Origin of the sequence: Geothrix rubra, assembly GCF_030268065.1 — a bacterium.
In the GTDB taxonomy this organism is placed as follows: Bacteria; Acidobacteriota; Holophagae; order Holophagales; family Holophagaceae; genus Geothrix; species Geothrix rubra.
In genome coordinates this window covers 283,294-336,603 of record NZ_BSDD01000004.1, presented here as the reverse complement: position 1 = coordinate 336,603, position 53,310 = coordinate 283,294, and the positions used below count along the sequence as shown (strand labels likewise).

Sequence of the window (53,310 nt, the reverse complement as noted above, 5' to 3'; positions counted from 1 at the left end):
ATCGGAAAGAAGCTGGGGATGACCCAGATCTTCAATGAGCAGGGCCAGATCGTGCCCGTGACCGTCATCCAGGCCGGCCCCTGCGTGGTCGTGCAGCGCAAGACCTCCGCGAAGGATGGCTACGAGGCCGTGCAGATCGGCTTCGTGGACCCCAACGGCGGCAAGCGCGCCTCCAAGGCCGAGAAGGGCCATTGCGAGAAGCTGGGTGTCGCCCCGGTCCGCGTGCTGCGCGAGATCAAGGTGGACGCCGCCGACGCCTCCAAGCCCGGCGACAGCGTCCTGGCCAGCGCCTTCGAGGCGAAGACCAAGGTGAACGTCACCGGCATCAGCAAGGGCAAGGGCTTCGCGGGCGTCATCAAGCGGCACCACTTCGCCGGCGGCCGCGCGACCCACGGCTCCATGTTCCACCGCGCCCCCGGCTCCATCGGCGGGTCCAGCTATCCCAGCCGCGTGTTCCCCGGGATGCGCATGGCCGGCCACATGGGCGACGCCCAGGTGACCGTCCGCAACCTGGAGATCGCCAAGGTGGACGCCGAGAACAACCTGCTGCTCATCAAGGGCGCCGTCCCCGGCCCCAAGGGTGGGTACATCGTCATCAAGCAGGAGGCCTAGGATGGCAGCGTTCCAGCATCCCGTCGTCAATCTCGACAACAAGCAGGTGGGCACCGTCGACCTGCTGCCCGAGGTCTTCAAGCTCGAGGAGCTGAACCAGCACCTGATCTGGGAGGCCGTGCGCCACTTCCTGGCGAAGCGCCGCTCCGGCACCGCCAAGACCAAGGACAAGTGGGAAGTCAGTGGCTCCGGCAAGAAGCTCTGGAAGCAGAAGGGCACCGGCCGCGCCCGCATGGGCTCCATCCGCAGCCCGCTGTGGAAGGGCGGCGCCACGGTCCACGGACCCCACCCCCGCTCCTATGACTACGCCTTCCCCAAGAAGGCCCGCCGCGCGGCCCTCCGCAATGCGCTGTCCGCCAAGCTGGCCCAGGGCCAGATCATGGTGGTCGAGAACTGGGACGTGGCCACCCACAAGACCAAGGCCCTGGTCCAGACCCTCGGCAAGCTCGGCGTCACCGGCTCCGCCCTGCTGGTGGGCACCGAGGCCAGCGAGAAGCTCGCCCTGGCCGCCGGCAACAATCCCAAGCTGCAGACCGTCGAGAGCCTGGGCGTGAACGTCTACGAGCTCCTCAAGTACGACCAGGTGATCTTCTCCAAGGAAGCGGTCCTGGCCCTCCAGGAGGTGGTGAAGCCATGACCAAGATCTTCGAAGTGATCCGCAAGCCCCTCCTCACGGAGAAGGGCCAGATCCTGCGCGAGAAGAACATCCAGGTGTTCGAGGTGGCCACCTGGGCCACCAAGCACCAGATCCAGGAGGCCGTGGAGCTGCTGCTCCAGTCCAAGGTGAAGAGCGTCCGCACCGTGCGGATCCCCAGCCGGACCAAGCGCCTCGGCCGCTTCGTGGGCACCTCCGGTCCCAAGAAGAAGGCCTATGTCGAACTCGCCGAAGGCCCCAAGGCCGAGTAGGCGTCACCTGGCGGACGGAAAAGCTTTGCCCACTATCGCCCGCCCCTTTCAACCCTGAGGCAAGAGGACAACGATGAGCATCAAACAGCTCAAGCCCACGACCCCCGGTCAGCGCGGCATGTCCAAGTCCGGCTTCGAGGAAATCACCGCGGACAAGCCCGAGCGTTCGCTGATTGCCAAGAGGAACCGCACTGGAGGCCGCTCCAACACCGGCCGGATCACCACCCGCCACATCGGCGGTGGCCACAAGCGCCAGTACCGCGTCATCGACTTCAAGCGCAACAAGCTCGAGGTGCCCGCCAAGGTGGCCACCATCGAGTACGATCCCAACCGCACCGCCCGCATCGCCCTGCTGGTCTACGCGGACGGCGAGAAGCGCTACATCCTGGCCCCCGACGGCCTGGAAGTGGGCCGCACCGTGGTGGCCGGCAAGAACGCCGACATCCTGGTGGGGAACGCGCTGCCCCTGCGGAACATCCCCGTGGGCAACATCCTGCACAACATCGAGATGAAGCCCGGCAAGGGCGGTCAGATCGCCCGCGCCGCCGGCACCTTCGCCCAGCTGGTGGCCAAGGACGAGGACTACGCCCAGCTCCGCATGCCCTCCGGCGAGATCCGCAAGATCCACCTGGAGTGCTACGCCACCATCGGCACCGTGGGCAACCTGCAGCATGAGAACGTCCAGATCGGCAAGGCGGGACGCACCCGCTGGATGGGCATCCGTCCCACGGTCCGCGGCGTCGTCATGAACCCGGTCGACCACCCGCACGGCGGCGGCGAAGGCCGCACCTCCGGCGGCCGTCACCCCGTGACGCCCTGGGGCCAGCCCACGCGCGGCTACAAGACCCGTGGCAACCGGCGCACGGACAAGTTCATCGTCAAGCGGATCAACTAGGAGGCCCGACAATGGCACGTTCCCTGAAAAAAGGCCCGTTCATTGACGCCCACCTCCAGAAGAAGGTGGAAACGGCTCAGGCCGCCAACGACAAGCGGGTCATCAAGACCTGGTCGCGGCGCTCCACCGTGGTGCCCCAGATGATCGGACTGACCCTGGCCGTCCACAACGGCAACAAGTTCATTCCCGTGTATGTCACCGAGAACATGATCGGCCACAAGCTGGGCGAATTCGCCCTGACCCGCACCTTCAAGGGTCACGCTGGCAAGGCTGATACCAAGGCGAAGGGGAAATAGCGATGGCTGAGATCGTTTCCAGCGCCACCGTTCGCCACCTGCGCGGTTCCGCCCAGAAGGCCCGCCTTGTGGTGGACCTCATCCGGGGCAAGCAGGTCGGCGAGGCCCAGTGGGTCCTCGCCCAGGCCAAGAAGTACGCCGCCGACCCCATCCGCAAGCTCCTGGATTCCGCCGTGGCCAATGCCATCGACAAGAACCCGTCCGTCAACCCGGACGACCTGATGGTCAAGACTGCGTTCGTGGACGAGGGCTTCCGCATGAAGCGCGTCCGCCCCGCCCCCATGGGCCGGGCCTACCGCGTCCAGAAGCGCACCTGCCACGTCACCATCCAGCTGGCCCAGGCCGGCGGGGAGGAGTAGTCATGGGTCAGAAAGTCCATCCGTACGGATTCCGCCTCGTCCACCAGAAGAACTGGCACAGCAAGTGGTTCTCCAAGCGCGAGTACGCCACGCTGCTCCATGAGGACATCAAGCTGCGTCGCGAGCTGAAGAAGCAGCTGCACAGCCTGAACGCGATGATCTCCAAGATCGACATCGAGCGCGCCGCCGACAAGGTGACCGTCCGCATCTTCACGGCCCGTCCCGGCATCGTCATCGGCCGCAAGGGGGCCGAGATCGACAAGCTCCGCGAGGACCTCCAGAAGCGCCTGAACCGTCCCGTCTCCGTGGACATCCAGGAGATCAAGAAGCCCGAGGTCGATGCCCAGCTCGTGGCCGAGGGCGTCGCCCAGCAGCTCGAGCGCCGCATCGCCTTCCGCCGCGCCATGCGCAAGGCCGAAGAGGCCGCCATCCGCTTCGGCGCCAAGGGGTTCAAGATCAAGGTTTCCGGCCGCCTGAACGGCGCCGAGATCGCCCGGACCGAGGACTACCTCTCCGGCCAGATGCCCCTGCAGACCATCCGGGCGGGCGTGGACTACGGATTCGCCGAGGCCCGCACGACCTACGGGATCATCGGCATCAAGGTGTGGGTGAACCTGGGCGACCAGGTCGCCGAGACCGTGAAGCGTTGAGGTGAACCCATGCTGATGCCCAAGAAAGTCAAGAACCGCAAGACCCAGAAGGGCCGCACCCGCGGCGTCGCCACCCGCGGCAACGATCTCGCCTTCGGCGATTACGGCCTCAAGGCGATGGAGCACTGCTGGCTCACCAACCGCGAGATCGAAGCCGCCCGTATCGCCATGACCCGGCACATCAAGCGCGGCGGCAAGATCTGGATCCGCATCTTCCCCGACCGTCCGACCACCTCCAAGCCGGCCGAGACCCGCATGGGCTCCGGCAAGGGGGCTCCCGATGGCTGGGTGGCGGTGATCCGCCCCGGCCGCATCCTCTTCGAAATGGAGGGTGTGACCGAGGAAACCGCGCGCGAAGCCCTTCGCCTGGCCCAGATGAAGCTTTCCGTGGCGTCTGAGTTCGTCAGCCGCACGCCGCCGGAGGAGTGATCCGATGACCAAGAAGAATCCCTTTTCCGAGTTGACCGGCAAGAGCGTCGAGGAGCTGGCGCAGCTGGAGGCCGAACTGGCCGCCAAGCGCTTCACCCTCCGCTTCCAGCACGCCGTGGGCCAGGTCGAGAACACCGCCGAGATCCGCAAGACTCGTCGCGAGCTCGCCCGGGTCAAGACCGCGCTGCGCACGAAGCTGGCCTAGGAGACACCATGAGCCTCGAAAACAAGATGACTCGCAACGGCGTCGTGGTCTCCAACAAGGCCGACAAGACCGTGGTGGTGAAGGTGGAGCGCAAGTTCCAGCACCCGCTCTACCACCGCACGGTCAAGCAGACCGCCAAGTTCATGGCTCACGACGAGACCAACGCCTGCGCCATCGGCGACGTGGTCACGATCGTGGAGACCCGCCCCCTTTCCAAGCGCAAGCGCTGGATGGTCCTCGAGATCGTCCAGAAGGCCGGCGAGTAAGGAGCTCACATGATCCAGATGGGAACCATGCTCACCGTCGCCGACAACTCCGGCGCCAAGAAGATCTGCTGCATCCTGCCCCTGGGCGGTGGTGTGGGCAAGATCGCCCAGCTCGGTGACGTCATCACGGCCTCCGTCAAGGAAGCCATCCCCGGCGGCACCGTGAAGAAGAAGGCCGTCGTCCAGGCCGTCATCGTGCGCCAGCGCAAGGCCTACCGCCGCAAGGACGGCTCCTACATCCGCTTCGACGAGAACGCCGCCGTGATCATCAAGAAGGACGGCGAGCCGGTCGGCACCCGCGTGTTCGGCCCCGTGGCCCGCGAACTGCGCGAGCGGAAGTACATGAAGATCGTCTCCCTGGCTCCTGAGGTGCTGTGATGGAAACCGCGACCAAGATGAAGCTCAAGAAGGGCGACCAGGTCGTCGTCATCGCCGGCAAGGACAAGGGCAAGACCGGGACCATCACCAAGGTCAGCCCCAGCACCAACAAGGTGGTCGTGGCCGGCATCAACGTGATCAAGAAGGCCACCAAGCCCAACCCCCAGACCGGGGAGGGCGGCGGCCTGATCGAGAAGGAGGCCCCCATCCACGCCTCCAACGTCATGTTCCTCGACCCCGCCACGGGGAAGGGGACCCGGAAGCGCCCCCAGTAGGCAATTCGCTTTGAAATGCCTCCCATCCGTGGGAGGATAGATCCTTCCGTCCCGTGCGCGGGACGGTCCGCCGCGCGCAAGCGCATTCACAATCGAGGTTGAGGGGAAACGGGATGGACCGCCATCCCAAGCCCCCTCGCCCTCCCGAACCCCTGGGGCATAGCCGTCCCACGGAAATGGAGGAATCCATGTCTGCCAAGCAAGGCCTCGCGGAGCCCCGCGTCAAGGCTCGCTACGTCACCGAGGTGGTGCCGAAGCTCAAGGAGGAGTTCGCCTTCTCCTCCGCCATGCAGGTGCCCCGCCTGCAGAAGATCGTCATCAACATGGGCGTCGGCGACGCCATCCAGAACATCAAGGTCCTGGATACCGCCGTCGACGAGCTCACCGCCATCGCCGGCCAGAAGGCCGTCATCCGCAAGGCGAAGAAGAGCGTGGCGCAGTTCAAGCTGCGCGCCGGCATGCCCATCGCCTGCATGGTCACCCTGCGCGGACCCCGCATGTGGGAGTTCTTCGACCGCCTGGTGACCCTGTCCCTCCCCCGTGTCCGCGACTTCCGTGGCGTGCCCACCAAGTCCTTCGACGGCCGCGGCAACTACACCCTGGGCCTCAAGGACCAGGCGATCTTCCAGGAGATCGACTTCTCCAGGATCGACAAGCTGAAGGGCATGAACATCACGTTCGTGACTTCCGCCCAGAACGATGCCGAAGCGCGGGCCCTGCTGGCCCACCTCGGCATGCCCTTCCGCAAATAGCCAGGAGATCGCGATGGCCAAGATTTCCAAGATCGTCAAGGATTCGCGCAAGCCGAAGTTCTCGACCCAGCACCGCAATCGCTGCAAGTGCTGCGGTCGGCCCCGGGGCTACATGCGCAAGTTTGAACTCTGCCGCCTCTGCTTCCGGAAGTTCGCCCTCCAGGGTGAGCTGCCGGGTGTCCAGAAGTCGAGCTGGTAAGGGAGGGGGACCATGTATACCGATCCCATCGCCGACTACCTCACGCGCATCCGCAACGGCATCCAGGCCGGGCATGACGCCGTCGTCGTTCCCGCCTCGAAGATGAAGGCGCAGCTCTCCGGCATCCTGAAGCAGGAGGGCTACATCCACTCCTTCAAGGAAGTGGAGCACGAGGGCCGCCAGTACCTGATCGTCAACCTCAAGTACGTGAAGGACAAGGAGAACGTGATCCACGGCCTGCGCCGCGTTTCCCGTCCCGGCCTGCGCATCTACGCCGGCGTGAAGGAGATCCCCGAAGTACACGGGGGCCTCGGCATCGCCATCCTGTCCACCCCGAGGGGTCTCCTGACGGGCAAGGACGCCAAGAAGCAGAACGTGGGCGGAGAGATCCTCGCCCAGGTCTGGTAACCATCCTGAAAAAGGCCTCTGGCCTTCATCTAAGGAATCACCCATGTCTCGAATCGGAAAGAAGCCCGTGACGCTGCCCAAGGGCGTGAAGGTCACAGTCACCGGGTCTGAGGCCGTCGTCGAGGGCGCCAAGGGCAAGCTCAGCTGCCCGATCCCCGCGGGGATCACCCTGGACATCCAGGCCGAATCCGTGAATCTCCTCCGCGCCAACGAGGAGGCCCAGACCCGGGCCTACCACGGCCTGACCCGTGCCCTCCTCAACAACGCCGTCGTCGGCGTGACCGAGGGCTGGAAGAAGGAACTGGACATCGTAGGCGTCGGCTACAAGGCCGCGATGGACGGCGCCAAGCTCCACCTGGAGCTGGGATACAGCCACCCCATCGACTATGAAGCCCCCGCCGGCATCCAGATGGCGGTCGAGAAGGCCACCCACATCGTCGTGACCGGCACTGACCGGCAGCTGGTGGGGCAGGTCGCCGCCGACATCCGGAAGTTCCGCAAGCCCGAGCCGTACAAGGGCAAGGGCGTCATGTACACCGGCGAGGTCATCCGCCGCAAGGCCGGCAAGACCGGGAAGTAAGGGGAACCCATGGCGAACGATCTCATCCTCCGGCGTGAAAAGACCAAGGCCCGCATCCGCGGGCGTGTGGCCGGGACCCCCGAACGGCCCCGTCTCACCATCTTCAAGAGCCTCAAGCGCATCTACGTGCAGGCCGTGGACGACACCCGCGGCGTCACCGTCGCCGCCGCCAGCAGCCTGGAGAAGGACCTGCGCGGCAGCCTGAAGTCCGGCTCCAACATCGAGGCCGCCAAGGCCGTGGGCGCGAGCATCGCCGCCCGGCTGAAGGAGAAGGGCATCACTGCGGTTGTGTTCGACCGCAACGGCTACGTCTATCACGGCCGCGTCAAGGCGCTGGCTGACAGCGCCCGCGAAGCCGGGCTCCAGTTCTAGGGGAAGACCATGGCGACTGCAGAGCTCAAGGAAACCAAGGAAGTCAAGAACCCTGAGGCCGGGGAATTCAAGGACCAGGTCATCTACGTCGGCCGCGTGACCAAGGTGGTGAAGGGGGGCAAGAACTTCTCCTTCTCCGCGCTGGTGGTCGTGGGCGACGGGAACGGCAAGGTCGGATTCGGCCTCGGCAAGGCCCTCGAAGTGCCCTCCGCGATCAAGAAGGGCATCGAGAGCGCCAAGCGCAACATGATCCGGGTCCCCCTCACCTCGAACGGCAGCCTGCCGCACCCGGTGACGGGCGTCTTCGGCTCCGGCAGCGTGCTGCTGAAGCCCGCCCCCGAGGGCACCGGCATCATCGCCGGCGCCGCGGTGCGCGCCGTCATGGAGGCCGCCGGCATCCATAACGTGCTGACGAAGAGCCTGGGCTCCTCCAACCCCCACAACGTGGTTCGCGCCACGTTCGAGGGGCTGAAGGACCTCATGGATCCCTACACGGTCCTGACCAACCGGGGCCTGGACCAGGCGGAGGCCTAAGATGTCTGAAATCATCGGCAAGCAGGTGGTCCTGACCCTGAAGCGCTCCACCATCTGCACCACACCCAAGCACCGCGCCTTCGTGCAGACCCTCGGCCTGAAGAAGATCGGGGACTTCCGTGAGTGCGAGTACACGCCCAACGTCCACGGGATCGTCAAGCTCATCCCGCACCTCATCGACGTCCAGGTGAAGGGGTAATCCATGAAGCTCAATGAACTGAAGCCCGCTGAGGGCGCCACGAAGTCCCGCAAGCGCCTCGGGCGCGGCAAGGGTTCCGGCCTGGGCAAGACCTCCGGCCGGGGCGAGAAGGGCCAGAAGTCCCGCAGCGGCTACCGCAGCCGCCGCGGCTTCGAGGGCGGCCAGATGCCCCTGGTCCGCCGCCTGCCCAAGCGCGGGTTCACCAACATCTTCGCCCCCGTGACCCAGGAGATCGGCCTCGGCTTCATCTCCATCCACTTCCAGGACGGCGAGACGGTCTGCCTTGAGTCCCTCCAGGACAAGAAGCTCATCGGCCATCGCATCGAGAAGATCGTGGTACTGGCGAGCGGCGAGCTGACCGCCAAGGTCAACGTCGTGGCGGACCGCATCACCAAGGGCGCCCGCGAGGCCATCCTCGCCAAGGGCGGCACCATCCAGGAGCCCTGCGCGAAGCCTGCCGAGTAACCGGCCATGAATCGCCTCAAGAATCTCTTCGCCGTTCCGGAGCTGCGCAAGCGGGTCCTCTTCACCCTCATCCTGCTGGTGATCTACCGGCTGGGCGTGCATGTCAGCGTGCCGGGGGTGAACGCCGAGAATCTTCAGGCCGCGCTCCGTCGCGGCGGGGGCAGCCTCTTTGATGTCGTGGACCTGTTCTCTGGTGGCGCCTTCAAGAAGTTCTCGGTCTTCGCCCTGGGCATCGCGCCCTACATCACCGCCAGCATCGTTCTGCAGCTGATGGGCGCCGTGGTGCCCTACCTCGACAACCTCCAGAAGAAGGAGGGCGAGGCTGGCCGGGAGAAGATCAACCAATGGACTCGCTACCTCACCGTGGGCCTGGCCTTCATCCAGGGCTTCGGGATCGCCTCCCTGGCGCAGAGCCAGAACCAGCCTGGCCTCGAGGTGGTGGTCTCCAGCCTCTCGCCCACCGGGTTCCGGCTCCTCGCAGCCTTCACCTTGTCTGTCGGCGCCCTCTTCGTGATGTGGCTGGGGGAGCAGATCACGGAGCGGGGGGTCGGCAACGGCATCTCCCTGCTGATCTTCGCCGGCATCGTGGCAGGCCTGCCCCAGGGGCTCACCACCCTCTCGGTGATGATGTCCCAGTCGCTGCGTAACGCCCCGAACGTGCCTCCCCCGGGCATCTTCCTCCTGCTGATCACGGCCATGACCGCGGTGCTCTTCGCGGTGGTCCTGGTGGAGAGCGCCTACCGGCGCATCCCCATCCACTACGCCCGTCGCGCCGACTCGGCCGGCATGTCCAGCCAGCGCAGCAGCTACATGCCGCTGAAGGTGAACACTGCAGGCGTGATGCCCGTCATCTTCGCCAGCTCCGTGATCTTCTTCCCCGCGACCATCGCCCAGTTCACCCGATGGGAGTGGCTGGCCAAGGCCTCGGCCTACATCAGCCCACAGACCCACTTCTGGATCTACACGCCGGTCTTCGTGGCCGTGACAGTCTTCTTCTCCTTTTTCTACACCAGCATCGTCTTCAATCCCGACGAGACCGCCGACAACATGAAGAAGTCCGGCGGGTACGTCCCGGGCATCCGGCCCGGCAAGGAAACCAGCATCTTCCTGGACGGCATCCTGTCCAAGCTGACCTTCGTGGGCGCCCTCTACCTGGCGGTCGTATCCATCGTCCCCCTCGTGATCCTGAACAACATCCAGGGCCTGGGGTTCTACTACGGCGGCACCAGCCTGCTCATCGTGGTGGGCGTGGCCATGGACACGGCTGCCCAGCTGGAGAGCCTCCTGGTCATGCGCCGGTATGACGGATTCCTGGAGCGCGGACGCATCCGCGGCCGGTCCAGGTCCGGGAGGCCGGCATGAGCCTCAAGGCACACATCCTCCTCGGGGCCCCCGGCTCCGGGAAGGGCACCCAGGCCAAGCGCCTGGTGGAAACATTCTCTTTGACTCACCTGTCAACCGGTGACATTCTGAGAGATGCCGTCTCGAAAGGGACGGAGATCGGCCTGAGGGCGAAAGCCATCATGGCCGAGGGAAAACTGGTGGACGACGACACCGTCAATGGCCTTGTCTTCGCGCGGCTGCTGGACGAGACCTCTGACGTGTTGTTCGACGGCTACCCCCGAACCCTGCAGCAAGCTCAGGCCCTGGAAGACTTCCTCTCCTCCAAGGGCCTGGAACTGGGATCGGTGGTGCTGGTCGATGTCCCCCAGGAGGTGCTGGAGGCCCGCGTGGTGGGCCGCCGCCTGTGCAGCAACAACGCCTGCGGCGCCATCTATCACCTGGAATCCAAGCCACCGAAGCAAGCCGGTGTCTGCGATCTGTGCGGAAGTCCCCTGAAGCACCGGTCCGACGACACCGCCGAGGCCTTCCGGAGCCGGATGGGCGAGTTCAACTCGACCTTCCAGCCGCTCCTGGGCTTCTACAAGCATCGGCCGACCTTCCGGAGCGTGGATGGCAATCGCGCCCCGGAGCTGGTGTTTGAATCGCTGCGTCACGTCTTCGGAGAACGCGCTTGAGCAAAGAAGAAGCCATTGAGCTCGAAGCCACAGTGGTCGAGGCCTTGCCGAACGCGGTCTTCAAGGTCGAGCTGGAGAACAAGCACCAGGTGCTGGCGCACATCAGCGGGAAGATGCGCAAGAACTTCATCCGAATCCTTCCCGGTGACCGGGTGCTGGTCGAGGTGACCCCCTACGACCTCTCCCGCGGCCGCATCATCTACCGATTCAAGTAAACGACACGAGAGGACACCATGAAAGTTCGGCCCTCCATCAAGAAGCTGTGCGAGCACTGCAAAGTGGTCCGGCGCGAAGGCATCAACCGGATCATCTGCAAGAAGAACCCCAAGCACAAGCAGCGTCAGGGTTAAGGAGACACGATGGCACGCATTGCAGGCATTGATCTGCCCGTCGGCAAGCGCATCGAGATCGCGCTCACCTACATCTATGGCATCGGCCGCGCCAAGGCCCAGAGCATCCTGAGCCGCGCGAAGGTCGACTTCGGCACCAAGGTTCGGGACCTGACCGAGGACGAGGTCGGCCGCATCCGCCGCGTGATCACCGCCGAGGAGACGGTGGAGGGTGACCTCCGCAAGAACATCGGCCTGGACATCAAGCGGCTCATGGACATCGGCTGCTACCGCGGGCTCCGGCATCGCAAGGGCCTGCCTGTCCGCGGCCAGCGCACGCACACCAACGCCCGCACCCGCAAGGGCAAGCGGAAGACCGTGGCCGGCAAGAAGAAGTAAGGCGAGGACACCATGGCAAAGACCCAGACCCGGACCGCCGGCAAGAAGGTGGTCAAGAAGAAGGAAAAGAAGAACGTCCCCCACGGCGTGGCTCACGTCCAGGCGTCCTTCAACAACACCATCATCTCCATCTCCGACCCGATGGGGAACATGCTCTGCTGGGCCTCCAGCGGCAACCAGAACTTCCGCGGCACCCGCAAGGGCACGCCGTTCGCCGCCCAGGTGGCCGCCGGCGTCTGCGCCGAGGCCGCGAAGGAGCAGGGCGTCCGCTCGGTGGACGTCCGCGTGAAGGGCCCCGGCGCCGGCCGTGAGAGCGCCATCCGCGCCCTCAACGCCGCCGGGATCCAGGTGACCAGCATCCGCGACGTCACCCCCATTCCCCACAATGGTTGCCGGCCGCCCAAGCGGCGCCGCGTTTAAAGGAGGAGGAGAAACATGGCTCGCTATACGGACGCCGTCTGCCGCCTCTGCCGCCGCGAGGGGATGAAGCTCTACCTGAAGGGCGAACGCTGCTTCAAGGAAAAGTGCTCCTTCGAGACCCGCAAGGGCAAGATCCCCGGCCAGCATGGCGCGGGGAAGATCAAGAAACCGACCGGCTACGCCCTGCAGCTTCGCGAGAAACAGAAGGTGAAGCGCATCTATGGGGTGCTGGAGAAGCAGTTCCGGCACTACTTCGAGCGCGCCGACGCCAAGAAGGGCGTCACCGGCCACAACCTGCTGGCCTTCCTCGAGCAGCGCCTGGACAACGTGGTCTACCGCCTGGGCTTCGCGTCCAGCCGTTCCGCCGCGCGCCAGATGGTCATGCACGGCCACGTGCTGGTCAACGGCAAGCGGGTTGACATCCCGTCCTACCAGGTGAAGCCCGGTCACGCCATCGAACTGGGCCGCCGCGCCAAGGAGAACGACGGGGTCAAGTCCTCCGTCGAGACCTCCGCCGGCCGCGGGATTCCCAAGTGGCTCACCCTGGACGCCGCGGCCTTCAAGGGCCAGGTGCTCGCCGCTCCCACCCGCGAGGACGTCACCCTCGACATCAACGAGCAGCTGATCGTTGAGCTCTATTCCAAGTAAGGGGGAAGGATGCTGAACATCAACGATTTCCAGAGGCCGCGCTTCGCGGAAGTCACCCCCGGTTCCCTGACCGACTCCTACGGCGAGTTCGTGGCGTACCCCTTCGAACGGGGCTTCGCGACCACCGTGGGCCACAGCCTCCGCCGGGTGCTGCTCAGCAGCATCCAGGGCGCGGCCGTGACCAATGTCCGGATCAAGGGCGTGATGCACGAGTTCACGACGCTGCCGGGCGTGTGGGAGGACATCACCCACATCCTCCTGAACCTCAAGGAGGTCCCCTTCAAGCTGCACAGCCATGAGCCCCAGACCGTGACCATCTCCGCCAAGGGCGAGGGCGTGATCACTTCCGCGGCCATCCGGTGTAACCAGAACGTGGAGGTCGTGGATCCCAACATCCACATCGCCACCCTGGGCGAGGAGGGCGAGCTGGAGATGGAGCTGGTGGTCCGCATGGGCCGCGGCTTCGTCACCGCCGACCGCAACCACGACGAGTCCCTGGGCCTGGGCTTCATCCCCATGGATGCGAACCACAGCCCCATCACCCGCGTGAACTACATCGTCGAGCCGGCCCGTGTGGGCCAGAGCACCGACTACGAAAAGCTCACCCTGCAGGTGTGGACCAACGGCGCCGTCAACCCCAAGGAGGCGGTGTCCGACGCGGCCCTCATCCTGCGTGACCACTTCCTGGTCTTCGCCCGGCAGGACGAGGACTTCACGGAGGACGAGCCCGGGATCATCACCCCCGGCGAGGCCAACCACTGGCTGGTCAAGTCGGTCGAGGAACTCGAGCTCTCCGTGCGGGCCAACAACTGCCTGCGCAACGCAAACATCACCACCATCGGCGAGCTGGTTCAGCGGACCGAGGCCGAGCTGATGAAGACCAAGAACTTCGGCAAGAAATCCCTCCAGGAGATCAAGGACGAGCTCGCTCGTATCGGCCTCTCCCTGGGGATGCGCCTCGAGCAGGAAGTGTAAGGAGCCCCCATGCGTCACAACGTAGCCGGCAAGCGCCTGGGCCGCACCACCAACCAGCGCAAGGCCCTCATGAAGAACCTCGCCACCGCTCTCATCCAGAGCGAGCGGATCGAGACCACCCTCGTGAAGGCCAAGGAGCTCCGCATGTTCGTGGAGCCCTTCATCACCCTCGCGAAGAACGACACCGTGGCCAACCGCCGCCTGGCGATGGCCCGCCTCGGGAACAAGGATGCCGTGCAGAAGCTCTTCGGCGCCGACTTCCGGAAGCGCTTCGAGAGCCGCCCGGGTGGATACACCCGCATCCTGAAGATGTCCCATCGTCTCGGCGACGCCGCGGACATGGCCCTCATCGAGTTCGTGGACTACACCCTGCCCGAGCCCAAGGCCGAGGCCGAATAGGCTTCCAGCCACCGGTCCCACCAGGAAGGCACCCCTCGGGGTGCCTTCCTTTTTCTTGCCGGTGGTATGGTTGGCCCAGCCGGAGGCGGATCTGGGAACCGAGGTGGGGGATGCTGATCGACGATGCGGTCCGGTTCCTGTCCCAGGTCCCCCCCTTCCAGTTCCTCGAGCCTGACCTCCTCCGGGAGGTGGCCCAGAGCCTCTCCATGGAGTTCTACCCCAAGGGGACCGTGATCCTGCAGCAGGATGGCTCCGTGAGCGAGTCCCTGAGGATCGTCCAGAAGGGCGTGGTGAAGATCACCCTCCGGCCCAAGGGGGGCGGCGAGGACGTGGTGGTGGACTACCGGGAGCGGGGGGAGACCTTCGGCCTGGTCTCCCTCATGGGGGGCCAGCAGAAGACGACGATCGTCGCGATCCAGGACACCCTCTGCTACCTGCTGCCGAAGGAGCGGCTGAACGAGCTGCTGGGCAGCCACCCGGCCATCACCGAGTACCTCCTCCAGTTCCACCTCACGAAGTACGTGGACATGACCTCGCGCGAGATCCAGGGCAAGAGCCTGTTCCTGGGGACCAGCGACCACCTGCTCTTCACGGCCAAGGTGGGGGAGATCTGCCGCCGCGCCGCCGCGACGGTGGAGCCGGACGCCACCATCCGGGAGGCGGCCCAGCGCATGTCGGAGGCCCGGCAGAGCGCCATCCTGGTGCTGGGGCCCGGCGGGAGCCCGGATGGCATCGTCACGGATTCGGACCTGCGATCCAAGGTGGTGGCCCGGGGCCATTCCATCGAGGACCCCGTGACCCGGATCATGAGCCGGCCCGTGGTCACCGTGGAGGAGAAGGACCCCTGCTTCGAGGTGGTCCTGCGCATGCTGCAGCGGAACATCCACCACATCGCCGTCACCCGGGACGGCGTGCTCCACGGCGTGATCACCAACCACGACTTCATGGTGCTGCAGGGGCGCAGCCCCCTGGCCTTCTCCGAGGACATCGAACGCCAGACGACGCTCGAGGGGCTGGCGCCGGTCTCGCAGAAGGCCCTGACCGTCATCGGGGCCCTGCTGCGGGAGGGCACCCGGGCGGCCAACATCATCCGCATCATCTCGGAGCTCAACGACCGGATCGTGCGGAAGGTGCTGGAGCTGGCCGAGCTGGAGCTGGGGCCTCCGCCGGTGCCCTACTGCTGGCTGGCCCTGGGCAGCGAGGGACGGAAGGAGCAGACGTTCCGGACGGACCAGGACAACGCCCTGGTGTACGCCGATCCGCGGGAGACCCAGCGGGAGCGGGTGGTGGAGTACTTCCGGCGCTTCACCGTGCGGGTGCGCAACGGCCTCATCCGCTGCGGGTTCGAGCCCTGCCCCGCCAACTGCATGGCGAGTAATCCGGACTGGTGCCAGCCGCTCTCGGTCTGGAAGGGCTACTTCACGGGATGGATCTCGGAGCCGACCCCGAAGGCCGTGCTGAATTCCCAGATCTTCTTCGACTTCCGGCCCCTCCACGGGGACGAGTCCATGGCCTGGGCGCTGCGGGAGCACCTGGGCCGGCTCATCCCCGACTACCCGGTGTTCCTGGGCTTCCTGGCCAACATGCTCGTGAAGAACCGGCCCCCCCTCGGCTTCTTCGGCTCGGTGGCGGTGGAGCGGGGCGGCGAGCATAAGGACGGCCTGAACCTGAAGATCAAGGGCGTGACGCCCTTCGTGGACATCGCGCGCCTCTTCGCCCTGGAGAAGGGGGTCCGGGCGGCCTCGACCCTGGATCGCCTGGAGGCCCTGCGGGGGGGGGCCACCATGATCTCTGACCTGGTGGACGAACTCGGGGACGCCTTCGAGTTCCTCACCCTGCTCCGGATCCACCACCAGTACCGGCAGATGGAGGCGGGGCGGAACATCGACAACTTCATCCACCTGGACACCCTGAGCAGCCTGGAGCGGCAGTCCCTCAAGAACGCCTTCCGGCTGGCCATGAAGGTCCAGGACCTCGTCATGGACCGGTTCAAGGCCTTCATCATTTAGGGGGGGGCATGGGATTGGGCGCGTGGCTGGGCCGGGTCCTGGGGTTGGGGGGGGGCACCGCCGGCCCGATCGCCGACACCCCCTTCGTGGTGCTCGACACCGAGCTCACGGGACTCGACGAGCGGAAGGACGACATCGTCTCCATCGGGGCCGTCCGGATGCGGGGCGGGCGCCTCGAGCTCGGGGGCAGCTTCCACGAGCTGGTGAACCCGAAGGCGGCCCTGCAGGCCCGGAGCGTGGTCATCCACGGGATCACCCCCTCCCAGGTGGCGGCCCGGCCCCCCATCGAGGAGGTCCTCGCCGCCTTCCTGGCCTATGCGGGGGACGCGGTCCTGGTGGGCCACTGCCTCCCGGTGGACCTGGCCTTCCTGAACCGGGAGGCCCGCCGGGTGGCCGGGGGCCCCCTCCGGAACCGGACCGTGGACACGCTCTCCCTGAGCGCCTGGCTGCGCCAACGGCACGTGGAGCACCCGGCCTTCGCCGGTCCCCCCCAGGGGCTGGGCCTCTTCGAGCTCGCCCGGGCCTTCGACATCCCCGTGGTGGAGGGCCACACGGCCCTCGGGGACGCCTACCTCACGGCCCAGCTGCTCCAGCGCCTGCTGCCGCTGGCCGCGCAGGCCGGGGTCACGGATCTGGCCAGTCTCCTGCGGGTGGGGGACCCGACCCGGCAGGCCGAGCACCTGGCCCCGCCGGGAGGCCCCTCGCCCTTCTGAAAGGGGCGTACGCAGGGAGCCGGGAGGTCGCCCCCCCGGCTCCGGGAACCTGCGGGATCAGTGGCTGGAGGCGCCTTCGGCGCCGATGCCGACGTAGGTCCGCACCTTTTCCGCCTCGAACTTCGCCTCGGCGTCCTTCTCCCGCTTGAAGAGCGACAGGAGGATGCCCACCAGGAAGGCGCCGCCCATGGAGAAGACACCGGGGTTCTTCATGGGGAAGGGGGCCTTCGTGACCTCGCCGTCGGCCTTGGTCTTGGCGGCCTTGGCCGCGAGGAGGGCGTCGGCCAGGCGGTTGCCTTCGATCAGGGCGATGTCCGCCTGGAGGCCGGCCAGTTCCTTCACGTTGGCCTCGTGGATGCGCCCGGTGGCGCCAGGGGTATTGACCGCCACGGCAAGGGCCTCGGCCTTCGGCTTCAGGGTGGCGAGGGTCTTGGCCGGGTCCTTCGAATACTTGTCCAGCTTCGTCAGGGTGGCTGCCGCGGAAGTGCGGGCCTTGACCTGGGTGGCCTGGAAGACGTCCTCGTAGACCGTGGGGGAGAGCACGATCAGGATCACGGCGATGAGGAGTCCGGTGTAGATGCTGGCCACGGCCCCGGTGGTGGTGAAGCGCTTCCAGGTGATGGACATGAGGAGGGCGGGGAAATTCGCGCTGGAGGCCACCGCGAAGGCCAGGCCCACCATAAAGGCCACGTTCTGGCGCTGGAAGAGGAGGCCCAGGAGCACGGCCACGATGCCGAGCGTGACGGTAGCGGCCTTGGCGACCTTCATCTCCTCCTTCTCGTTGGCCTCCCCGTGCCGGAAGACGCCCACGTAGAGATCGTGGGAGAGCGCCGAGGCGCCCGCCAGCGTCAGGCCGGCGACCACCGCCAGGATGGTGGCGAAGGCCACGGCGGCGAGGAAGCCCAGGAACATGCCGCCGCCGATGTGCTCGGCCAGGGCCAGGGCCGCCATGTTGCCGCCGGCGTCGATCTTGGTGATGAAGTCGCGGCCGACGAGGACCGCGGCGCCGAAGCCGATGGTCACCGTGAGGATGTAGAAGTAGCCGATGAAGCCCGTGGCGTAGAAGACGGACTTGCGGGCTTCGCGGGCGTCGGGGACGGTGTAGAACCGCATCAGGATGTGGGGTAGCCCGGCCGTGCCGAACATCAGCGCCAGGCCCAGGGAAAAGGCGTCCAGGGGCTTGGTGATGAGGCCGCCCGGTTCAAGGAAGGCCCCGGTGTACTTCGTCGAGGCCTCGGAGAAGAGCCGGCCATAGCTGAAGCCGAACTGGCTCATGGCCAGGACCACCAGGAGGGTGGCGCCGCCCAGGAGGAGCACGGCCTTGATGATCTGCACCCAGGTGGTGGCCAGCATGCCGCCGAAGAGGACGTAGGCGATCATCAGCGCGCCCACGATGAAGAGGGCGGACTCGTAGGGCAGGTTGAACATCAGCTTGATGAGGGTGCCGGCGCCCACCATCTGGGCCGTCAGGTAGAACAGCACCGTGACCAGGGAACCGATGGCGGCGGCCGTCTTGATGGGCTTCTGCCGGAGGCGGAAGGCCACCACGTCGGAGAAGGTGTACTTCCCGAGGTTCCGGAGGGGTTCGGAGATCAGGAACATGACGATGGGCCAGCCCACCAGCCAGCCCACGGAGTAGATGAGGCCGTCATAGCCCTTGGTGGACACGAGGCCGGCGATGCCGAGGAACGAGGCGGCGCTCATGTAGTCGCCCGCCAGGGCCAGGCCGTTCTGGAGGCCCGTGATGCCGCCGCCGGCCGCATAGAACTGGGCGGCGTTCTTGGTTCGCCGGGCGGCCCAGTAGGTGATGCCGAGCGTCACCGCGATGAAGACGAGGAAGAAGAAGATGGCCACGGGACTCAGGGTCCCGATGATCGTCTGCTGAGGCTGCGTCTGCATGGTGCTTACCTCCCCATCCGGGCTTTGACGTTCTTGACCATGGCATCGTATTTATTGTTGGCCCAGAAGATGTAGATTCCGGTCAACACCCAGGAGAGGACGATGACCCCGACGGCGATGGGGATGCCGAGGGTGATGGCGGATCCCTCGCTCACCTTCTGGGCCAGGAAGGCCTTGTTGTAGGCGATCAGGGCGATGAAGCCGAAGTAGAGCACCAGCTCCACCACCGTCAGGGTCAGGGTGATGGCGTTCTTCTGTCGGGCGAGTTTCTGGAACTCCGGATCCTCGAGGAGTTCGTGCACCGATTTCGGAGGCATGGGCTTTCTCCTGGAAAGGGCAGGCCCGGACGGAGCGGGGCCTGGGGGGGGGTGCGACGGGGCCAGCGCCCGGAGCCAGGGGAAACCTCTCCTGGACGGGGCGGCATGGTTCAAAGGTTCGGGGTTGGTGGCGCAAGCATAGGCCACCTCGTTTTCCAAGGGAAGCCCATTCCTCGGGAAATGTTCGGACCGGCGGTTCCCCTCTCGGCCGGGGGGTGCTAGGGTCTCCTCACCTTCCTGCGACTTTCTGAAATGCCCATATGGCTGAAGCAGCATGATCTTGAGACATCGTCCGCCCTGGCTGGGCCCACCCAGCCCCCTGGTGCGAAGGTGGGCCGAAGCGGCTATGCTTCGTGCCTGACCTCCCCCATGGCCCGTCCAGATCCCGGATCCCCGGGACCCCCCGTTCCCGCCCTTCCCTGAGGCGCCCCCGGGGCCGACCTTCTTACGACAAGGAGCCCACCCATGACCCAGGATCTCTATCCCGTCAAACCCGAGTTCGCCGAGCGGGCGCACATCCGGAGCATGGAGGAGTACCAGCGCCTCTACCGCCTCTCCCTGGACAACCCCGAGTGGTTCTGGGGGGAGCAGGCCAAGGCCCTGACCTGGTTCCACCCCTGGCAGTCCGTCTTCGACGCGGACTACAAGGAGGTCGACTTCTCCTGGTTCCTGGGCGGGCGGATCAACGCCTCGTTCAACTGCATCGACCGCCACCTGGCCACCCACGGGGACCGGACGGCCCTCATCTGGGCCCAGGACGAGCCGGGCGTCTACACCCACATCACCTACCGGGAGCTGAAGCACCACGTCTGCCGCGTGGCCAACGTGCTGCTGCACCACGGCGTGAAGAAGGGCGACCGGGTCTGCCTCTACATGACCATGATCCCGGAACTGGTCTACACCATGCTGGCCTGCGCCCGGATCGGGGCGGTCCACTCCGTGGTGTTCGGGGGCTTCTCCGCGGAGGCCCTGCGGGACCGCATCGTCGACGCCAAGTGCAAGGTCGTCGTGACGGCCAACGAGGGCCTCCGCGGCGGGAAGCGCGTCCCCCTCAAGAAGACCGTGGACCGGGCCATCGAGGGCATGTCCATGGTGGAGACGGTCCTGGTGGCCCGCCGCACGGACGGGGAAGTGTCCATGGAGGCCGGACGCGACCTCTGGCTGGACGAGGAGATGACCCGCCAGCGGTCCACCTGCACGAACGAGTGGATGGGCTCGGAGGATCCGCTGTTCATCCTCTACACCTCCGGGAGCACGGGCAAGCCGAAGGGGCTGCTCCACACCACCGGCGGCTACCTCACCTACGCCGCCTTCACCCATAAGATGGTGTTCGACTACCACCCGGGCGACATCTACTTCTGCGCGGCCGACATCGGCTGGGTGACGGGCCACAGCTACATCGTGTACGGGCCCCTCGCCAACGGGGCCACCAGCGTCATCTTCGAATCCACCCCGCTCTATCCGGATGCGGGTCGGTACTGGCAGATCGTGGACGACCTCGGCGTGAACATCCTCTACACGGCCCCCACGGCCCTGCGGGCCCTGGCCCAGGCCGGCGACGAGTGGATCAAGAAATACAGCCGCAAGTCCCTGCGCATCCTGGGGACGGTGGGCGAGCCCATCAACCCCGAGGTCTGGCGCTGGTACCACGATGTGGTGGGCGAGGGCCGCTGCACGGTGGTGGACACCTGGTGGCAGACCGAGACCGGCGGGATCCTCATCACCCCGCTCCCCGGCGTGACCCCCACCAAGCCCGGCTCGGCCACGTTGCCCTTCTTCGGGGTGAAGCCGGTGATCGTGGATCCGGCGACGGGCGCAGTCCTCGAGGGCAACGACGTCTCGGGGGCCCTCTGCCTCGCGACGCCCTGGCCCGGCACCGCCCGCACGGTCCACGGGGACCACAAGCGGTTCAAGGACACCTACTTCACCCAGTACCCCGGCTACTACTTCACGGGGGACGGGGCCCGCCGGGACGAGGACGGCTACTACTGGATCACGGGCCGCATCGACGACGTCATCAACGTCTCCGGGCACCGGCTGGGCACGGCCGAGGTGGAGAGCGCCCTCGTGGCGCACGAGGCCGTGGCCGAGGCCGCGGTGGTCGGCTGCCCCCATCCGATCAAGGGCCAGGGCATCTACTGCTACGTGATCCTCAACCAGGGCTACGCCAATGGCGGGAAGGAGCAGCTCATCGGGGCCCTGAAGGAGCAGGTGCGGCAGTCCATCGGGGCCTTCGCCGCCCCCGATGTCATCCACATCGCCTCGGGCCTGCCCAAGACCCGCAGCGGGAAGATCATGCGCCGCATCCTGCGGAAGATCGCCTCGGCCGAGTACGAGGGCATGGGCGACATCTCCACCCTGGCCGAGCCCGACGTGGTGGATCGCCTGATCAAGGAGCACCAGGTGGTGTCGAAGTAGGGCCCTGCGGGCGCCGGGCTCCGGCCCGGCGCCCCGCTACAGTTCGAGCCCCCGGACGAAGGCGCGCACCAGGGCCTCGAAGCGGTCTGCCGCGGCGGCCCCGGCCTCCAGGACCTCCTGGTGGGTGAGGGGCTGGGGCAGGAGCCCGGCGGCCATGTTGCAGAGGCAGGAGATCCCGGCCACCCGCAGGCCCTCGTGCCGGGCGACGATGGCCTCGGGCACCGTGCTCATGCCCACGGCATCGGCGCCCATCCCCCGGAAGGCGCGGATCTCCGCCGGCGTCTCGTAGCTCGGCCCCGTGAGCCCCAGGTAGACGCCCTCCCGGAGGGTCTGGCCCAGGTCCCGGGCGCAGGCCTGGAGGCGGGCCCGGAAGGCCGGGTCGTAGAGCGCGGTCATGTCGGGGAACCGCGGGCCCGGGCCCACGTTGGGGCCGATGAGGGGGTTGGTTCCGAAGAGGTTGATGTGGTCCGTGAGGGCCATCAGTTCGCCCACGCCGAAGGCCGGATTCAGGGCCCCGGCGGCGTTGGTGAGGAGCACGGCCTGCACGCCCAGGCGCCCGTAGATCCGCATGGGCGCCGTGACCAGGGACATGGGATGCCCCTCGTAGAAGTGGAAGCGGCCGGCCTGGAGGACCACCTTCCGGTCCTCGAAGGTGCAGAACACCAGGCGGCCGCCGTGGCCCGCGACCGTGGGGGCGGGGAAGCCGGGCAGGTCCGTGAAGGGGATGGTGACCCCGGCCTTCGCCTCGGGGCTGTCGGCCAGGGCGCCAAGCCCCGAGCCCAGCACGATGGCGAGTTCCGGGACGAAGGGGAGGCGGGCCTGCAGGGTCTGGAGGGCGGCGGAGACGGGCATGGCGACGGCCTGGGTCAGGGAACGGGGACGAGGCTGATGGTCACGGTGGTGTCCGGCTGCAGGGTGGTCGGGCTGACCATGCGCACCCGCAGGGCCTGGAACATGGGCGTGGTGCTGTTCCCGGCGAGCACCACCCGCTGGCTGCCTCCGCTCCCCGTGAAGGTCAGGGGGGCGGACTGGTAGGAGGGGAGCATCAGCTCCAGCTCGGCCGTGCTGGCCAGGGCGGGACTGGCGGACACGGTCAGGGTGTAGGCCCGGTCCGCGCTCATGGTGAAGCCCGCGTAGGCGACCTCGCCCTCGGAGTTGTTCGGATAGACCCCGCGCACCTGGACCGCCTTGGCCATGCTCAGGGTCATGGGCGGAAGCGCGGCGGTGGTTGAGTTCGGATCGGCGCCCCAGGAGGTGGCGAAGGCGGCGTAGGCGCCGGTGGTGGGACGGGGCCAGGTGATGCCGAAGGGCGACAGCAGGGGGGTGAGGGTGGCATCGGTGAAGATGCTGGCGAGATCCACCGGCTCGGTGGAACCCGTGGGCCTGGCCTCCTGGAGGCGACCGAGCTGCTTGAAGATGTTCAGGGGTTCCGTCTCGTAGCTAGGGGTCGTGGTCGGGTAGGCGGGGCCGGCGGAGAAGAACCGGACCATGGCCAGCGGGTTGATGCTGGCCCAGGTGGTGCTCGTGCCCGGGGAGGCGAGGCTGTTCGCCTTGAGGATCAGCTCCCAGGCGAGGGCCTGGAGGGCCGGGGCGGAATCAGGGGTGAGCTGGGCCGTCGTATAGGCCGAGAGGTCCCGGATGTCGGTGACCGGTGCGGCCAGGGCCGTGCCCTGGGTATCCGCCAGATAGGGGGACTTGAGCAGGTTCGCGGCCATGGCGTTGGCGAGCCCCTCGATCAGGGCCTGGTCGGGGCTCAGGTCGGGAAGGGTCGCCGCCTGGGGGAAGAGGGGCCGGCCCGTCATGCCGAAGGTTCTGCCCTCCACGATGCCGTAGAGGACGTTCCGGGCGAGCATGGGGAAGATCACGCCCTCGTCCCACGCGTCGTCGTTCGCGCCGCCCTGGAGGGAGCCGAAGTAGCGGTTGGTGAAGGTGTAGGTATTGGGGTTCAGGACGGAGGAGAGGGGATAGACCGAGGGATCGTACTCGATGAAGGAGCCCCGGGGCTCGGAGACGCCCGGCGCGTAGTGGAGATCGACGCTCAGGCCCGGGGTCGCATTGCCGTAGGTGGCCACGAAGCTGGCCACGGAATCGCCGATGGCCAGGATCCGGCTGCCGGTGCCCGTGGTCCGGCCGGGCAGGGTGGTCTCGTCCACGGCGCTGGTGGTGAGGGGCGCCACCTTGGTGTTGGGGTCGTAGCTGGGGTTCACGAGCCACCACTTGTCCGTGAGCCCGACGGTGAAGTTCAGGAGCGTGTCTCCCGTGGGGAGGGACGCGGGCACGGGGTTGCCGGCGGGGGCGGTGCCGTCCAGGGCCTTGCGGATGCCGTAGCGGACGCGGTCCGCGGCGGGCACGGTGCTGTTGATGCCCGCGGGGTCGCCCACGACGTTGACCTGGTGGCCGTTGCCCCCGTCGAAGGAGCTCATGACCTCCACCATCAGCGGCTTGTCCTTCGGGAGGGTCATGGAGTAGATGCCGTTCAGGTCGGTGAAGGTGGCGCCGGCCACCGCCCAGACGGAGGAGGTGCTGCCGTCGGGGAGGGTCTGGTCGATGCGCTGGTAGGCCCGGACCATGACCTTCCGGGCCGGGAGGGTCTGGAGGTTGGTCGCGACGCTGCTGTCCACCAGGCCGGTGGGGACGCCGTTGGCGTCCTTGGCGAGGGGGATGCGGACGTATTTCACGGCCCCGGCCAGATTGAAGGAATTGTCCGCCGCGGATCCGCCCTTGCTGCCCTTGCAGGCGAGGCCCAGGCCCAGGCCGAGGATGGCCGTGACCCCCAGGGCCCGGAGGAAAGCTCGGTACAGCAGCATGGCCACCTCGATGCGGCGAAAAGGTCAAGTCTAGCACGCGGAAGCCCCTCCGCCCCTCGCGGGAACGGGGAGGCACGCGTTCATCCAATGCCGCGGGCGGCCCGGAGGTTCAGCGGCGCAGGGGCTCCGGAATCAGCGGCGGGCGTCGTCCAGGGCGGCGTTCTGCGCCGCCACTTCCGCCGGGATCTCCTCTTCGTCGTCCAGGGCGGGCAGGGGGTTCCGCTGCACACCGTCCACCCGCAGCTCGAAGTGGAGGTGGGGGCCGGTGGCGTTCCCGGTGCGGCCCACCTCGCCGATCTTCTGGCCCCGGCGGACGATGTCGCCCTCGTGGACCAGGGTCAGCTTGGCGTGGGCGTACAGGGTCATCACGCCGTTGCCGTGGTCGATGATCACGTAGTTCCCGTACTGGCGGTGCCGGGCGGCCATGATCACCTTGCCGTCCATGGCCGCATAGATGGCCGTGCCCATGGGGGCGGTCAGGTCCACGCCCTTGTGCCGGCCGCGGTAGCGGATCCGCTTCTTCCGCTGGTTCCGGACGCGGACCATCTTCGTCCGCATCCGGGGGCCCCAGGCGGAGCTGATGGTGCGCGTCTCCACGGGCCAGAGGAGGTCCAGGTGGTCCGGATCCGCCGGCGTGAAGGAGGGCAGGAGGGCGGCCAGCTCGGCCTCGCTCACGGGCGGCACCACGGGGCGCATCCGGGCCAGCAGGTCCTCGGCCGACTCGGGGGCCAGGTGCAGGGTCCGGTGGGCCGAGGCCGTGGACGGGAGGGGGATCCGCATCCGGTAGGGCTGGAGGCCCTCCAGGTGGGGCATGGGCGCCGGGGCGATGTCGGGGCCGGCGGGCAGGGCGGCCAGGGGCGTGACCGGCACCACGGGGGACGGGGCCGGTTCGGCCATTTCAACTCGGGCCTGCGTTGCGGCGGCGGGGCCGGCCCCCACCTTCAACCGGGTCCCCACGGACAGGTGCGCCAGGTTCACGTGGGGGTTCAGCGCCTTCAGCTCCGGGAGGCTCAGGCCGTTGTCCCGGGCCACCTTGGCGCCGGTCTCCCCCTTCCGCACCACGTGCCAGGATCCGTCCGCCGCAGGGTGGGAGGCCCGCCTGGTTCGGCGGCCCTTGGGCGCGGCGTGGAGGTTGAGGGTCAAGGACGCGAGAACAAGGGTCAGAACGGCAAGACGCATGGGTAAACTCCCGGCTGGAACGGAAAAGCCTGCTTCGCTAGGCCTCCTTGGAGGGGTGGTCACCCCGGGGTCGAATGGAAGGAACGGGTCCGCTCCCATCCTATCGGGCGGATGGCAGCTTGGAAATGCAAATGTTTTCCAACTAGGCGTCCCCGGGGATCAGGGTTCCCAGGGACACCCGGCCCAGGGCAGGACGACAGTGCCCCGTCGACCCCCCTCCTTACGCAGGAGCCGTGCCGGGCCCAGGGTCATCCCGTGGCTGACGGCCTTGAGCATGTCGTAGAGGACGAGGAGGCCCACGGTGACGCCCGCCAGCGCCTCCATCTCGATGCCCGTGCGGCCCTCGCAGCTCACGGCCACCCGGAGCCAGGCCCGCCGTGCCACGGCATCCCAGTGATGGGTCACGTCCACGGCCTCGATGGCCAGGGGGTGGGCCAGGGGGATCAGGTCCGAGGCGCGCTTGACGCCCCCCACGGCCCCGATCCGGGCCACGGACCAGGGGTCCCCCTTGGGGCCCCCGCCCCTGGCCAGGGCCTCCGCCGCCGGGGCGTCCAGCTCCAGGTAGCCCGCGGCGATGGCTCGGCGGCGGGTGACGGCCTTCTCGGAGACGTCCACCATCTTCGGGCGGCCTTCGGGATCGAGGTGCGTCAGCTCGGCCATGACGGCTCCGGGGTTGAGGATGGTCCCGGGGGGACCTCGCGAGTCCAGCGAACAGGCGGTCCCCCCCGGATCATAGGTAGGCCAGGAGGATGTCCCGCAGCGCCGCCGTGTCCGGGGCGTAGGCCCGGGGGCCGCAGGCGGCCAGGGCCGGCTCGGGGTAGAAGCCGTGGCCCACGGCCAGGCTGGGCACCCCGGCGGCCCGGGCCATGTCCAGGTCGAAGGGGGTGTCGCCCACCATGAGGATGTCCTCGGGGGCGAGGCCGGTCAGGGCCTGCATCCTCTCCAGGGTCTCCGGGTGGGGCTTGCCCTGGGTGACCTCGTCCGGGGTGATGATGGGGTCGAACCAGGCCTCCCAGCCGAAGCGGGCCATCTGGCGCAGGAGGGGCACCCGCCGCTTGGAGGTGGCCACGCCCATGCGCTGGCCCCGGGCCCGGAGCTCCGCCAGCAGCTCGGGGATGCCCGCGAAGGGCTGGAGCAGGTGCTCGTGCTCGATATGGCCGAAGCTCCGGTAGGCCTTCAGGACCGTGGCCCCGTCCAGGCCCAGGGGCCCGAAGGTGGCCCGGATGCCGTCCTCCACGGGGAGCCCCACGTACTTCAGCCATTCGGCCATGACGGAGCGCGGCTGGCCCAGGGCGTCCAGGGCGTGGGCCATGCCGGCCTCGATGAGGGGGCGGCTGTCCACCAGCGTGCCGTCGAAGTCCCAGGCGATGAGTTTCAAGGAGGCCTCCCCCTCCATCATGGCAGGGGGAACGTCCTCACCCGATGCCGGCCGCCGAGGGCAGGTGCAGGGCCTTGATGAAGCCCGCCTCGGTCTCCCGGCCGATCTCCGCCACCACCGCCGGCGGCACCGGGGAGTCCACGGAGAGGATGACCATGGCCTCGCCCCGCTTCTCCCGGCGCCCCAGGTTGAGGAAGGCGATGTTCACGTCGTGGGCCCCCAGCACGGTGCCGATGCGGCCGATGCGGCCCGGCTTGTCCTCGTAGTGGAGCAGCAGCATGTGCTCCTGGGGCGTGAAGTCCATGGCGTAGTCCCGCAGCCGCACGATGCGGGGGGTGCCCTCGAAGAGCGTGCCGGCCACGACCCGGGAGGAGCCCCCGCCCTCCAGGGTGAGGGTCACGAGGTTCGAGAAGGGGCCGCCCTCCGTGGACTTGTGCTCCTCCACCACCAGGCCCATCTGCTCGGCGATGAGGCCCGCGTTCACCATGTTCACAGGCTGCTCCACCATGCGGTCCAGGAGGGCGGCCAGGCCGCTCACGGTGAGGGGCGTGCAGTCGTGGTGGGAGAGGCCTCCCGCGTAGCCGAAGGTGGCGCGGTCCAGGTTGCCCTTCATGAGCTGCAGGCCGAACTCGCTGAGGATGGCCATGAGCCGGAACCAGGGGCGCATCTGGCCCATGAGGGCCGCGTCGAAGCGGGGCAGGTTCACGGCGTTCTCCAGGGGCGCCTTGTCCAGCCAGGCGAGGATCTCGCGGGAGACGTCCACGGCCACGTTCACCTGGGCCTCCTGGGTGTTGGCCCCCAGGTGGGGGGTCACCACCACCCGCTCGTGGGCCACGAGGCGCTTCAGGGTGTCGGTGGCCGGGGGCTCCTCGGAGAAGACGTCGACCGCCGCCAGGGCCACCTGCCCGGATTCCAGGCCCGCCAGCAGGGCCGCCTCGTCGAGGATGCCGCCCCGGGCCACGTTGAGGAGGATGACGCCGGGCTTCATGCGCGCGATCTCGGCGGCGCCGATCAGGCCGCGAGTCTCGTCCGTGAGCGGCGTGTGGACCGTCACGATGTCGCAGGTGCGGCAGAGCTCGTCCAGGTCCACCAGCCGCACGCCCAGGTCCTGGGCCCGCTTGGCGGAGACGTAGGGATCGCAGGCCAGCACCTCGCACTCGAAGGCCTTGAGGCGCGCGGCCACCCGGCCGCCCACCTTGCCGATGCCGATGACGCCGGCCGTCCGGCCCCGCAGCTCCACCCCGGTGAACTTCGCCCGCTTCCAGTCGCCGCCCTTGAGGCTGGCCTGGGCCGCCGGCACCTTCCGGCAGGCCGCCAGCAGCAGGGCCAGGGTGTGCTCCGCGGCGGCGTTGGTGTTGCCGAAGGGGGCGTTCACCACGATCACGCCCTTGGCCGAGGCGCATTCCACGTCCACGTTGTCGATGCCCACCCCGGCCCGGGCCACCACCTTCAGCCGGATGGCCGCGTCCAGGAGGGCCTTGTCCACGGTGGTGCCGCTGCGGGTGATGATGGCGTCGTAGCCGCCGATGATCTCCAGCAGCTCCTCCCGGGGGATGCCGGGCCGCAGGTCGAGGGTGATGCGGGGGTCCCGCTGGAGCAGGGCGAGGCCCTCGCCGGTCACCTCGTCGGTCACGATGATCTTCATGGGCGGGGGGCCTCCGCCCCCAGCTTACGTGCTACTTCTTGTAGATGCCCGCCCCGAAGATGCAGCCATTCCAGACCTCGATGTAGCTGGTCTTGGGCTCCTTCACGCCGGTCTTGGGGTTCACGTACTTGTAGTCGTGCCACCCCTTGCCCTTGGCCTTGGCCAGCTCGATGCGCTCCTTCACGAACTCCCGGCCGTCGGGATCCTTCGCCTTGAGCTGGTTCACGCCCACCTTCGAGGCGCCCTGGCCGTGGGCCAGCACCTTGCCGTCCATGTCGTAGACGAAGACGTAGAGCTCGCCGCCGTACTTCTGGAAGCGCCCGTCCTTCTTGGTGATCTCCTTGAAGGCGGCCTCCTTGCCGTTGGCCTTGGCGTAGGCGATGGCCTCCTTCACCAGGGCCTCGGCCTCGGCGGGGGTGCCGTCCTGGGCGGCCAGGGGCAGGACCAGGGCGGGGAGGAGCAGCAGGGCGCGAAGGTGTCTGTTCATTGGACCTCCTTGTGGGTAGAAAACCGATTCCAGAAGCCTCTTCGGCGGATCTCCTCCAGGGATGATTTTCCGGGGCCCCCCCGCGCCGTCCCCCCGGCCTCAGATCCCCCCGCCCCCGGGGCCGGGTTCCTCCGGTTTGGCCGGCGGACGGCTCTCCTCCCGGTTCCGGTCGACGGAGATCGCGACGGCGATGGCCGCGGCCTGCTCGGCGGGCAGGCCTTCGGTCCGCCGCTCGTACTCCGCCTCGCCCCGGTCGTCGCGCTCCCGGATCGCCACGTCCTTCGCCTGCTCCTGCTGCCCGGGCAGCTCGATGCGCAGTTCCCCGATGAGCATCAGCGCGGCGGCCGCCACGGGAAGGGCGAGGAGCGCCCCGGTGATGCCCAGCAGGACGGTCCCCGCCAGCAGGGAGAAGAGGATCACGGAGGACGGGAGCCGCAGCGCCTGGCCATAGACCCTGGGCACGATCAGCCGGCTCTCGAATTCCTCGTAGGCGAGCATCAGCACGAGGACGAGGAGGATGATCACGGGGCCGCGGGGGAGGGTCGCCGCCACGGCGGCGCCCACGGACAGCAGGGCGCCGGCATAGGGCAGGACGTCGGCGGCGCCCGCGAACACGGCGATGGCCAGGGCGTTGGCCACCCCGCAGGCCCGCAGCAGGATGAACACGAAGGCCGCCATGAAGGCCGAGGTGATCAGCTGGCCCCGGATGTACCCGCCGACGATGGTCTCCAGGTTCAGCATGACCCGGGACAGCCGGATGTGGTGGGACCTCGGGACCACCGAGAAGAGGCCCCCGCGCAGCCGGTCCCGGTCGATCAGGATGTACAGGGCCAGGAAGATGGAGCTCATGATGTACGCGAAGATCGCGACGACCCGGGTGGAGAAGCCGATGGCGTTCGCGACCGCCAGCTTGACCAGGTCGCCGGATTCGACCTTGCGGAGCAGGTCCGCCAGGGGGAGGGTCAGGTGGGAGCCGGCCAGCCAGGCCGCCAGGCGGGCCCGGAGGAGGGGTTCCTGCTCCAGGAGGCCCGTGGCCTGCACGATGAGGGCGGGGATCGTCAGGGTGATGAAGAGGACGGTGACCACCAGGAGCCCGGTGAAGACGATCGCGATGCCGAGGCCCCGGGGCACGCGCCGCTGCTCGAGCCACTGGACCGCGGGGCTGATGGTTCCGACGATGATGAGGGCTGCCACCAGCACCAGGACCACGGGCAGGAGCCGGTTCAGGACCCACAGGCCGGCGATGATGAGCAGCAGGGCGATGACGGTGCCGGGCGAGGGCTCGATGCGGATGACGCGGGGCCGTTTCCCCGCCGGGGGGGGACCCGCGGGCTCCTGGGTCGGCATCATGGCGCTTCCTTCAAGGCGTGGCCCCCCTCGATCCGAGCTCCCCGCGGCCCCGGACGCCCGGATGCCACGGCCTGTCCGCCTTCGTTCCCGATCCTTCCCCGGGCGCAGGGCGTCCCCAATATAGGTGCAACCGGGCGGCGGGGGGGGATCGGCCGGCCGAACAGCCCCCGCCGGCCCGTTCAGTCCGGCAGCGGCTCCGTGTCCGTGCCGAAGACCCCCTCCCACTTGGCGATGACCACGCTGGCCAGGCCGTTGCCCACCACGTTCACGGTGGTGCGGGCCATGTCCATGATCTCGTCCACGGCCAGGAGCATGGCGATGCCCGCCTCGCCCGGCAGGCCGAAGCTCCCGCAGGTGCCCGCGATGATGACCAGGGTGGCCCTCGGCACGCCCGCCACGCCCTTGCTGGTGAGCATGAAGGTGAAGACCATCAGCAGCTGGTGCCCCAGGCTCATGGTGATGCCCGCCGCCTGGGCGATGGTGAGGCTGGCCAGCACCAGGTAGAGGGTGGAGCCGTCCAGGTTGAAGCTGTAGCCCGTGGGGATCACGAAGCTGGCCACCCGGCGCGGCACCCCGAAGCGCACCACCTCCTCCAGCAGCTTGGGGAGGGCGGCCTCGCTGCTGGCGGTGCTGAAGGCCGTGAGGGCCGGATCCTTGATGGCCTTGATGAAGCCCAGGATGCGGATGCCGGACAGCCAGGCCACGGGCACGAAGACCAGCGCGAAGAGGGCGATCAGGGCGAAGTAGAGGCTCCCCACCAGGAGGCTGTACTGCTTGAGCAGGTGGAAGACCGCCGGCCAGCCCTTGAGGATCGCGCCGTTCACCGGGTGCCCCGCGGCCATGGCGCTCACGTTGTAGGCCATGGCCCCGAAGACGCCCAGGGGGGTGAGGGTCATCACCATGTCGGTGTAGCGGAACATGGTCTGGGCCACGCCGTCGAAGAAGGCCAGCACCGGCTTCCCGCGCTCGCCCACCCGGGTGAGGGCGATGCCGAAGAGGCTGGCGAAGATGACCACGGGCAGGATGTCCCCGTCCGCGGCGTGCTGGATCAGGTTCGACGGGAACAGGTGGAGGGCGATCTCCCAGCCGCTCCGGGGATGGAGGGCGGCCACGGTCGTGTGGGCGGAGAGGTCCATGGGCAGGTTCGCCCCGGGCTTCAGCCAGTTGCCGATGGCCAGGCCGATGAAGAGGGCCAGGGTGGTCACGACCTCGAAGTAGAGGAGCGCCTTCCCGCCCATGCGGCCCACGGCCTTGATGTCCCCCGTCTGGGCGATGCCCACGATGATGGTGGAGAGCAGCAGGGGCACGATGAGGCCCTTGATGAGGCTGATGAAGGCCTTCGAGAGGAACCGGAAGGTCTCGTAGGCCAGGGGGTGCTGGTCCCGGGGCAGGAAGCCCCCGAGGGCCACGCCCAGGAGCAGGCCGGTGAAGATCCAGAGGGTGCTGGAGCGGTACCAGGGGCGCAGCGCGGTCACGGAAGCCTCGTCAGGGGACGGGCCAGTGTCCCAGGGCGGGCCGGTGGTGCAAAGCCGGCATGGTCAAGACTGAGTCCAAGGATGTCGATACACTGGACTGGCTGCTTTGCGATGAGGCGGCCGGAGAACCCGAATGCCCCAGACCAAGCAGTGGAACCTTCTCAACACGGTCTTCCTGGTGGGCACCCTGGCCCTGGCCCTGGTCCTCGTGCCCTGGCGCCTCGTGGTGGCCCGTCCCACCTGGGGCGAGGGGCTGGTCTTCCTGGGGATGATCTCCCTGGTGGGCACGGCCATCAGCGGCGGCTACCACCGCCTCTTCAGCCACCGAGCCTACAAGGCCTCCTGGCCCGTGCGGTTCCTCTTCCTGTGCTTCGGCGCCGCGGCCTTCGAGAACTCGGCCCTGAAGTGGTCCAGCGATCACCGGATCCACCACCAGCACGTGGACACCGACCAGGATCCCTACGAGATCGGCAAGGGCTTCTGGTACGCCCACTGGACCTGGGTGATGGAGGCCAAGAGCCTGCCCCTCACCGGCGTGGCCGACCTGGAGAAGGATCCCCTCGTGCGCTGGCAGCACCGGCACCACTTCCTCATCGGGGCGGTGGTGAGCCTGATCCCCGTCGGGATCGGCCTGGCCGTGGGCAACGTCTGGGGCTACCTGGTCTGGGGCGTGGTGCTGCGCATCGTGGTGACCCACCACACCACCTTCTTCATCAACAGCGCCGCCCACATGTTCGGCAGCCGCCCCTACACCGACAAGAACACGGCCCGGGACAACTGGCTGCTGGCCCCCCTCACCTACGGCGAGGGCTACCACAACTTCCACCACCTCTGGCAGTGGGACTACCGCAACGGGGCCCTCTGGTACCAGTGGGACACCACCAAGTGGCTGCTCAACGTCCTGGCCTGGTTCGGGCTCGTCAGCGGCTTCCGCCGCGTGCCTGCCGCGGCCATCGAGCGGGCCCGCCTCCACATGGAGGAGAAGCGCCTCCGGGAGCGCCTGGCCCTGGCCAGCCCCGGGGTGGCCACCCCCATGCAGCAGCGCCTGGAGGCCGCCCGGCTGAAGCTGGACCAGGCCCTGGCCTCCCTCCACGACCGCCGCGAGGCCTGGCAGGCGAAGAAGGCCGACTGGAAGGCCAAGGGCCACGCCCGGGCCGAAGCCTGGCGCGAGGCCCAGGCCGAGTGGCAGGCCGCCCTGGCCCAGCACCGCGCCGAGCTGCGCGCCGCCTGGGCCGAGTGGCGGGCCGCGCGCATGGAAGTCCGCGCCGCCCTCGTGTACGCCTGAGCGCCTGAACCCCTGAACCTCGGCCCCCGTCCGGGCATCCCTTCCCGGGAGGCGCGGATGCGGATCGGAGTCTGGGCGGGCATCGGCATGGCGGGTCTGGTCCTCGGCGGCTGCAGCCGGGGGCCCAGCTTCGTGACCGACCCCGGGGATCCCGCGGCCCTGGCGGCGGCCCGCACGGTGGCCCTGGCGGCCGGCGAGCCCGCCGTGGTGCTGAGCGACACCTACCGGGAAGTGCCGGCCCCGGCCTTCGCCGAGGCGGTGCTGGGCCTGCTGCCCCCCCGGGGCCTGGCCCGGACGGAACCCGGCGCGGCGGACCTGTGGCTCCGCGCCCACCTGCTCGTCCCGCGGGCGGGCGGGGGCCGGGCCCGGGGCCGGTCGGGCGGGGGACGCCGCGGCGGGGCCGGGGGCGAGGGCGGCGGACGGGGCCCGGGCGGGAACGGGCGCCGGGGCGGCGGCCCGGAGGGCGGAGGCGTCCCGCCCGAGGGACCCCAGGAGGTCCAGATCGTCCTGGAGCTGGTGGGGCGGGCCACCGGCGCCCGGGTCTGGACCGGCTCGGCCACCGCCACCCTGGACGTGGCGCCCGGGACCCCCGAGGGCCAGCGGGCCCTCGCCGACCTCGCCGCGCGGCTCCTGGCCTCGGTGCGCGGGGGCGCCGCGCCTCGCTGAGGCCCGCCGGGCTGTGGGATGATGGGGGCTGGATTTTGGAGTCCCCATGGCCCAGTTCGACCTCCTCGTCATCGGTTCCGGCCCCGGCGGCTACATCGCCGCCATCCGGGGCGCCCAGCTCGGCCTGAGCACCGCCCTGGTGGAGAAGGATCCGGTCCTCGGCGGCACCTGCCTCCACCGCGGCTGCATCCCCGCCAAGACCTGGCTGGAGACCGCCCACCGCTTCGAGCAGATGCAGGTGGCCGACGACTACGGCATCGACGGCGTGGACGGCAAGGCCCTGAAGGCGAACCTGGAGACCATCGTCAAGCGCAAGGGCCGCATCGTCACGAAGAACGCCAAGGGCATCGAGTTCCTCATGAAGAAGAACAAGGTGACCGTGCTGAAGGGCTTCGGGAAGCTGCTGGGCGGCGGGCGGGTGGACGTGGCGGGCGAGGTGCACGAGGCCAAGCGCATCATCCTGGCCACGGGCTCGGCCCCCAAGCCCATCCCCGGCCTGGAGACGGACGGCGTCCGCGTGCTCAACAGCGACCACATCCTGGACCTCACCACGCTGCCCAGCCACCTGGTGATCCTGGGGGCCGGCGCCATCGGCGTGGAGTTCGCCTCCGTCTTCAGCCGCCTGGGGTCGAAGGTCACCCTGGTGGAGTTCATGGACACGATCCTCCCCCTGGAGGACGCCGCCATCGGCGAGGAGCTGGCCAAGATCTTCAAGAAGACCTACAAGATGGACGTCCGCACCGGCACCAAGATCACCCGCATCGAGAAGACGGCCGACGGCGTGACCTGCTTCCTGGAGGGCGCCACCCCCGGCGAGGTGGTGGGCAGCCACCTGCTGGTGGCCGTGGGCCGGGCCCCGAAGCTCGAGGGCGTGGGCCTGGAGGCCACCAAGGCCCAGGTGGACCGGGGCTGCGTGGTGATCGACAGGTTCATGCAGACCGGCGAGCCCGGCCTCTACGCCATCGGCGACATCGTGCGCACCCCCTGGCTGGCCCACGTGGCCAGCGACGAGGGCATCGTGGCCGCCGAGCATGCCGCCCAGAGCCTGGGCAAGGACGTGCACCCCCACCCCGTGCGCTACGACCGCTTCCCCGCCTGCACCTACTGCGATCCCGAGGTGGGCACCGTGGGCCTCAGCGAGAAGGCCGCCAGGGAGAAGGGCCATGACGTGCAGGTGGGCACCTTCCCCTTCGCGCCCATGGCCAAGGCCAACATCGTGGGCGAGCCCCACGGCTTCATCAAGATCGTGGCCGACAAGCAGTACGGCGAGATCCTCGGCATCCACATCCTGGGCCCCAAGGCCACCGAGCTCGTGGCCTCCAGCGTGGCGCTGATGGGCGGCGAGTTCACCGTGGACGAGCTCATCCAGACCATGTATCCCCACCCCACCCTGAACGAAGTGTTCCCCGAGGCGGCGCGGGCGGTGTATGGGCGGGCGTTGAATATGTAGGATTGGGGGGCGCCCGGCAGCGGCGCCGAAAGGCCAAGAACCGCCCGGAATGGGCGGTTCTTGGTTTTTGGGGCCTTTGAAACGAGAGCTGGTTCTATCCGCGATGAGGCGATGCGCGAAATCGAGGAATCGAGAGCTTTAGAGGTCGCGGGAGACAATGCCTGCGGGGGCCGAGTTGAGCGAAGTAGCCGGTGTTTCGTTAGGTATCAAGATTTCTCGAACAGTGGCCTTCGCGAAGGTCGGACATGCCGACGCATGAGCCATCGAAGTGGTGATTCAACGCGTTCGGCCAAAACAATCAATTTGTCTAGTTCGGGGTGGAGGGCTTCGAAGTTAGAACGGTTCAAAGAAATGTGCTCAAGAAGCATTGAACATCGTTCATAAAGATCCTCAAGAGCGGCAGGTTCAGAACGATGATTAGATTTTCCAAATCTATCGAACACTTCTTCGACATATCCTGGAGGAAGAATTGAAGTAGGATCACGCAGAATTTTGTGATTGTTCCTAGATAATTCAAGTATCTCTTCCAAGACTTTCATTTGCTTTTGAGTAACATTTGACTCTTCTTGATCTGGTTGATACTCGGGTTCGGAGGGTTGATCAGGAATAGACGATAAGGCTTCCTGTAGTCTAGGCCACCAAACTTCAAATGATTTTTCAAGTCTAATTTCATCAAGAATATCACTTTGACACGCATTGTTGAGAGATTTTACCAGCTTGAGGACATCATCGTGATTATGAATGGTAGATTGAAACTGCAATACAGGGCCCTCAACATCAGATCGATCTACGCGGAAAAGAAATGGGCAAACTCGACTCTTATCGATGCTTTTACTAAGTGCACCAGCTTCAAAATTGAGCCACGGTGCTTCGATATTATCTTTCGTTAGACATAGGATTCCAAATGAGGACGCATCGAGTTCTCCGGCAATATCTGAGGACCAGCGGGCCCCTTTGTCAATATCTTCAGATGAGACATATGGTTTTAGAGTTTGTATTACCGAAGGCAGCCAGTCTCGTAAAGCCAAGGCAACCTTGTGGCTCGTGGTCCCAGACCAGCTAATAAAAACTTTCAATTTTGACCTCCTTAAATGTGATTAATTAAACAATGATGAAATACATAACGATTAGAGATGAGTTGACCTCATCTGAATTAAGGTGTTGAGAGAAGGTCTGGAAACAGTACGTTGGGATAGAGCTGAAGTGGGTGTAGTCGGGTCCGAGTTGAGTTCAGAATTAGAATCCAAGGATCTGTCGCCTGGCAAGAGTTAGAATAGTTCCGAATAGAAAAAACCCGATTAGACCAAAAATAAACCAATTTGCAAAGCCTGTTTTACGATCATTTTTTGGAGTATCGAATAAGCAATATGGTTTTAGCTTTTTACCAAAATACAGATAAACCCACAAAGAAATGGATATATAAAAAACAATAAACCACAATTTGAGACTAAATTTTGAAAGTGGAATAATTAAAACAAATGGTGCAAAACTTATAGAAAATATTAGAGAACCTGCGTTGTTGGTTGGGTTATATAGTGAGTTGTCATTTTCTTTGCTTTTAATTGCTTGCATTATCTTATCGCACATGGCTATCGAGGCTGAACGCGCTTCATTTCCACTAAAATAGATTTCTAAAATAGAAGATGATCTTAGCAGTGTAAATTTTAATTCAATTCTTAGATTGTACTTGAGGTCATAATTATATGCATCAAGATCAACATCAATTCTTTTGATTTCATCTGGAAATTTTTCATAAATAATGGAATCAACCGAATGAAATACTTCAGTGCCAATGCTGTCGATTATACGTATTGAAAATTGACGTTTATCATTTTTATCTACTTCCGTTAAAAGATATTGTTTGCAAAAATCAGAGTATAAATACTCTATGAGTCTTAGGAGTTTTATGTCTACATTACATGACGGAATCGGCTTAAGAATTTTAAAACTTGGCATGTCGACTCCAGGGATTCTAGCGGAATTGATTGAGTTTGCCGAATGGCTTTGTCGTTCGCTGGACCCTTTTGATTAGTAAAATAAGGAATAAACGAACCATTGGGCTGAGCCCGTTGTGCGAGGATGTTGGGCGAGCAACAGGCTATGTGGAAGGGAGAAGGTGAGGGGCCGGCCTCGCCTTGGAACCTCCGAGCCCGAAGCTCAATGGTTAGGTGGCCGAGCGAACGAGCTTGGACGGCCGGGATGGGGTAAGGCACCGGCGAGCCGTGGTCTGTGCATTCGGTCCCGCCGAGGGTGTCCCCGGAACGCGAAGGCCTCCGAAGAAACGCGATAAGAAAGATCACCAAAGGGTCATATGAAGACATGTCCCTTGCGCCACGCCAAGGGAATCGCCCCAACGGGCGATTTGGCCGTCCGAACGGTAGAGCCTCCAGCCCACCCTCAGCCCCCCGTATACACCGCAAACGGCGTCCCGCGCACGTGGCGGTGGGTGGGGCGGAGGAAGGGGGCGCGGGCTTCGAGGTCGGGGGCGTGGTCGGGGTAGCCGTCGATGCGCCAGTTCGGGCGGGGGGCGCGGGCCAGGGAGCGGACGAGGTTGTCCATGAAGGCGCCCAGGACCACGGCGTCGAAGGGGTTGAAGAGGTCGAACACCCGGACGTCCGGCTGGAGGACGTACTCGGTGGCGTCGCAGGGGAGCACCTCGGCGGGGCCGGGGAGCCCCCGCCGGCGCGCCACGATCTCGAGGTTCCGGCGGGCCACGGCGCAGAGCTCCGCCGAGAAGTCGAGGCCCCGCACGCGGGGGAAGCCGTGCGCCAGGGCCGTGAGCCGGGCCTTGCCCTTCCCGCAGCCCCCGTCCACGAAGGGGCTGTTCGCGCCCCGGCTCAGGTCACTGGGTCAGGGCCTTGAAGTCGGGGGACTTCGCGACCTTGCCGATCAGGTCCTGGACCGCGCCCTGGAAGGCCTCGGCCGTCTGCTTGCAGGCGGTGTCGGCCACGTAGCCCGACTTGAATTCGTAGTGCTCGCGGGTGGTCAGGGTGCGGCCGTTGCTGGAGGTGAGGGTGAGGGTGATGTCCCAGGTCCCGCCGGTCACACCCGTCAGCGACGAGAAGGCCAGGTGATCCACTCGCCCGGTGAGGGTGACCGGGGCCTGGTCGCTGTAGAGGGAGGCCATCGTGAGCTCGTCGACGAAGGCCTTGCGGATGTAGCCCTCGAAGGTCAGCTGGTCCGGCGGGGCAATCGGCCCCCAGGTGCGGCAGTTGGCGCTGAACCCGGGGAACCCGGCGAAGTCCCCGACCCGGACGGGGTGGAGGCCGGCGGCCTTCAGGGCGGTGTGGTTGTCCACCGAGACGGCATACCGGGGCGAGACGAACGTGGTGCATCCCACCCCCAGCAGGAGGGGAATGAGCGCCCATGCGGCTGGTTTCATGTCGGACCTCCTCGGGGAATCGGCGCCGCGGTCGGGCGTGTGTATTTCAGTGGGCGGCTGACGCGGAACCCGGCTCGACCAGCCGGACGGGCGCGGCGGGCTTCGACCAGAACCAGTCGGGATCGTGCGTGACGGTCACGTGGTAGCCCTTCGAATCGGGGATCGTCAGCGGATCGAGTTCGATGTAAGTGGCGGGCTCATTCCAGGATTCGTAGCCGTAGGCGCTGACGCTGGGGCACTGCAGCTTGACGAGGTTCTTGGCCATGTAGTCGAAGTATTCCCCTGGGTCCTTCGGCTTTCCATTCCAGTTGGCGTCTTTGGAAAGCAACAGGGGCGCTCCCGCCACCAAGCGCGCCCGGACCTCGGGAACCGATAGGAGGTGCCCTTCGGGATCCGTCCACGTGGCGTTAAAGGTGGGGTCCAGGTAGATCCACTTGTGGAGGGGTTCCACCCAGGCGGCGGTGATCACGTGACAGTCCGGATCCTGGGTATCCAGGGGCAGGCAGGTGACGTGGCGGGCGGGGATTCCCAGGGAGAGGCAGGCCTCGCTGAGGATGGTCGCCATCATGCGGCAGTTGAGGGCCCGCCCCTCCTTCCTGCAGACGTCGATCAGGTGTTCCGCGTTCCGGGGCGACGGGTTCTCGGCGTTCCCGTCATGGCGCACCTGGGCATGCACCCAATGGAGGAGGTTGAGCACCCGCGAAACCTCGTCGCCCTGGCCCGCCACCTTCTCGAGGTGATAGGTCTCGCGGAAGCGGGCGAGTTCCGGCGCGTCCTTGGCCTGGAACTGGAAGGCGATGGTGGGTGCGGGCCCCGTTCCATAGGCGCTGTGCTGCCGGAGAAGGGCCGCATGGCTCCGGGATTCGAGGAGGGTGGCCAGGGCCAGGAACCCAGACTCCTTCCGGAGGTCGGCCAGATCCTCGTCCACCTTCATGTGCGCGCCATCGCGGAACCCCTCGCCCGCAGCCACGCCCAGGAAGGCCAGCGCTTCGGAACGGCGCCCCAGGCGGGCATAGGCGCACGCGAGGTCGTAGTGGATGTTCGCCTGGGCAAGGGGGCTGAGGCCGCGGAACCCCGGAGACTGGACGACCTCCTGCAGGCGTCGAGCCGCCTCCGGGAAGGCCTTCTTCGGCCAGAGGGCCTGGATCTCCTTCACCGCCGAAACGACGTCTTGGGGTGTCTGCTGAGCCGTCAGGGGCAGGAGGGACAGCAGGGACAGCAGGGACAGGCAGAGTGGGGCGATGCGCATGGGCGTCCTGACGAAAGAAATCGACCGGCCACGACTACACAGAGCCGGGAGTGAGGGCGAGTCAAAACGGGGTGTCGAGAGAGGGTGGCCGTCCGCGTTCAGAATCGGAGCCCGGCGTAGAGGCCCACCTGCAGCTCGGGGCCGTGGTCGTTCTTGGTGAGGGGGGCGGCCACTTCGAGGGTGAGGAAGGGTTTCACGACGGGGGTGGGGAAGGCATAGCCCACATTCGCCCGGGCCCAGGGGCGGCTGAAGGTGTAATCGGCGGTGGTGACGTTCGACAGGGTGGCCTTCTCGAAGCGGTAGTCGACGCCGGCGCCCACGGACACCAGGGCCTTGAAGTTGAACATCGCGCCCACGCCCCAGTACTCGGAGCTGAGGGTGGTGGGGACGGTGACGCCGTTGGGCTTCAGGTCGGTGTCGGCCTTGGGCTGGTAGGCGGCCGTCACCTGGAAGAGGGCGGGACCCAGGTCCACCAGGGCGTAGCCCACCCGCGCCGCCACCACGGTCTTCGCGTCGTAGTCGAAGACCACGGGATCGGGGTGCCCGGGGAAGCCGGGCGCGGAGGAACGGGTGTACGTTTGCCGCGAGACGTTCACGCCCACTTCGAAGCTCTGGGCGGCCAGGGGAAGGGCGAGGATCAGGGGGAGGAGGGCTTTCACGGAGGCTCCTGGAAAGGGGGGGCGCCGGGGGAGGCTGGGCCCAGGATGCCCGCATCCCCGACCCTCGGGTCGGTTTCCCCCCGAACGGGGTCGGACCCGGGGGCGAACGGTGGCCGAACTGGAGGCCCTACTGGTCGTACTCCCCCTTCAGCAGCCGCCCCCGCAGCTCGGCGGGCAGGCGGCCGGCCTTCCGGTCCTGGGTGAGCATGGCCTTGTAGCGGCGGTTCTGGAGCAGCTCGGCGGCGGTGACGCCCCGGGCCTGGGCGTCCTGGAGGGTGGCGAGGAAGCCGTCCAGGTCCCGGGCCTGGTACTGCACGACGAGCAGCAGGGCCAGGGCGTCGGGATCCACGCGGGCCCCGGGTGGGGCCTGGGCCATCACCTCGCGGATGACGCGCAGGGCGGCCAGGGGATCCTTGTCCACCATGTGCTCGGCGGCGCGGAGGGCGGCGTCGTCCAGGGTAGCGCTGTGGGCGGGCGGGGCGGGGCGCAGGGCCCACCAGGCGCCGAGGCCCCCGAGGGCCAGGACCACCAGCGCCCCGGCCGCGAGCAGCAGGCCCCGGGACCGGCGGGCCGGCGGGGCGGCGTGCTTCGGAAGGGCCACGGTGGGCTGGTCCTGGGGCCGCCAGCCGGGATCCAGGGCGGCCCGCAGGGCCTCCGCCAGCTCCCGGGCCGAGGCGAAGCGTTCCAGGGGGTCCTTGGCCAGGGCCCGCAGGACCAGGTCCCGCAGGGCGGGGCTGAGGCCCTCCAGGCGGGCGGTGTCCAGCTCCGGCGCGGGCTCGTTCAGGATGCAGTAGATGAGCGAGCCGTTGGTGTCCCCCTGGAAGGGGCGGTGGCCGGCGAGGCCCTCGTAGAGGATCACGCCCACGGCGAAGAGGTCGGCCGAGGGGGTGGCCTTGCCCAGGCGCAGGTACTCGGGGGCCATGTAGGCCAGGGTGCCCACCACCTGCCCGGTCTGGGTGGCGTCCTGGCCCAGGGACTTGGCCACGCCGAAATCCAGGATCTTGGCCACGGGCCGGTCGCCCTCGCGGGCGATCATGATGTTGGCGGGCTTGATGTCGCGGTGGACGATGCCCTTCTGGTGGGCGGCCTGGAGGCCGTCGCAGACCTGGGCCATGGCCTCCAGGAACTGCCGCGGCGTGAGGGCCTGGCGCCGGAGCAGGCTCTCCAGGCTGGGGCCCTCCACCACCTCCATGGCGAAGTAGAGGAGGCCGTCGGCGTCGCCGAACTCGTAGATGGTGACCACGTTCGGGTGGTGCAGCCCGGCGGCGGACTGGGCCTCCCGGGCGAAGCGGGCCTTCAGGTCCCCCAGGGCCTCCGCGTCCGCGAAGGGCCGGATGGTCTTGAGGGCCACCTCCCGCCCCAGCGTCGTGTCCCGCGCCAGGAACACCTCGCCCATGGCCCCCTGGCCCAGGGCGCGGAGGATCTCGAACTTGCCGATGCGGTCGGGCATGGGGCTTCCGGAGGGAGGTTTCAGGGGAAATCTTCCCTGGATTCTAGATCCAGCGCCGTGGGTCCGTGCGAAGGGACGGAGCGATTTCGCATCCAAATGACGAACGGATCACCGCCAAGACGCCAGGTATCGTTTCTTCTCGCGTATCCGCAGAGCGGATACCGAGAGGACGCCAAGCAAGACAACAGGCTTTGCTTTTGCCGTTCTTGGCGTCTTGGCGGTGGGCTTTTGGTCTTTCTGGAACGCCGGATCCCGCCTCAGCACCGCGCGCAGAAGTGCGGCGGGGCGGGCAGGCGGGCCAGGGCCTCCAGGGCCAGCTCCCAGGCGCGGGCGGGGCCGCGGAAGGCGGCGGCGTCGCGGGTGAGGGCGCGCAGGGCGTGGAGGGGCGCAGGATCCGCGGGCAGGGGCAGGATGGGGACGGGCTGGCCCAGGGCCGTGCGCAGGGCCCCGCGGAGCGCATCGGCCAGGGGCGTGCCCACGGGCAGCTCCAGGGGCGGCACCCGCAGCTCGGCGCCCGGCGGCACGGGCACGCCGGGCCAGAGGTCGGCCTCGAAGCCGCCGTGGGCCTCGTGATCCGGCGCCTCCCGCCACTCGGGGCGGCGGAAGGTCATCTTGCGCCGGGCCTTGTCCCAGCCCGCCAGGAACTGCTTCAGCTCCGCCTTCTCCAGGGGGCCCAGGGGCGCCTTGTCCAGGGCCACGGGCACGGTGCGGTAGACGCGGCCCGGCAGGCGGCGGGGCAGCATGGGCCGCCCGTCCAGCCAGGGCAGGCCCGCGTCCAGGGCCGCCACCAGGGCGCCGATGCGCCGCCGGTGCAGGTCCAGGGCCGCCGCCAGGTCGCAGTCCAGGGCCAGCAGGCCCACGAGGGTGAGGGGCAGGTCCCGGGCCTGGAGGGCGGCGATGGCCGCGAGGGCCGGGCCCAGGTCCTCCGCCGTCCGGCCCAGCACCGCCACCCGGGGCGCCGTGTGCGGGCCCAGGCGCTCCACCAGCAGCAGGCTGCCGCCGGGGGCCGAGAGCAGCGTGCCGCCGAGGTCCGCCGCGAGCTGGAGGGCCAGGGGGTTCACGGGGCGGGCTTCCGGGGCGGCTTGGGGGCCTTCAGGTGCCCCTCCCGCTGGAGGGCCTGGCGCAGGAGGTACTCGATCTGGCCGTTGAGGCTGCGCAGCTCCTCATCGGCCCAGCGCTGCAGGGCGTCCAGCAGCGCGGGGTCGGTGCGGAGGAGGAAGGGCTTGCGCTCGGCCATGGGCGCTAATGATAGAGCGTGCCGGCGTTCACCACGGGATTGGCCGAGCGCTCGCTGCAGAGCACCACCAGCAGGTTGGAGACCATGGCGGCCTTGCGCTCCTCGTCGAGCTGGACGGTGCCCTTCTCCGCGAGCATGGCCAGGGCCATCTCCACCATGCCCACGGCGCCCTCCACGATCTTCTGTCGGGCGGCGATGATGGCCGCGGCCTGCTGGCGCTGCAGCATGGCCTGGGCGATCTCCGGGGCGTAGGCCAGGTGGCTGATGCGGGCGCCCTGCACCTCCACGCCGGCCTGGGCCAGCACGCGCTGCAATTCCATCTTGAGCTTGGCGGCCACCTCATCCGTGCTGCCGCGCAGGGAGAGCTGGCCCGCCTCGTGGGCGTCGTAGGGGAAGTGGGAGGCCAGGGCCCGCAGGGCGGCCTCGCTCTGCACGGTGACGTACTTCTCGCAGTCCTCCACCTCGAAGAGGGCCTCGGCCGTGTCCACCACGCGCCACACGATGATGGCGGCGATCTCCACGGGGTTGCCGTCCTGGTCGTTCACCTTGAGGCGCTGGCTCTCGAAGCTGCGGACCTTGGTGCTGATCTTCCGCTTGCTGAGAAAGGGGTTGGCCCAGGCCATGCCCTCCTGGCGCACGGTGCCCCGGTAGTCGCCGAAGAGCTGCAGGGCCACGGCCTCGTTGGGGTTCACCACGAAGAGGCCCGTGAGGATGAAGATCCCCACCACCAGCACCGGCAGGGTGTAGGCCAGGCGGCCGGGGTCGTTCTGGACGGCGGCCTGGAGGGTGAGGCCGAGGGCCCCCAGGACCAGCAGCAGGGCCAGGAGCAGGACGGGCAGGCCCGGCAGGGCGAAGGCGGATCGTTCCTTGAGCATGGGAACCTCCATGAGCGATCAAGGTGATATCACTTTGATTGCCTGTCAAGCCCGGCCGTGCCCCGCCGCCCCGGGCGCCTCCAGCCGCGGCGGCAGCAGGATCCAGAAGGTGGTGCCCATGGCCGGGCCGCTCTCGAAGCCCACGCGGCCCTGCAGGAGGTTCTCGCCGAAGAGCTTCATGGCGTAGGTGCCCAGGCCCCGTCCCCGGGGGGCCTTCGTGCTGAAGGAGCGCTGGAAGATCCGCTTCTGGATGGCGGCCGGGATGACGGCGGGATTGTGCACGGCGAAGCGCGGGCGGTTCCCCTGCCAGCCGAAGCTGAGCCGCACGGTCTCCTCCGGCCCGGAGGCCTCCACGGCGTTCAGGGCCATGTTGTAGACCACCCGCAGCAGCAGGTCCGGATCGCTCACGAAGCTGGCGGGGCCGGGCGCATGCAGGAGGGCCAGCCGGCGGCCCCCCGCGGAGGGATGCCGTTCCAGCAGGTCCTGCACCTCCTGGAGCACCAGGCCGCCCTGGAGCACGGAGGGGGCCACGGCCAGGCGGCCCCGCTCGGCCTGCAGGAGCCGGCGATGGCTGTGCACCTCCTGGCCCAGGCGCTCCGACAGCTGGAGGATGCGCCGGGCGGCGTCCTCGGCGTGCACGGTGCCCTCGGACAGCCCCTCGGACCAGCCCTGGAGCCCCTGGAGGATGTTGGCCACGTCGTGGAAGAAGAGCCGCTCCAGCACCTCCCGCCGGCGCTCGGCGCTGATGTCCCGGAACACCACCGCCAGGAGGGGGTGCCCCCCCGCCAGCAGCCGCGTGGCCGTCACGTGGTACTCCACCGCCTCCCAGCGGCCCTCCCGGCGCATGGAGAGGTGGCATTCCCCTTCCCGAGGCCCGGGGCCGTCCAGGGCGCCCAGGAGGGTGAGGAGGAGGCCGCAGTGGCCGCAGGCGGGGGAGGTGCCGCAGCCCCCCGGCCCCTCGGGGGCGTGGACACAGCCGAAGACCTCGCCGGGCCGCTCCCCGGAGGGGGCCCCGCCCCAGCGGGGGCCCAGGGCCTCCACCAGGCCCGGGCTGGCCGCCAGGATCTGGCGCCGGTCGTTCAGGAGGGCCACCCGCCCGTGGAGGCTCTCCAGGAGGAAGCCCACCAGGGGGCTCTCCCGGGCCACCTCCAGCTCCCGCTGGAGCTGCTCCGGGGTCGCGCGCCGGTCGGGGGCGGGCGGCGTGTCCACGGCGGGGGGAACGGGCAGCGGTTCGGACATGGAGGGGAGGTGCCAGGGTAGACCCCGGCCGGAGCCCCGGCAAGGCAAGGGGCGCGGTTGTGATTAGGCGGGATTTGCCTGATGACAGGCCGCCAGGGCCCGGTCGTGGCGCCGGCCCAGGAAGGCCAGGGCCGCGGTGGCGCCGATCAGGGCGCAGGCCATGTCCCACTGGGTGTCCCAGGGATCGCCCTGGGTGCCCAGGAAGGCGTCCGCCGAGCTGCCGGTCCAGACCGCCGTCTGCCACTCCACCAGCTCATAGGCGGCGCTGAGGCCCAGGGCCATGAGGAGGAGGACGAAGACCGACCAGCGGCCCGGCCTCAGGATGCCCTTCCGGACCAGCACCTCCCGGAAGATCAGCACCGGCACGAAGCCCTGGAAGAGGTGCCCCAGGCGGTCGTAGGGGTTCCGGGCCAGGTGCAGCCACGCCTGCACCCAGTGGCCGGCGGGGACCTCGGCGTAGGTCCAGTGCCCGCCCACCATGAGCACGAGGGCGTGCAGGGCGATGAGGCCGTAGAGCAGGTTCGTGAGCGGGAAGCGCCGGTGCGTGGCCACGAGCACCGGCACGCCGAGGATCACCGGCGCGTTCTCCATGAACCAGGTGAAGCGGTCGGCTGTGGGGGCCCAGCCCAGGAGGAGGAAGGCGGCCGAGACCGCCGCCAGCAGGAGCAGAGGGAAACGGCGCGTTCGCATGGGCACCCCGGGAGGAGCCTATCGCGGAAACCGATCCCAGGTGGGTGGCGTGGATCGGGCAGGCCGGAGCGGTGGCCGGGGGGTGCTCGGCCTCTGACCGCAGGACCGGCTAGGGTCCGAGGCGCGCCATCCGAATGGCCAGATCCTTGGGCGCGACGAAAAGGAACGCGCGCCCTTCCTTGATTTTTTCGAGGAGCCCCAGTTCCACCAGCTGGAGCAGGTCGGCGCGGGCCGTCTGGTAGACGACGCCGTGCATTCTCTGGTGGGCCTCGATGTGGTAGCCCGCGCCCGGATGCTTCAGTGCGTGGGTGAGCAGGGCCTTCTGGCGGTGATTGAGCCTGGCGCGTAGCGCGGGGGACTCCGCCAGGAGCCGCTCCAGGCCCTGTTGCTCCTTGGCCTTCCGGGCGAGGTAGTCGTGGAGGCTCAGGATGGCCCTCCGCAGGGTGGCCAGCTGGTGGATAAGGAAGTAGGTGGTATCCCCCCCGTCGGTTTCGGTGAAGAGGTAGGCCCGCCCATACTGGGCCGGGGCCTTGCGGAGGATGTGCGAGATGGAGATGAATTCGGCCAGCCAGTACCCGCTTCGCAGCATGGACCAGTAGAAGAGCGCCCTGGCCGTCCGCCCGTTCCCATCCGCGAAGGGATGGTCGTAGCCGATCATGAAGTGCAGCAGGATGGCGCGAAGGACCGGATGCACGAAGGGGCGCTGGTCCTCTCCGGCGTTGGCGAAGGCGCAGATCCGCTCCAGGCGCTCCGGCAGTTCGCGGTGGTCGGGGGGTTGGTGGAGGATGGTTCCGTCGTCGTTGTTGACCACCCGGATGTCGTTCGACTGGCGGAGCCTTCCCACGTCCTGGGGATCATCCAGGGTGCGCTCGGACACCAGCCGGTGGATCTCGAGTACCCGCGCCGGGCTCAGGGGCTCATGCCTGAAGCCCTGGATGGCTTGCATGGCCACGAAGTTGTTGAAGATCATCTGCTCGCTGCGGTCCTTCGGAGCCCTGCCGGACCGGAGCATCTCGGCGGCGACCTTCCGGGTGGTCGAAGCGCCTTCCAACTGGCTGGAGGTGATGGCCTCCTCGATGACTGACCGGAGGAGGTACCGGTCCCGGGTCGAGGCCGTGGCGGTCTCGGTGGCGGACTTGATCTCGCCGGCGGCATCCTGGTCGATGTGGTGCAGATCGATCTGGACGGGTTCGGGGACGCCAAAGAAGAACGGTTGCCCCGCCTTGTCCAGCAGGGGAAGGGGTTTCAGGAGGGCCTGCCGGGCCCATCTGAGGCCCAGCCACCACCTCTTGTGATCCAAGCCTTCGGGGGGGTCCCGATGTCTCAATTCGTCCCAGTGGAGGTAGGCCTCCTTGACCAAGGGACCGGGCTGGAGTTCGAGGATCCGCTGGATGTCACCGGGCTCAACCGATGAAAAAAGGCTTGATATGTCTGGAGGAGGGTGGGGGAGCTCCATGGTCACCTACTAATTTTATATCCAATTAGGAATTGGTTAGTAGGTTAGGTCGCGGAGGGGTGGGTGTCCATAAAAAACTAAAACACAAATGAATTAGTAGTTTATTGACACTTCAATCGAGCCTCCGAGGCGTGCCTACCGACAATGGCGGGCGGGTGTTGGCGCGCTCTGACGCAGAAACGCCGGCCAAGCGGCCGGCGTTTCTGCGCAGGAAAGCGTCCTCAGGGCTTGAAGCCGCTCACGGCCTCGAAGTAGTGGGCGAAGGCCGCCATGCCGCCGCTGGCCTGCTCCCAGTCGTAGTTCTCGTTGGGGGCGTGGTAGCCGTGGCTGGGCAGGCTGAGGCCCAGGAAGAAGACCTGGCAGCCCAGGATGTCCTCCATGGTCTTCACGGCGCCGATGCTGCCGCCCTCTCGGGTGAAGCAGCAGGGGGCGTTGAAGGCGAACTGGTAGGCGTCCTTGATGGCCTGGGCGTAGGGGCCCGTGACGTGGCCCTTGAAGGGCGCCAGGCCGTGCTCCTCGTGGAACTGCACGTCGGGGAAGCGCTCCTTCACGAAGGCGCGGATCAGGCCGATGGTCTTGTGCTCGTCCATGTCCGGCACCAGGCGGCAGCTCAGCTTCACCTCGGCCCGGGGCGGCACGGCGCTCTTGATGCCGGGGCCCGTGTAGCCGCCCACGACGCCGTGGACTTCCATGGTGGGCCGGCCCCACACGCGCTTCATGACCTTGAGGGGATCCTCCGTGCGCATGCCGGTGATCATGTGGTCCTTCTTGAAGGTGGCCACGCTGAAGCCCGAGCGCTCCCACTCCTCCAGCTCCTGCTTCGAGGGCTTCACCACGTCGTCGTAGAAGCCGGGGATCTTCACCTTGCCCGTCTCGCCGTCCATCATCTCGGAGACGACCTTGATGAGCTCGGCCAGGGGGTTGCGGGCGGCGCCGCCCACCACGCCGCTGTGCAGGTCGTGGTCCGCGGTCTCGAGCGTGAGCCGGAAGCCCTTGAGGCCCCGCAGGCCCGCCGGGGTGCTGGGCTTGCCGCGGGTGATCCAGACGGTGTCGCTGACCACGATGGCGTCGGTCCTCAGGCGGTCCTTGTGGCGGTTCAGGCCCCCCTCGAAGCTGGGGGAGCCGATCTCCTCCTCCAGCTCCCAGAGGAAGTGGATGTTGAGGGGCACGCCGGCCCGCCGGGCCGCCAGGGCGCCGAAGAGGGCCGTAACGGCGGGGCCCTTGTCGTCCGTGCTGCCCCGGCCCTTGTAGGTGTCGCCGTCCACCACGAAGGTGAAGGGATCCACCAGCCACTCGGGCTCGTTGGCGGGCTGCACGTCCATGTGGTTGTACACGGTGATGGTGGGCTGGCTGGGATCCTCCCCGAACCACCCGTGGATGAGGGGGTTGCCGCTGGTCTCGAGGATCTCGGCCTTGCCGCCATGCCGCTCGAAGAGCGACCGGGCCGCCTCGGCGCAGCGCCGCACGTCGCCCTGCCGGGCCGGGTCCGCGCTGATGGAGGGGATCTCCACCAGGGTCTTCAGCTCGGCCTCGAAGGCCCCGCGGCTCTCGGCCGCGAACTGCGCCAGGGCCTCACGGGTGAGAAGGGAGGGATTCATGGCTGCTCCGGGAAAGGGAGACCATCATCCCACAGGGCCCCGGGCTGTCCATAAACGGACCCCCGGGTCGGCCAAGGCCCCTCAGCCCGGGTAGCCCCCCGCCACCTTCAGCCCCGTCCATTCCGGGAGGCCCAGGGCCAGGTTCAGGTTCTGCACGGCCTGGGCGGCCATGCCCTTGCCCAGGTTGTCCAGGGCCACCATCACGGCGCCGTGGCCGTTGCGGGCGGCCACGCCCAGGTCCGCGAAGGCGCTGCCCGTGGTGGCCGCCACGCGGGGGGAGCCCTCCACCATCCGGATGAAGAACCGGTCCTTGTAGAACCTTTCGTAGTGGGCCCGCAGGGCGCCGGTGTCGAGGCCGGCGGCCAGCGGGAACTGGGCCGTGGCGAAGATGCCGCGGACCATGGGCGCGCTCTGGGGCACGAAGCTGAGGGGCGCCTCCCAGCCCACGCCGGCCAGGGTGCGGAGCACCTCCGCCTCGTGCTGGTGGCCGAGCACCTTGTAGGCGCGGAAGTCGTTCGCCCGGGTGGGGTGGTGGGTGGTGTCCGAGGGGGCGGCGCCGGACCCCGAGGAGCCCGTGGCGGCGGTGACGGCCACGAAGGCGGGCTTCCAGGGGGCCAGGGGCAGGAGGGCCAGCTGCAGGGCGGTGGCGAAGCAGCCGGGGTTGGCAATGCGCCGGGCCCCCTTCATCCGCGAGGGCTGCCAGTCCGCCAGGCCGTAGACCCAGGCGGGATCCAGCCGGAAGTCGGCGGAGAGGTCGATGACCGTGAGCCGCTCCGCCAGGCCGGGACCGGCCCAGGCCGCCTCGAAGTCGGGCCACTGCTTCGCCAACTCGCCGTGGGGCAGGGCCGAGAAGAGGACCGGCGCGGGGCTCGCCGCCAGGGCCGCCCAGTCCGGCTCCGCCTCGAAGGTGCCCGCCACCAGCCCCCGCAGGTGGGGATGCTGGGCATGGAAGGGCTTGCCCGCGTGGCTGCGGGCCGTGCCGCGCAGCGAGGCCACCGCCGGGTGCATCGAGAGCCAGCGGAGCAGCTCCCCTCCGCCGTAGCCGGAGGCGCCGAGGATGAGGACGTCGACCGGCGTCATACCTTGGCCGTGAGCTTGGGCTCGACGAGGCCGAGGACGAACCTGCCGAGGGCCTCGGCGTCGGCGCGGGCGTTGCGGGCGGGGAGGCCGAGGGTGGCCACGAAGCGTTCGCCCACGCGGTTGTCCGTGGCGGGGCCGGCCACGAGGTCGGTCTGGATGCCGTAGGTCTGCTTCAGGTTGGCCACGGCCCCCGCCGCGCCCACGGGGTCGTTGGCGCAGAGGAGGAAGGCGCCGCCCAGGGCCCGGAGGTCGGGGGCGGAGAGGATGGCCTGGACGCCGTATTCGCCCATGATGCCGTCGCCCGTCTCGGCCACGATGACGTCCACGCCGTGAGCCGCCAGCTCGGAGAAGATCACCCGGGACACCCCCGCGGCGCTGCTGGCGTCCGTGCACACGATGCCCGCGTCCGTGAAGTCCAGGGCCACCTCGGCGCCGTAGTCCCGCATGGCCAGGGCGTCGCGCATGAGGGACACGCCCGTGAGCTTGCAGGCGCCCACGCGGTAGCCCGCCCGGCTGAGCACCCGGATGCTGGCGCAGGCGGCGGCGGTCTTGCCCGCGTTCATGCAGGTGCCCGCCACGTACACCACCGGGCAGTGGGGCGAGAGGCTGGTGCCCTGGAGGGCGCCCATGCGGATGTGGGCGGGCTGCCCGGACCGGGACTGGAACTCGGGGAAGACCAGCACCTGGCCCAGCACCTCCAGCTCGAAGGGCTTGCCCACGTCGGGGTTGTGGGAGAGGCAGGTCCCGAGGACCCCGCCCATGTTCAGCAGGTTCACCGTGTCCCCGGGCTTGAGGGACGTGGGCATGACGCCCTCGTAGCCCTGCAGCGCGTTCCGGTGGCCCAGGGCCCCCACGAGGATGTCCCCGTCGTGGAGGGTGCTCATGCGGCCGTGGGGATCCTCCAGCTGGTTGTAGGTGGTCTTCTCGCCCCGCACGCGGCAGGCGATGACCGAGCCCTCCTCCAGGAGGATCTCCGGGGAGAGCGTGAGCGTGCGGCCCAGCCGGAGGTTCCGGGTGACCGAGGCGAGCTTGTCGACGTGGATGCGCATCATGGAAACCTCAAAAAAGATTCACCGCCAAGGCGCCAAGAACGCCAAGAAAGAACAAGAAATCGCTTTTGCAGTTCTTGGCGTCTTGGCGGTGATCAGTTGCTGTTCGCTTTGAGTGTCAGGGTCTGCTGGACGCCGAAGATCTTGGCGTAGCCCGCGGCCTCGGCGCCGGTCCAGAGCCTGTTGGCCTCGCCGTAGGTGGCGATGCGGGGATCCATCAGGGAGTAGGGCGACTGCACGCCCTCCACCACGAAGGCCCGGGGGTGCAGGGTGAGGCGCACCTCGCCGCTGACGCGGTCCTGGCTGGAGGCGAGGAAGGCCTCCAGGTCCCGCGCCAGGGGATCGAAGAAGTGGCCCTCGTGCAGCAGGCTGCCGTAGAGGTTGCCCAGGCTCTCCTTCCAGAAGAGCTGCTTGCCGCTGAGCACCAGCTTCTCCAGCTCCCGGTGGGCGCCGATGAGCAGGTGGGCCGCCGGGGCCTCGAAGCCCACCCGGCCCTTGATGCCGAGGATGGTGTCCCCGAGGTGGACGCCGCGGCCGAGGCCGTAGGGCCGGCCCAGGTCGTTGAGCCGGGCCACGAGGGCGACGGGATCCAGGGCCGCGCCGTCCAGGGAGACCGGCACACCCCGCTCGAAGCCGAGCACGAGGGTCGTCGGGGGCAGGCTCCCGATGTCGCCGCCCGGGAAGGCGGCCTCGGGCAGGGTGGTCCAGGGATCCAGGGTCTCCCGGCCGCCCACGCTGGTGCCCCACATGCCCTCGTTGATGGAGTAGTCCTTCGTCTTTTCCGGGAAGGCCACGCCCCGCTCGGCGCAGTAGGCCATCTCCTCGGCGCGGGAGAGGCCCAGGTCGCGGATGGGGGTGAGGAGTTCCAGCTCGGGCGCCAGGGCCCGGAAGGCCACGTCGAAGCGCACCTGGTCGTTGCCGGCGCCGGTGGAGCCGTGGGCGATGGCGGTGGCGCCCAGCTCCTTGGCCAGCTCCGCCACGGCCCGGGCCTGGCAGACCCGTTCGGCCGACACGGACAGGGGGTACATCTGCCCCCGCAGCACATTGCCGTAGACCAGGTAGCGCAGGTAGCCGTCGAAGAGGTCGGCGCGGGCGTCCACGGTGACGTGCTTCACGGCGCCGAGCCGGGGCGACTGGGCCTCGATGCGGGCCAGCTCCGCCGGCGGGAAGCCGCCCGTGTTCACCGTGACCGTGGCCACGTCGTAGCCCTGCTCCTTCAGGTAGAGCACGCAGAAAGAGGTGTCGAGACCGCCGGAAAACGCGAGGACCGCGAGCTTGGTCATGGGAGGCCTTTCAATGAAGAAGCGAAGGAATCACCGCCAAGACGCCAAGAAGCCAAGCACTGCAAAAGCGGTCTCTGGTTTCTTCTTGGCGCCCTTGGCGCCTTGGCGGTGCTCATTTTCAGTTCGCCCACAGGGCCTCCTCGGCCTGGCGGTGGGCCTGGTGCCGGGCTTCGATCCAGGCGCGGGCGGCCTGGAGGTCGGCCTCGAGGTCGTCGAGGGCGAGGTGGCCGGCGCCCCCGAGGTGGGTGGCGGTGAGGGCGGCGCGGTCGGGGGCGAAGGTACCGTCCTGGAGCTGCTTCGCCACCTGCCGGTAGGCCTCGCGGAAGGGCAGGCCCTGGCCCACGAGGACGTAGGCCTGGTGGGCGGCGTAGAGGTCGTCCGAGCAGGCCGACGCGGCGGCCTCGGCCTTCACCTGGAGGGCGGGCACCAGGCGGGCCAGGACGGCGAATAGCTCGTCCGCGTTCCGCAGGGCCGTGACCACGGGCCGCTTGAGCAGCTGGAGGTCCCGGTGGTAGCTGGAGGGCAGCCCGGCGGCCACCTGCTCCACCAGCCCGGCCCAGCCCCGCAGCTCGCGGCACCGGCCCCGGGCCAGCTCCACCACGTCGGGGTTCTTCTTCTGGGGCATGATGCTCGAGCCCGTGGTGAAGGCGTCGGGCAGGCCCAGGAAGCCGAACTCCTCGGTGCTGTAGAGGGAGACGTCCCACAGGAACTTTTCCAGCACCCCGCCCGCGGAGGCGGCCCACTGGAGCACGGCGCCCTCGTGGCGGCCCCGGCTGTTCTGCACGTCGATGGGGCTGCGCTGGACCTTCGAGAAGCCCAGCAGCCGCGCCGTGAGCTCGCGGTCGATGGGGAGGGGCACGCCGAAGCCCGCGGCGGAGCCCAGGGGGCAGCGGTCGAGGCGGCCGTGCACGCCCGGCAGGGCCTCCAGCTCCTCCAGCAGGCCCTCGGCGAAGGCCGCGGCCCAGAGGCCGAAGGTGCTGGGCATGGCCCGCCGCAGGTGGGTGTAGCCGGGGAGCG

General features: G+C 67.9%; 63 protein-coding genes and 1 pseudogene (2 of these 64 cut by a window edge). 35 read left to right on the top strand and 29 right to left on the bottom strand.

Annotation, left to right across the window (positions count from 1 at the left end):
* The 31 genes from rplC to QSJ33_RS11960 form a co-directional block, all read left to right on the top strand.
* Nucleotides 1-612: the 3' portion of a 50S ribosomal protein L3 gene (gene rplC / locus QSJ33_RS12110; RefSeq protein WP_285726469.1), read on the top strand. Its footprint begins 15 nt before the window's first position; only the last 612 of its 627 coding nucleotides appear in the window; its start codon lies beyond the left edge, outside the window; the stop codon is at nucleotides 610-612.
* 1 nt (nucleotide 613) lies between these two features.
* Nucleotides 614-1,249 carry a 50S ribosomal protein L4 gene (rplD, locus tag QSJ33_RS12105; protein WP_285726467.1) on the top strand — a complete coding sequence of 212 codons (636 nt, stop codon included), beginning with the start codon at nucleotides 614-616 and terminating at the stop codon, nucleotides 1,247-1,249.
* Complete coding sequence (locus tag QSJ33_RS12100) at nucleotides 1,246-1,518, top strand: 50S ribosomal protein L23 (RefSeq protein ID WP_285726465.1); 273 nt, start codon at nucleotides 1,246-1,248, stop codon at nucleotides 1,516-1,518. Before rplD ends, QSJ33_RS12100 begins: the two co-directional genes overlap by 4 nt.
* Nucleotides 1,519-1,591: 73 nt before the next feature.
* On the top strand, nucleotides 1,592-2,413 hold the full coding sequence (rplB, locus tag QSJ33_RS12095; protein WP_285726462.1) for a 50S ribosomal protein L2: 822 nt from the start codon (nucleotides 1,592-1,594) through the stop codon (nucleotides 2,411-2,413).
* An 11-nt stretch (nucleotides 2,414-2,424) separates the two neighbouring features.
* Nucleotides 2,425-2,709 (top strand): 30S ribosomal protein S19, encoded by a 285-nt coding sequence (rpsS, locus tag QSJ33_RS12090; protein WP_285726460.1) that lies wholly within the window; start codon nucleotides 2,425-2,427, stop codon nucleotides 2,707-2,709.
* Between the two features lie 2 nt (nucleotides 2,710-2,711).
* Nucleotides 2,712-3,068 carry a 50S ribosomal protein L22 gene (gene rplV / locus QSJ33_RS12085; protein WP_285726458.1) on the top strand — a complete coding sequence of 119 codons (357 nt, stop codon included), beginning with the start codon at nucleotides 2,712-2,714 and terminating at the stop codon, nucleotides 3,066-3,068.
* A 2-nt stretch (nucleotides 3,069-3,070) separates the two neighbouring features.
* Nucleotides 3,071-3,718: a 30S ribosomal protein S3 gene (gene rpsC, locus QSJ33_RS12080; protein ID WP_285726456.1), complete on the top strand. Its 648-nt coding sequence runs from the start codon at nucleotides 3,071-3,073 to the stop codon at nucleotides 3,716-3,718.
* Between the two features lie 9 nt (nucleotides 3,719-3,727).
* The gene (gene rplP / locus QSJ33_RS12075) at nucleotides 3,728-4,147 is read left to right on the top strand and encodes a 50S ribosomal protein L16 (protein ID WP_285726454.1); all 420 of its coding nucleotides are present in this window, start codon (nucleotides 3,728-3,730) and stop codon (nucleotides 4,145-4,147) included.
* A 4-nt stretch (nucleotides 4,148-4,151) separates the two neighbouring features.
* Nucleotides 4,152-4,352: a 50S ribosomal protein L29 gene (rpmC, locus tag QSJ33_RS12070; protein WP_285726452.1), complete on the top strand. Its 201-nt coding sequence runs from the start codon at nucleotides 4,152-4,154 to the stop codon at nucleotides 4,350-4,352.
* Nucleotides 4,353-4,360: 8 nt separating this feature from the next.
* On the top strand, nucleotides 4,361-4,618 hold the full coding sequence (gene rpsQ, locus QSJ33_RS12065) for a 30S ribosomal protein S17 (RefSeq protein WP_285726450.1): 258 nt from the start codon (nucleotides 4,361-4,363) through the stop codon (nucleotides 4,616-4,618).
* A gap of 9 nt (nucleotides 4,619-4,627) precedes the next feature.
* Nucleotides 4,628-4,996, top strand: coding sequence for a 50S ribosomal protein L14 (gene rplN, locus QSJ33_RS12060; protein WP_026852746.1), 369 nt, complete (start codon nucleotides 4,628-4,630; stop codon nucleotides 4,994-4,996).
* A 17-nt stretch (nucleotides 4,997-5,013) separates the two neighbouring features.
* Complete coding sequence (gene rplX / locus QSJ33_RS12055; RefSeq protein WP_420801399.1) at nucleotides 5,014-5,271, top strand: 50S ribosomal protein L24; 258 nt, start codon at nucleotides 5,014-5,016, stop codon at nucleotides 5,269-5,271.
* 188 nt (nucleotides 5,272-5,459) lie between these two features.
* Entirely contained in the window at nucleotides 5,460-6,023 is a 564-nt protein-coding gene (gene rplE, locus QSJ33_RS12050) for a 50S ribosomal protein L5 (protein WP_285726445.1), read from the top strand.
* A 13-nt stretch (nucleotides 6,024-6,036) separates the two neighbouring features.
* Nucleotides 6,037-6,222, top strand: a complete 186-nt coding sequence (locus tag QSJ33_RS12045; RefSeq protein WP_285726443.1) for a type Z 30S ribosomal protein S14 — start codon at nucleotides 6,037-6,039, stop codon at nucleotides 6,220-6,222.
* Between the two features lie 12 nt (nucleotides 6,223-6,234).
* Nucleotides 6,235-6,630, top strand: a complete 396-nt coding sequence (gene rpsH / locus QSJ33_RS12040; protein ID WP_285726441.1) for a 30S ribosomal protein S8 — start codon at nucleotides 6,235-6,237, stop codon at nucleotides 6,628-6,630.
* Between the two features lie 43 nt (nucleotides 6,631-6,673).
* Nucleotides 6,674-7,210: a 50S ribosomal protein L6 gene (gene rplF, locus QSJ33_RS12035; protein ID WP_285726438.1), complete on the top strand. Its 537-nt coding sequence runs from the start codon at nucleotides 6,674-6,676 to the stop codon at nucleotides 7,208-7,210.
* 9 nt (nucleotides 7,211-7,219) lie between these two features.
* Nucleotides 7,220-7,582 carry a 50S ribosomal protein L18 gene (gene rplR / locus QSJ33_RS12030; protein WP_285726436.1) on the top strand — a complete coding sequence of 121 codons (363 nt, stop codon included), beginning with the start codon at nucleotides 7,220-7,222 and terminating at the stop codon, nucleotides 7,580-7,582.
* Nucleotides 7,583-7,591: 9 nt separating this feature from the next.
* Nucleotides 7,592-8,116 (top strand): 30S ribosomal protein S5, encoded by a 525-nt coding sequence (rpsE, locus tag QSJ33_RS12025; RefSeq protein WP_285726433.1) that lies wholly within the window; start codon nucleotides 7,592-7,594, stop codon nucleotides 8,114-8,116.
* Between the two features lies 1 nt (nucleotide 8,117).
* Nucleotides 8,118-8,315 carry a 50S ribosomal protein L30 gene (rpmD, locus tag QSJ33_RS12020; RefSeq protein WP_285726431.1) on the top strand — a complete coding sequence of 66 codons (198 nt, stop codon included), beginning with the start codon at nucleotides 8,118-8,120 and terminating at the stop codon, nucleotides 8,313-8,315.
* Nucleotides 8,316-8,318: 3 nt separating this feature from the next.
* The gene (rplO, locus tag QSJ33_RS12015) at nucleotides 8,319-8,780 is read left to right on the top strand and encodes a 50S ribosomal protein L15 (protein WP_285726429.1); all 462 of its coding nucleotides are present in this window, start codon (nucleotides 8,319-8,321) and stop codon (nucleotides 8,778-8,780) included.
* A 6-nt stretch (nucleotides 8,781-8,786) separates the two neighbouring features.
* Nucleotides 8,787-10,142, top strand: a complete 1,356-nt coding sequence (gene secY / locus QSJ33_RS12010) for a preprotein translocase subunit SecY (RefSeq protein WP_285726427.1) — start codon at nucleotides 8,787-8,789, stop codon at nucleotides 10,140-10,142.
* The gene (locus tag QSJ33_RS12005; protein WP_285726425.1) at nucleotides 10,139-10,798 is read left to right on the top strand and encodes an adenylate kinase; all 660 of its coding nucleotides are present in this window, start codon (nucleotides 10,139-10,141) and stop codon (nucleotides 10,796-10,798) included. Before secY ends, QSJ33_RS12005 begins: the two co-directional genes overlap by 4 nt.
* On the top strand, nucleotides 10,795-11,013 hold the full coding sequence (gene infA / locus QSJ33_RS12000) for a translation initiation factor IF-1 (protein ID WP_285726423.1): 219 nt from the start codon (nucleotides 10,795-10,797) through the stop codon (nucleotides 11,011-11,013). The genes QSJ33_RS12005 and infA overlap by 4 nt, the downstream gene beginning before the upstream one ends.
* Nucleotides 11,014-11,031: 18 nt before the next feature.
* Complete coding sequence (rpmJ, locus tag QSJ33_RS11995) at nucleotides 11,032-11,148, top strand: 50S ribosomal protein L36 (protein WP_243288424.1); 117 nt, start codon at nucleotides 11,032-11,034, stop codon at nucleotides 11,146-11,148.
* A gap of 9 nt (nucleotides 11,149-11,157) precedes the next feature.
* Nucleotides 11,158-11,526, top strand: coding sequence for a 30S ribosomal protein S13 (gene rpsM / locus QSJ33_RS11990; RefSeq protein WP_285726421.1), 369 nt, complete (start codon nucleotides 11,158-11,160; stop codon nucleotides 11,524-11,526).
* 12 nt (nucleotides 11,527-11,538) lie between these two features.
* The gene (rpsK, locus tag QSJ33_RS11985) at nucleotides 11,539-11,946 is read left to right on the top strand and encodes a 30S ribosomal protein S11 (RefSeq protein WP_026852731.1); all 408 of its coding nucleotides are present in this window, start codon (nucleotides 11,539-11,541) and stop codon (nucleotides 11,944-11,946) included.
* 15 nt (nucleotides 11,947-11,961) lie between these two features.
* Complete coding sequence (gene rpsD, locus QSJ33_RS11980; protein WP_285726419.1) at nucleotides 11,962-12,594, top strand: 30S ribosomal protein S4; 633 nt, start codon at nucleotides 11,962-11,964, stop codon at nucleotides 12,592-12,594.
* A gap of 9 nt (nucleotides 12,595-12,603) precedes the next feature.
* A complete protein-coding gene (locus QSJ33_RS11975; protein ID WP_285726416.1) occupies nucleotides 12,604-13,569 on the top strand; it encodes a DNA-directed RNA polymerase subunit alpha in 966 nt (321 codons plus the stop codon).
* A gap of 9 nt (nucleotides 13,570-13,578) precedes the next feature.
* A complete protein-coding gene (gene rplQ / locus QSJ33_RS11970) occupies nucleotides 13,579-13,968 on the top strand; it encodes a 50S ribosomal protein L17 (RefSeq protein WP_285726414.1) in 390 nt (129 codons plus the stop codon).
* A gap of 110 nt (nucleotides 13,969-14,078) precedes the next feature.
* Nucleotides 14,079-15,977 carry a DUF294 nucleotidyltransferase-like domain-containing protein gene (locus QSJ33_RS11965; RefSeq protein ID WP_285726412.1) on the top strand — a complete coding sequence of 633 codons (1,899 nt, stop codon included), beginning with the start codon at nucleotides 14,079-14,081 and terminating at the stop codon, nucleotides 15,975-15,977.
* 8 nt (nucleotides 15,978-15,985) lie between these two features.
* On the top strand, nucleotides 15,986-16,690 hold the full coding sequence (locus QSJ33_RS11960) for a 3'-5' exonuclease (protein WP_285726411.1): 705 nt from the start codon (nucleotides 15,986-15,988) through the stop codon (nucleotides 16,688-16,690).
* 510 nt (nucleotides 16,691-17,200) lie between these two features.
* Here QSJ33_RS11960 and QSJ33_RS11955 read toward each other — a convergent pair.
* Nucleotides 17,201-18,589: pseudogene (locus QSJ33_RS11955) on the bottom strand (sodium:solute symporter family transporter); the annotation flags it as partial.
* A 5-nt stretch (nucleotides 18,590-18,594) separates the two neighbouring features.
* Complete coding sequence (locus QSJ33_RS11950; protein WP_285726407.1) at nucleotides 18,595-18,906, bottom strand: DUF485 domain-containing protein; 312 nt, start codon at nucleotides 18,904-18,906, stop codon at nucleotides 18,595-18,597.
* Nucleotides 18,907-19,371: 465 nt separating this feature from the next.
* Between QSJ33_RS11950 and acs the strand changes: the two genes are divergently transcribed.
* Nucleotides 19,372-21,324 carry an acetate--CoA ligase gene (acs, locus tag QSJ33_RS11945; protein WP_285726405.1) on the top strand — a complete coding sequence of 651 codons (1,953 nt, stop codon included), beginning with the start codon at nucleotides 19,372-19,374 and terminating at the stop codon, nucleotides 21,322-21,324.
* Nucleotides 21,325-21,360: 36 nt separating this feature from the next.
* Here the strand turns inward: acs and QSJ33_RS11940 are convergent, their stop codons facing one another.
* From QSJ33_RS11940 to QSJ33_RS11900, 9 genes are all read right to left on the bottom strand, one after another.
* The gene (locus QSJ33_RS11940; RefSeq protein ID WP_285726403.1) at nucleotides 21,361-22,176 is read right to left on the bottom strand and encodes a purine-nucleoside phosphorylase; all 816 of its coding nucleotides are present in this window, start codon (nucleotides 22,174-22,176) and stop codon (nucleotides 21,361-21,363) included.
* A 14-nt stretch (nucleotides 22,177-22,190) separates the two neighbouring features.
* Nucleotides 22,191-24,131 carry a hypothetical protein gene (locus QSJ33_RS11935; protein ID WP_285726401.1) on the bottom strand — a complete coding sequence of 647 codons (1,941 nt, stop codon included), beginning with the start codon at nucleotides 24,129-24,131 and terminating at the stop codon, nucleotides 22,191-22,193.
* A 132-nt stretch (nucleotides 24,132-24,263) separates the two neighbouring features.
* A complete protein-coding gene (locus tag QSJ33_RS11930; protein WP_285726399.1) occupies nucleotides 24,264-25,310 on the bottom strand; it encodes a LysM peptidoglycan-binding domain-containing M23 family metallopeptidase in 1,047 nt (348 codons plus the stop codon).
* A gap of 159 nt (nucleotides 25,311-25,469) precedes the next feature.
* A complete protein-coding gene (moaC, locus tag QSJ33_RS11925) occupies nucleotides 25,470-25,970 on the bottom strand; it encodes a cyclic pyranopterin monophosphate synthase MoaC (RefSeq protein WP_285726397.1) in 501 nt (166 codons plus the stop codon).
* A gap of 70 nt (nucleotides 25,971-26,040) precedes the next feature.
* Nucleotides 26,041-26,688, bottom strand: coding sequence for an HAD family hydrolase (locus QSJ33_RS11920; RefSeq protein ID WP_285726395.1), 648 nt, complete (start codon nucleotides 26,686-26,688; stop codon nucleotides 26,041-26,043).
* Nucleotides 26,689-26,725: 37 nt separating this feature from the next.
* Nucleotides 26,726-28,333: a phosphoglycerate dehydrogenase gene (gene serA / locus QSJ33_RS11915; RefSeq protein ID WP_285726393.1), complete on the bottom strand. Its 1,608-nt coding sequence runs from the start codon at nucleotides 28,331-28,333 to the stop codon at nucleotides 26,726-26,728.
* A gap of 31 nt (nucleotides 28,334-28,364) precedes the next feature.
* A complete protein-coding gene (locus QSJ33_RS11910) occupies nucleotides 28,365-28,820 on the bottom strand; it encodes a cache domain-containing protein (RefSeq protein WP_285726392.1) in 456 nt (151 codons plus the stop codon).
* 99 nt (nucleotides 28,821-28,919) lie between these two features.
* Nucleotides 28,920-30,170, bottom strand: coding sequence for an AI-2E family transporter (locus QSJ33_RS11905; protein WP_285726390.1), 1,251 nt, complete (start codon nucleotides 30,168-30,170; stop codon nucleotides 28,920-28,922).
* Nucleotides 30,171-30,349: 179 nt separating this feature from the next.
* A complete protein-coding gene (locus QSJ33_RS11900) occupies nucleotides 30,350-31,645 on the bottom strand; it encodes a dicarboxylate/amino acid:cation symporter (protein WP_285726388.1) in 1,296 nt (431 codons plus the stop codon).
* A gap of 133 nt (nucleotides 31,646-31,778) precedes the next feature.
* On the opposite strand from QSJ33_RS11900, the gene QSJ33_RS11895 reads away from it, so the two are divergent.
* The 3 genes from QSJ33_RS11895 to lpdA are packed head-to-tail and all read left to right on the top strand — an operon-like array spanning nucleotide 31,779 to nucleotide 35,046.
* Nucleotides 31,779-32,930, top strand: coding sequence for an acyl-CoA desaturase (locus QSJ33_RS11895; RefSeq protein ID WP_285726387.1), 1,152 nt, complete (start codon nucleotides 31,779-31,781; stop codon nucleotides 32,928-32,930).
* 57 nt (nucleotides 32,931-32,987) lie between these two features.
* Nucleotides 32,988-33,596 carry a hypothetical protein gene (locus QSJ33_RS11890; protein ID WP_285726384.1) on the top strand — a complete coding sequence of 203 codons (609 nt, stop codon included), beginning with the start codon at nucleotides 32,988-32,990 and terminating at the stop codon, nucleotides 33,594-33,596.
* A gap of 46 nt (nucleotides 33,597-33,642) precedes the next feature.
* A complete protein-coding gene (gene lpdA / locus QSJ33_RS11885; protein WP_285726382.1) occupies nucleotides 33,643-35,046 on the top strand; it encodes a dihydrolipoyl dehydrogenase in 1,404 nt (467 codons plus the stop codon).
* 206 nt (nucleotides 35,047-35,252) lie between these two features.
* Here the strand turns inward: lpdA and QSJ33_RS11880 are convergent, their stop codons facing one another.
* The 18 genes from QSJ33_RS11880 to argH form a co-directional block, all read right to left on the bottom strand.
* Nucleotides 35,253-36,122: a TIR domain-containing protein gene (locus QSJ33_RS11880; RefSeq protein WP_285726380.1), complete on the bottom strand. Its 870-nt coding sequence runs from the start codon at nucleotides 36,120-36,122 to the stop codon at nucleotides 35,253-35,255.
* Between the two features lie 160 nt (nucleotides 36,123-36,282).
* On the bottom strand, nucleotides 36,283-37,002 hold the full coding sequence (locus tag QSJ33_RS11875) for a hypothetical protein (RefSeq protein WP_285726378.1): 720 nt from the start codon (nucleotides 37,000-37,002) through the stop codon (nucleotides 36,283-36,285).
* A 441-nt stretch (nucleotides 37,003-37,443) separates the two neighbouring features.
* Entirely contained in the window at nucleotides 37,444-37,860 is a 417-nt protein-coding gene (locus tag QSJ33_RS11870) for a class I SAM-dependent methyltransferase (RefSeq protein WP_285726376.1), read from the bottom strand.
* Nucleotides 37,861-37,888: 28 nt separating this feature from the next.
* Complete coding sequence (locus QSJ33_RS11865) at nucleotides 37,889-38,428, bottom strand: hypothetical protein (protein ID WP_285726374.1); 540 nt, start codon at nucleotides 38,426-38,428, stop codon at nucleotides 37,889-37,891.
* A gap of 46 nt (nucleotides 38,429-38,474) precedes the next feature.
* Complete coding sequence (locus QSJ33_RS11860; protein ID WP_285726373.1) at nucleotides 38,475-39,677, bottom strand: transglutaminase-like domain-containing protein; 1,203 nt, start codon at nucleotides 39,675-39,677, stop codon at nucleotides 38,475-38,477.
* A gap of 98 nt (nucleotides 39,678-39,775) precedes the next feature.
* A complete protein-coding gene (locus QSJ33_RS11855) occupies nucleotides 39,776-40,336 on the bottom strand; it encodes a hypothetical protein (RefSeq protein WP_285726371.1) in 561 nt (186 codons plus the stop codon).
* A gap of 127 nt (nucleotides 40,337-40,463) precedes the next feature.
* Complete coding sequence (locus QSJ33_RS11850) at nucleotides 40,464-41,786, bottom strand: serine/threonine-protein kinase (RefSeq protein WP_285726369.1); 1,323 nt, start codon at nucleotides 41,784-41,786, stop codon at nucleotides 40,464-40,466.
* A 257-nt stretch (nucleotides 41,787-42,043) separates the two neighbouring features.
* Nucleotides 42,044-42,847, bottom strand: a complete 804-nt coding sequence (locus QSJ33_RS11845) for a hypothetical protein (RefSeq protein ID WP_285726366.1) — start codon at nucleotides 42,845-42,847, stop codon at nucleotides 42,044-42,046.
* Nucleotides 42,844-43,023: a type II toxin-antitoxin system antitoxin gene (locus QSJ33_RS11840; RefSeq protein ID WP_285726364.1), complete on the bottom strand. Its 180-nt coding sequence runs from the start codon at nucleotides 43,021-43,023 to the stop codon at nucleotides 42,844-42,846. Before QSJ33_RS11840 ends, QSJ33_RS11845 begins: the two co-directional genes overlap by 4 nt.
* 5 nt (nucleotides 43,024-43,028) lie before the next feature.
* Nucleotides 43,029-43,898 carry an SPFH domain-containing protein gene (locus QSJ33_RS11835; RefSeq protein ID WP_285726362.1) on the bottom strand — a complete coding sequence of 290 codons (870 nt, stop codon included), beginning with the start codon at nucleotides 43,896-43,898 and terminating at the stop codon, nucleotides 43,029-43,031.
* Nucleotides 43,899-43,943: 45 nt separating this feature from the next.
* Entirely contained in the window at nucleotides 43,944-45,137 is a 1,194-nt protein-coding gene (locus QSJ33_RS11830; protein ID WP_285726360.1) for a sensor histidine kinase, read from the bottom strand.
* Between the two features lie 63 nt (nucleotides 45,138-45,200).
* Nucleotides 45,201-45,827 carry a DUF2238 domain-containing protein gene (locus QSJ33_RS11825; protein ID WP_285726358.1) on the bottom strand — a complete coding sequence of 209 codons (627 nt, stop codon included), beginning with the start codon at nucleotides 45,825-45,827 and terminating at the stop codon, nucleotides 45,201-45,203.
* 109 nt (nucleotides 45,828-45,936) lie between these two features.
* Entirely contained in the window at nucleotides 45,937-47,127 is a 1,191-nt protein-coding gene (locus QSJ33_RS11820) for a Fic family protein (protein WP_285726356.1), read from the bottom strand.
* Nucleotides 47,128-47,504: 377 nt separating this feature from the next.
* The gene (locus QSJ33_RS11815; RefSeq protein WP_285726354.1) at nucleotides 47,505-48,881 is read right to left on the bottom strand and encodes a M20/M25/M40 family metallo-hydrolase; all 1,377 of its coding nucleotides are present in this window, start codon (nucleotides 48,879-48,881) and stop codon (nucleotides 47,505-47,507) included.
* Nucleotides 48,882-48,962: 81 nt separating this feature from the next.
* A complete protein-coding gene (argC, locus tag QSJ33_RS11810) occupies nucleotides 48,963-49,961 on the bottom strand; it encodes an N-acetyl-gamma-glutamyl-phosphate reductase (protein WP_285726352.1) in 999 nt (332 codons plus the stop codon).
* The gene (locus tag QSJ33_RS11805; RefSeq protein WP_285726350.1) at nucleotides 49,958-51,013 is read right to left on the bottom strand and encodes a hypothetical protein; all 1,056 of its coding nucleotides are present in this window, start codon (nucleotides 51,011-51,013) and stop codon (nucleotides 49,958-49,960) included. The genes argC and QSJ33_RS11805 overlap by 4 nt, the downstream gene beginning before the upstream one ends.
* Before the next feature lie 92 nt (nucleotides 51,014-51,105).
* A complete protein-coding gene (argG, locus tag QSJ33_RS11800) occupies nucleotides 51,106-52,293 on the bottom strand; it encodes an argininosuccinate synthase (protein WP_285726348.1) in 1,188 nt (395 codons plus the stop codon).
* A gap of 118 nt (nucleotides 52,294-52,411) precedes the next feature.
* Nucleotides 52,412-53,310 carry the 3' portion of an argininosuccinate lyase gene (gene argH / locus QSJ33_RS11795; RefSeq protein WP_285726346.1) on the bottom strand. Its footprint extends 451 nt past the window's final position, so 899 of the gene's 1,350 nt are visible here — the last part of the coding sequence; the start codon falls outside the window, past its right edge; it ends in the stop codon at nucleotides 52,412-52,414.

Excerpts from the sequence above, each read along its gene's own strand:
- rpsC (WP_285726456.1), top strand. The coding sequence starts at position 3,071 with ATGGGTCAGAAAGTCCATCCGTACGGATTCCGCCTCGTCCACCAGAAG.
- rpmD (WP_285726431.1), top strand. The coding sequence starts at position 8,118 with ATGTCTGAAATCATCGGCAAGCAGGTGGTCCTGACCCTGAAGCGCTCC.
- QSJ33_RS11890 (WP_285726384.1), top strand. The coding sequence starts at position 32,988 with ATGCGGATCGGAGTCTGGGCGGGCATCGGCATGGCGGGTCTGGTCCTC.
- moaC (WP_285726397.1), bottom strand. The coding sequence starts at position 25,970 with ATGGCCGAGCTGACGCACCTCGATCCCGAAGGCCGCCCGAAGATGGTG.
- rpsK (WP_026852731.1), top strand. The coding sequence starts at position 11,539 with ATGGCAAAGACCCAGACCCGGACCGCCGGCAAGAAGGTGGTCAAGAAG.
- QSJ33_RS11830 (WP_285726360.1), bottom strand. The coding sequence starts at position 45,137 with ATGTCCGAACCGCTGCCCGTTCCCCCCGCCGTGGACACGCCGCCCGCC.
- rplR (WP_285726436.1), top strand. The coding sequence starts at position 7,220 with ATGGCGAACGATCTCATCCTCCGGCGTGAAAAGACCAAGGCCCGCATC.
- rplE (WP_285726445.1), top strand. The coding sequence starts at position 5,460 with ATGTCTGCCAAGCAAGGCCTCGCGGAGCCCCGCGTCAAGGCTCGCTAC.
- rpmC (WP_285726452.1), top strand. The coding sequence starts at position 4,152 with ATGACCAAGAAGAATCCCTTTTCCGAGTTGACCGGCAAGAGCGTCGAG.
- rplF (WP_285726438.1), top strand. The coding sequence starts at position 6,674 with ATGTCTCGAATCGGAAAGAAGCCCGTGACGCTGCCCAAGGGCGTGAAG.
- QSJ33_RS12005 (WP_285726425.1), top strand. The coding sequence starts at position 10,139 with ATGAGCCTCAAGGCACACATCCTCCTCGGGGCCCCCGGCTCCGGGAAG.
- QSJ33_RS11875 (WP_285726378.1), bottom strand. The coding sequence starts at position 37,002 with ATGCCAAGTTTTAAAATTCTTAAGCCGATTCCGTCATGTAATGTAGAC.
- rplP (WP_285726454.1), top strand. The coding sequence starts at position 3,728 with ATGCTGATGCCCAAGAAAGTCAAGAACCGCAAGACCCAGAAGGGCCGC.
- QSJ33_RS11895 (WP_285726387.1), top strand. The coding sequence starts at position 31,779 with ATGCCCCAGACCAAGCAGTGGAACCTTCTCAACACGGTCTTCCTGGTG.
- QSJ33_RS11815 (WP_285726354.1), bottom strand. The coding sequence starts at position 48,881 with ATGAATCCCTCCCTTCTCACCCGTGAGGCCCTGGCGCAGTTCGCGGCC.
- QSJ33_RS11905 (WP_285726390.1), bottom strand. The coding sequence starts at position 30,170 with ATGATGCCGACCCAGGAGCCCGCGGGTCCCCCCCCGGCGGGGAAACGG.
- argC (WP_285726352.1), bottom strand. The coding sequence starts at position 49,961 with ATGACGCCGGTCGACGTCCTCATCCTCGGCGCCTCCGGCTACGGCGGA.
- QSJ33_RS11910 (WP_285726392.1), bottom strand. The coding sequence starts at position 28,820 with ATGAACAGACACCTTCGCGCCCTGCTGCTCCTCCCCGCCCTGGTCCTG.
- rpsH (WP_285726441.1), top strand. The coding sequence starts at position 6,235 with ATGTATACCGATCCCATCGCCGACTACCTCACGCGCATCCGCAACGGC.
- QSJ33_RS11950 (WP_285726407.1), bottom strand. The coding sequence starts at position 18,906 with ATGCCTCCGAAATCGGTGCACGAACTCCTCGAGGATCCGGAGTTCCAG.
- QSJ33_RS11940 (WP_285726403.1), bottom strand. The coding sequence starts at position 22,176 with ATGCCCGTCTCCGCCGCCCTCCAGACCCTGCAGGCCCGCCTCCCCTTC.
- QSJ33_RS11935 (WP_285726401.1), bottom strand. The coding sequence starts at position 24,131 with ATGCTGCTGTACCGAGCTTTCCTCCGGGCCCTGGGGGTCACGGCCATC.
- lpdA (WP_285726382.1), top strand. The coding sequence starts at position 33,643 with ATGGCCCAGTTCGACCTCCTCGTCATCGGTTCCGGCCCCGGCGGCTAC.
- QSJ33_RS11840 (WP_285726364.1), bottom strand. The coding sequence starts at position 43,023 with ATGGCCGAGCGCAAGCCCTTCCTCCTCCGCACCGACCCCGCGCTGCTG.
- rpmJ (WP_243288424.1), top strand. The coding sequence starts at position 11,032 with ATGAAAGTTCGGCCCTCCATCAAGAAGCTGTGCGAGCACTGCAAAGTG.
- QSJ33_RS11825 (WP_285726358.1), bottom strand. The coding sequence starts at position 45,827 with ATGCGAACGCGCCGTTTCCCTCTGCTCCTGCTGGCGGCGGTCTCGGCC.
- QSJ33_RS11975 (WP_285726416.1), top strand. The coding sequence starts at position 12,604 with ATGCTGAACATCAACGATTTCCAGAGGCCGCGCTTCGCGGAAGTCACC.
- QSJ33_RS11960 (WP_285726411.1), top strand. The coding sequence starts at position 15,986 with ATGGGATTGGGCGCGTGGCTGGGCCGGGTCCTGGGGTTGGGGGGGGGC.
- QSJ33_RS11850 (WP_285726369.1), bottom strand. The coding sequence starts at position 41,786 with ATGCCCGACCGCATCGGCAAGTTCGAGATCCTCCGCGCCCTGGGCCAG.
- QSJ33_RS11805 (WP_285726350.1), bottom strand. The coding sequence starts at position 51,013 with ATGATGCGCATCCACGTCGACAAGCTCGCCTCGGTCACCCGGAACCTC.
- serA (WP_285726393.1), bottom strand. The coding sequence starts at position 28,333 with ATGAAGATCATCGTGACCGACGAGGTGACCGGCGAGGGCCTCGCCCTG.
- QSJ33_RS12100 (WP_285726465.1), top strand. The coding sequence starts at position 1,246 with ATGACCAAGATCTTCGAAGTGATCCGCAAGCCCCTCCTCACGGAGAAG.
- rplB (WP_285726462.1), top strand. The coding sequence starts at position 1,592 with ATGAGCATCAAACAGCTCAAGCCCACGACCCCCGGTCAGCGCGGCATG.
- QSJ33_RS11860 (WP_285726373.1), bottom strand. The coding sequence starts at position 39,677 with ATGCGCATCGCCCCACTCTGCCTGTCCCTGCTGTCCCTGCTGTCCCTC.
- QSJ33_RS12045 (WP_285726443.1), top strand. The coding sequence starts at position 6,037 with ATGGCCAAGATTTCCAAGATCGTCAAGGATTCGCGCAAGCCGAAGTTC.
- rpsD (WP_285726419.1), top strand. The coding sequence starts at position 11,962 with ATGGCTCGCTATACGGACGCCGTCTGCCGCCTCTGCCGCCGCGAGGGG.
- rpsM (WP_285726421.1), top strand. The coding sequence starts at position 11,158 with ATGGCACGCATTGCAGGCATTGATCTGCCCGTCGGCAAGCGCATCGAG.
- QSJ33_RS11835 (WP_285726362.1), bottom strand. The coding sequence starts at position 43,898 with ATGCTCAAGGAACGATCCGCCTTCGCCCTGCCGGGCCTGCCCGTCCTG.
- rpsQ (WP_285726450.1), top strand. The coding sequence starts at position 4,361 with ATGAGCCTCGAAAACAAGATGACTCGCAACGGCGTCGTGGTCTCCAAC.
- QSJ33_RS11965 (WP_285726412.1), top strand. The coding sequence starts at position 14,079 with ATGCTGATCGACGATGCGGTCCGGTTCCTGTCCCAGGTCCCCCCCTTC.
- rplV (WP_285726458.1), top strand. The coding sequence starts at position 2,712 with ATGGCTGAGATCGTTTCCAGCGCCACCGTTCGCCACCTGCGCGGTTCC.
- argG (WP_285726348.1), bottom strand. The coding sequence starts at position 52,293 with ATGACCAAGCTCGCGGTCCTCGCGTTTTCCGGCGGTCTCGACACCTCT.
- rplN (WP_026852746.1), top strand. The coding sequence starts at position 4,628 with ATGATCCAGATGGGAACCATGCTCACCGTCGCCGACAACTCCGGCGCC.
- QSJ33_RS11865 (WP_285726374.1), bottom strand. The coding sequence starts at position 38,428 with ATGAAACCAGCCGCATGGGCGCTCATTCCCCTCCTGCTGGGGGTGGGA.
- secY (WP_285726427.1), top strand. The coding sequence starts at position 8,787 with ATGAATCGCCTCAAGAATCTCTTCGCCGTTCCGGAGCTGCGCAAGCGG.
- rpsS (WP_285726460.1), top strand. The coding sequence starts at position 2,425 with ATGGCACGTTCCCTGAAAAAAGGCCCGTTCATTGACGCCCACCTCCAG.
- rpsE (WP_285726433.1), top strand. The coding sequence starts at position 7,592 with ATGGCGACTGCAGAGCTCAAGGAAACCAAGGAAGTCAAGAACCCTGAG.
- acs (WP_285726405.1), top strand. The coding sequence starts at position 19,372 with ATGACCCAGGATCTCTATCCCGTCAAACCCGAGTTCGCCGAGCGGGCG.
- QSJ33_RS11930 (WP_285726399.1), bottom strand. The coding sequence starts at position 25,310 with ATGCGTCTTGCCGTTCTGACCCTTGTTCTCGCGTCCTTGACCCTCAAC.
- rplO (WP_285726429.1), top strand. The coding sequence starts at position 8,319 with ATGAAGCTCAATGAACTGAAGCCCGCTGAGGGCGCCACGAAGTCCCGC.
- rplD (WP_285726467.1), top strand. The coding sequence starts at position 614 with ATGGCAGCGTTCCAGCATCCCGTCGTCAATCTCGACAACAAGCAGGTG.
- rplQ (WP_285726414.1), top strand. The coding sequence starts at position 13,579 with ATGCGTCACAACGTAGCCGGCAAGCGCCTGGGCCGCACCACCAACCAG.
- rplX (WP_420801399.1), top strand. The coding sequence starts at position 5,014 with ATGAAGCTCAAGAAGGGCGACCAGGTCGTCGTCATCGCCGGCAAGGAC.